The organism is Planktosalinus lacus (assembly GCF_014640155.1).
GTDB classification, from domain to species: Bacteria; Bacteroidota; Bacteroidia; order Flavobacteriales; family Flavobacteriaceae; genus Planktosalinus; species Planktosalinus lacus.
The window spans coordinates 346,029-403,699 of sequence record NZ_BMGK01000001.1; the positions used below are offsets into that span (position 1 = coordinate 346,029).

The 57,671-nt window shown below is 36.0% G+C and carries 49 protein-coding genes and 1 tRNA gene (2 of these 50 cut by a window edge); 22 read left to right on the forward strand and 28 right to left on the reverse strand.

The window, feature by feature from the left end:
* Nucleotides 1-664: the 3' end of a ribonucleoside-diphosphate reductase subunit alpha gene (locus IEV69_RS01620; protein ID WP_188438795.1), read on the forward strand. The gene continues 1,754 nt to the left of window position 1, outside the view; the window shows 664 of its 2,418 coding nt (coding positions 1,755-2,418); its start codon lies beyond the left edge, outside the window; its stop codon occupies nt 662-664.
* 87 nt (nt 665-751) lie between these two features.
* Here IEV69_RS01620 and IEV69_RS01625 read toward each other — a convergent pair whose 3' ends face one another.
* The gene (locus IEV69_RS01625) at nt 752-3,019 is read right to left on the reverse strand and encodes an inorganic phosphate transporter (RefSeq protein WP_188438797.1); all 2,268 of its coding nucleotides are present in this window, start codon (nt 3,017-3,019) and stop codon (nt 752-754) included.
* Between the two features lie 284 nt (nt 3,020-3,303).
* On the opposite strand from IEV69_RS01625, the gene IEV69_RS01630 reads away from it, so the two are divergent.
* A complete protein-coding gene (locus tag IEV69_RS01630) occupies nt 3,304-3,669 on the forward strand; it encodes a toxin-antitoxin system YwqK family antitoxin (RefSeq protein ID WP_188438799.1) in 366 nt (121 codons plus the stop codon).
* Between the two features lie 58 nt (nt 3,670-3,727).
* Here the strand turns inward: IEV69_RS01630 and IEV69_RS01635 are convergent, their stop codons facing one another.
* On the reverse strand, nt 3,728-6,553 hold the full coding sequence (locus IEV69_RS01635; RefSeq protein ID WP_188438801.1) for a TonB-dependent receptor: 2,826 nt from the start codon (nt 6,551-6,553) through the stop codon (nt 3,728-3,730).
* A 118-nt stretch (nt 6,554-6,671) separates the two neighbouring features.
* Nucleotides 6,672-7,910, reverse strand: a complete 1,239-nt coding sequence (locus IEV69_RS01640; RefSeq protein WP_188438803.1) for a beta-helix domain-containing protein — start codon at nt 7,908-7,910, stop codon at nt 6,672-6,674.
* A gap of 206 nt (nt 7,911-8,116) precedes the next feature.
* On the opposite strand from IEV69_RS01640, the gene dgt reads away from it, so the two are divergent.
* Nucleotides 8,117-9,460, forward strand: a complete 1,344-nt coding sequence (gene dgt / locus IEV69_RS01645) for a dGTP triphosphohydrolase (RefSeq protein WP_188439015.1) — start codon at nt 8,117-8,119, stop codon at nt 9,458-9,460.
* A gap of 126 nt (nt 9,461-9,586) precedes the next feature.
* Nucleotides 9,587-12,187, forward strand: a complete 2,601-nt coding sequence (locus tag IEV69_RS01650; protein WP_188438805.1) for a T9SS-dependent M36 family metallopeptidase — start codon at nt 9,587-9,589, stop codon at nt 12,185-12,187.
* Nucleotides 12,188-12,238: 51 nt separating this feature from the next.
* Here the strand turns inward: IEV69_RS01650 and IEV69_RS01655 are convergent, their stop codons facing one another.
* Nucleotides 12,239-14,008 (reverse strand): 1-deoxy-D-xylulose-5-phosphate synthase, encoded by a 1,770-nt coding sequence (locus tag IEV69_RS01655; RefSeq protein WP_188438807.1) that lies wholly within the window; start codon nt 14,006-14,008, stop codon nt 12,239-12,241.
* Nucleotides 14,009-14,085: 77 nt separating this feature from the next.
* Here IEV69_RS01655 and IEV69_RS01660 point away from each other — a divergent pair, with 77 nt between their 5' ends.
* Nucleotides 14,086-14,535 (forward strand): nucleoside deaminase, encoded by a 450-nt coding sequence (locus tag IEV69_RS01660; RefSeq protein ID WP_188438809.1) that lies wholly within the window; start codon nt 14,086-14,088, stop codon nt 14,533-14,535.
* 12 nt (nt 14,536-14,547) lie between these two features.
* Here the strand turns inward: IEV69_RS01660 and IEV69_RS01665 are convergent, their stop codons facing one another.
* The 5 genes from IEV69_RS01665 to IEV69_RS01685 form a co-directional block, all read right to left on the reverse strand.
* Nucleotides 14,548-15,276 carry a sulfotransferase-like domain-containing protein gene (locus IEV69_RS01665; RefSeq protein ID WP_229741258.1) on the reverse strand — a complete coding sequence of 243 codons (729 nt, stop codon included), beginning with the start codon at nt 15,274-15,276 and terminating at the stop codon, nt 14,548-14,550.
* A gap of 3 nt (nt 15,277-15,279) precedes the next feature.
* Complete coding sequence (locus IEV69_RS01670; protein ID WP_188438811.1) at nt 15,280-16,194, reverse strand: aminotransferase class IV; 915 nt, start codon at nt 16,192-16,194, stop codon at nt 15,280-15,282.
* Nucleotide 16,195: 1 nt separating this feature from the next.
* Nucleotides 16,196-17,260, reverse strand: coding sequence for a YncE family protein (locus tag IEV69_RS01675; RefSeq protein ID WP_188438813.1), 1,065 nt, complete (start codon nt 17,258-17,260; stop codon nt 16,196-16,198).
* Between the two features lie 89 nt (nt 17,261-17,349).
* A complete protein-coding gene (gene odhB / locus IEV69_RS01680) occupies nt 17,350-18,639 on the reverse strand; it encodes a 2-oxoglutarate dehydrogenase complex dihydrolipoyllysine-residue succinyltransferase (RefSeq protein ID WP_188438815.1) in 1,290 nt (429 codons plus the stop codon).
* Nucleotides 18,640-18,685: 46 nt separating this feature from the next.
* Nucleotides 18,686-21,454 carry a 2-oxoglutarate dehydrogenase E1 component gene (locus tag IEV69_RS01685; RefSeq protein ID WP_188438817.1) on the reverse strand — a complete coding sequence of 923 codons (2,769 nt, stop codon included), beginning with the start codon at nt 21,452-21,454 and terminating at the stop codon, nt 18,686-18,688.
* A gap of 132 nt (nt 21,455-21,586) precedes the next feature.
* Between IEV69_RS01685 and IEV69_RS01690 the strand changes: the two genes are divergently transcribed.
* Nucleotides 21,587-22,123 (forward strand): hypothetical protein, encoded by a 537-nt coding sequence (locus tag IEV69_RS01690; RefSeq protein ID WP_188438818.1) that lies wholly within the window; start codon nt 21,587-21,589, stop codon nt 22,121-22,123.
* Here IEV69_RS01690 and IEV69_RS01695 read toward each other — a convergent pair.
* A complete protein-coding gene (locus IEV69_RS01695) occupies nt 22,120-23,094 on the reverse strand; it encodes a polyprenyl synthetase family protein (protein ID WP_188438820.1) in 975 nt (324 codons plus the stop codon). The genes IEV69_RS01690 and IEV69_RS01695 overlap by 4 nt on opposite strands.
* A gap of 135 nt (nt 23,095-23,229) precedes the next feature.
* Here IEV69_RS01695 and IEV69_RS01700 point away from each other — a divergent pair, with 135 nt between their 5' ends.
* From IEV69_RS01700 to IEV69_RS01725, 6 genes are all read left to right on the forward strand, one after another.
* Complete coding sequence (locus tag IEV69_RS01700; protein ID WP_188438822.1) at nt 23,230-23,829, forward strand: TetR/AcrR family transcriptional regulator; 600 nt, start codon at nt 23,230-23,232, stop codon at nt 23,827-23,829.
* 2 nt (nt 23,830-23,831) lie between these two features.
* Nucleotides 23,832-25,172 (forward strand): TolC family protein, encoded by a 1,341-nt coding sequence (locus IEV69_RS01705; protein WP_188438824.1) that lies wholly within the window; start codon nt 23,832-23,834, stop codon nt 25,170-25,172.
* A gap of 10 nt (nt 25,173-25,182) precedes the next feature.
* Nucleotides 25,183-26,355: an efflux RND transporter periplasmic adaptor subunit gene (locus tag IEV69_RS01710; protein ID WP_188438826.1), complete on the forward strand. Its 1,173-nt coding sequence runs from the start codon at nt 25,183-25,185 to the stop codon at nt 26,353-26,355.
* 6 nt (nt 26,356-26,361) lie between these two features.
* Nucleotides 26,362-30,030, forward strand: coding sequence for an efflux RND transporter permease subunit (locus IEV69_RS13835; protein ID WP_229741259.1), 3,669 nt, complete (start codon nt 26,362-26,364; stop codon nt 30,028-30,030).
* Nucleotides 30,031-30,104: 74 nt separating this feature from the next.
* Nucleotides 30,105-31,853 (forward strand): aspartate--tRNA ligase, encoded by a 1,749-nt coding sequence (gene aspS, locus IEV69_RS01720; protein ID WP_188438828.1) that lies wholly within the window; start codon nt 30,105-30,107, stop codon nt 31,851-31,853.
* 25 nt (nt 31,854-31,878) lie between these two features.
* Nucleotides 31,879-32,154 (forward strand): hypothetical protein, encoded by a 276-nt coding sequence (locus IEV69_RS01725; protein WP_188438830.1) that lies wholly within the window; start codon nt 31,879-31,881, stop codon nt 32,152-32,154.
* A 4-nt stretch (nt 32,155-32,158) separates the two neighbouring features.
* On the opposite strand, the gene IEV69_RS01730 is transcribed toward IEV69_RS01725, so the two are convergent.
* Nucleotides 32,159-32,470 (reverse strand): HPF/RaiA family ribosome-associated protein, encoded by a 312-nt coding sequence (locus IEV69_RS01730; RefSeq protein WP_188438832.1) that lies wholly within the window; start codon nt 32,468-32,470, stop codon nt 32,159-32,161.
* A 257-nt stretch (nt 32,471-32,727) separates the two neighbouring features.
* Between IEV69_RS01730 and IEV69_RS01735 the strand changes: the two genes are divergently transcribed.
* Nucleotides 32,728-32,925, forward strand: a complete 198-nt coding sequence (locus IEV69_RS01735; protein ID WP_188438834.1) for a cold-shock protein — start codon at nt 32,728-32,730, stop codon at nt 32,923-32,925.
* Nucleotides 32,926-32,976: 51 nt separating this feature from the next.
* Here IEV69_RS01735 and IEV69_RS13935 read toward each other — a convergent pair whose 3' ends face one another.
* From IEV69_RS13935 to IEV69_RS01760, 5 genes are all read right to left on the reverse strand, one after another.
* Nucleotides 32,977-33,486: a CAP domain-containing protein gene (locus tag IEV69_RS13935; RefSeq protein ID WP_262891954.1), complete on the reverse strand. Its 510-nt coding sequence runs from the start codon at nt 33,484-33,486 to the stop codon at nt 32,977-32,979.
* Between the two features lie 1,016 nt (nt 33,487-34,502).
* The gene (locus tag IEV69_RS01745) at nt 34,503-35,228 is read right to left on the reverse strand and encodes a hypothetical protein (protein ID WP_188438838.1); all 726 of its coding nucleotides are present in this window, start codon (nt 35,226-35,228) and stop codon (nt 34,503-34,505) included.
* Nucleotides 35,229-35,393: 165 nt separating this feature from the next.
* The gene (locus tag IEV69_RS01750) at nt 35,394-36,026 is read right to left on the reverse strand and encodes a response regulator (protein WP_188438840.1); all 633 of its coding nucleotides are present in this window, start codon (nt 36,024-36,026) and stop codon (nt 35,394-35,396) included.
* On the reverse strand, nt 36,016-38,037 hold the full coding sequence (locus tag IEV69_RS01755; RefSeq protein WP_188438842.1) for a tetratricopeptide repeat-containing sensor histidine kinase: 2,022 nt from the start codon (nt 38,035-38,037) through the stop codon (nt 36,016-36,018). The genes IEV69_RS01750 and IEV69_RS01755 overlap by 11 nt, the downstream gene beginning before the upstream one ends.
* Nucleotides 38,038-38,085: 48 nt before the next feature.
* Nucleotides 38,086-38,505, reverse strand: coding sequence for a retropepsin-like aspartic protease family protein (locus IEV69_RS01760; protein ID WP_229741260.1), 420 nt, complete (start codon nt 38,503-38,505; stop codon nt 38,086-38,088).
* A 76-nt stretch (nt 38,506-38,581) separates the two neighbouring features.
* Between IEV69_RS01760 and IEV69_RS01765 the strand changes: the two genes are divergently transcribed.
* The 8 genes from IEV69_RS01765 (at nt 38,582) to IEV69_RS01800 (ending at nt 43,826) form a co-directional block, all read left to right on the forward strand.
* A complete protein-coding gene (locus tag IEV69_RS01765; RefSeq protein WP_188438843.1) occupies nt 38,582-39,349 on the forward strand; it encodes a TatD family hydrolase in 768 nt (255 codons plus the stop codon).
* Nucleotides 39,350-39,372: 23 nt separating this feature from the next.
* Entirely contained in the window at nt 39,373-40,401 is a 1,029-nt protein-coding gene (locus IEV69_RS01770; protein WP_188438845.1) for an asparaginase, read from the forward strand.
* Between the two features lie 93 nt (nt 40,402-40,494).
* Nucleotides 40,495-40,582, forward strand: a tRNA-Ser gene (locus tag IEV69_RS01775).
* 82 nt (nt 40,583-40,664) lie between these two features.
* Complete coding sequence (locus tag IEV69_RS01780; protein WP_188438847.1) at nt 40,665-41,465, forward strand: MotA/TolQ/ExbB proton channel family protein; 801 nt, start codon at nt 40,665-40,667, stop codon at nt 41,463-41,465.
* A gap of 26 nt (nt 41,466-41,491) precedes the next feature.
* Nucleotides 41,492-41,905 (forward strand): hypothetical protein, encoded by a 414-nt coding sequence (locus IEV69_RS01785; RefSeq protein ID WP_229741261.1) that lies wholly within the window; start codon nt 41,492-41,494, stop codon nt 41,903-41,905.
* Nucleotides 41,906-41,907: 2 nt separating this feature from the next.
* The gene (locus tag IEV69_RS01790) at nt 41,908-42,519 is read left to right on the forward strand and encodes an ExbD/TolR family protein (RefSeq protein WP_188438849.1); all 612 of its coding nucleotides are present in this window, start codon (nt 41,908-41,910) and stop codon (nt 42,517-42,519) included.
* 17 nt (nt 42,520-42,536) lie between these two features.
* Nucleotides 42,537-43,019, forward strand: a complete 483-nt coding sequence (locus IEV69_RS01795; protein WP_188438851.1) for an ExbD/TolR family protein — start codon at nt 42,537-42,539, stop codon at nt 43,017-43,019.
* Nucleotides 43,020-43,121: 102 nt separating this feature from the next.
* Nucleotides 43,122-43,826 (forward strand): outer membrane beta-barrel protein, encoded by a 705-nt coding sequence (locus tag IEV69_RS01800; RefSeq protein WP_188438853.1) that lies wholly within the window; start codon nt 43,122-43,124, stop codon nt 43,824-43,826.
* 599 nt (nt 43,827-44,425) lie between these two features.
* On the opposite strand, the gene rpoN is transcribed toward IEV69_RS01800, so the two are convergent.
* The 12 genes from rpoN to rplM form a co-directional block, all read right to left on the reverse strand.
* Nucleotides 44,426-45,880 carry an RNA polymerase factor sigma-54 gene (rpoN, locus tag IEV69_RS01810; RefSeq protein ID WP_188438857.1) on the reverse strand — a complete coding sequence of 485 codons (1,455 nt, stop codon included), beginning with the start codon at nt 45,878-45,880 and terminating at the stop codon, nt 44,426-44,428.
* A gap of 66 nt (nt 45,881-45,946) precedes the next feature.
* A complete protein-coding gene (locus tag IEV69_RS01815) occupies nt 45,947-46,288 on the reverse strand; it encodes a hypothetical protein (protein ID WP_229741262.1) in 342 nt (113 codons plus the stop codon).
* 20 nt (nt 46,289-46,308) lie between these two features.
* Nucleotides 46,309-46,620: a hypothetical protein gene (locus IEV69_RS01820; RefSeq protein ID WP_188438862.1), complete on the reverse strand. Its 312-nt coding sequence runs from the start codon at nt 46,618-46,620 to the stop codon at nt 46,309-46,311.
* A 15-nt stretch (nt 46,621-46,635) separates the two neighbouring features.
* Nucleotides 46,636-48,081 (reverse strand): asparagine--tRNA ligase, encoded by a 1,446-nt coding sequence (gene asnS / locus IEV69_RS01825; protein ID WP_188438864.1) that lies wholly within the window; start codon nt 48,079-48,081, stop codon nt 46,636-46,638.
* An 84-nt stretch (nt 48,082-48,165) separates the two neighbouring features.
* Entirely contained in the window at nt 48,166-50,559 is a 2,394-nt protein-coding gene (locus tag IEV69_RS01830) for an efflux RND transporter permease subunit (RefSeq protein WP_188438866.1), read from the reverse strand.
* Nucleotides 50,560-50,656: 97 nt separating this feature from the next.
* Nucleotides 50,657-52,717, reverse strand: coding sequence for a DUF5686 family protein (locus tag IEV69_RS01835; RefSeq protein WP_229741263.1), 2,061 nt, complete (start codon nt 52,715-52,717; stop codon nt 50,657-50,659).
* 168 nt (nt 52,718-52,885) lie between these two features.
* The gene (frr, locus tag IEV69_RS01840; RefSeq protein ID WP_188438869.1) at nt 52,886-53,440 is read right to left on the reverse strand and encodes a ribosome recycling factor; all 555 of its coding nucleotides are present in this window, start codon (nt 53,438-53,440) and stop codon (nt 52,886-52,888) included.
* 41 nt (nt 53,441-53,481) lie between these two features.
* Nucleotides 53,482-54,189: a UMP kinase gene (gene pyrH, locus IEV69_RS01845; protein WP_188438871.1), complete on the reverse strand. Its 708-nt coding sequence runs from the start codon at nt 54,187-54,189 to the stop codon at nt 53,482-53,484.
* A 178-nt stretch (nt 54,190-54,367) separates the two neighbouring features.
* A complete protein-coding gene (tsf, locus tag IEV69_RS01850) occupies nt 54,368-55,189 on the reverse strand; it encodes a translation elongation factor Ts (protein WP_188438873.1) in 822 nt (273 codons plus the stop codon).
* Between the two features lie 108 nt (nt 55,190-55,297).
* Nucleotides 55,298-56,212, reverse strand: a complete 915-nt coding sequence (gene rpsB / locus IEV69_RS01855; protein WP_188438875.1) for a 30S ribosomal protein S2 — start codon at nt 56,210-56,212, stop codon at nt 55,298-55,300.
* Between the two features lie 190 nt (nt 56,213-56,402).
* Entirely contained in the window at nt 56,403-56,789 is a 387-nt protein-coding gene (gene rpsI, locus IEV69_RS01860; protein ID WP_188438877.1) for a 30S ribosomal protein S9, read from the reverse strand.
* On the reverse strand, nt 56,789-57,244 hold the full coding sequence (gene rplM / locus IEV69_RS01865) for a 50S ribosomal protein L13 (RefSeq protein WP_188438879.1): 456 nt from the start codon (nt 57,242-57,244) through the stop codon (nt 56,789-56,791). The genes rpsI and rplM overlap by 1 nt, the downstream gene beginning before the upstream one ends.
* A gap of 330 nt (nt 57,245-57,574) precedes the next feature.
* Here rplM and IEV69_RS01870 point away from each other — a divergent pair, with 330 nt between their 5' ends.
* Nucleotides 57,575-57,671: the 5' portion of a hypothetical protein gene (locus tag IEV69_RS01870; RefSeq protein WP_188438881.1), read on the forward strand. The gene runs 416 nt beyond the window's last position; only the first 97 of its 513 coding nucleotides appear in the window; it begins with the start codon at nt 57,575-57,577; the stop codon falls past the right edge of the window.

A 57,671-nucleotide genomic window follows, 5' to 3' on the forward strand; every position in this document is an offset into this window, starting at 1 on the left:
GCGTAAAGAAGTTAAAAAACACGGTGTGAGAAATTCGCTTTTGGTTGCACCAATGCCCACTGCATCCACTTCACAAATTCTCGGAAACAACGAAGCTTTTGAACCTTACACTTCAAACATTTATACCCGAAGAGTCCTTTCAGGAGAGTTTATTGTTGTAAACAAGCACTTGCTTGAAGACTTGGTTGAACTAGGTCTTTGGAATGAAGATCTGAAGCAGGAAGTGATGCGTGCAAATGGTTCCATTCAACATATAGAAGAAATTCCAGAGGATCTAAAAGAACTTTACAAAACAGTTTGGGAGTTGAGTATGAAAGATATTATAGATATGTCTCGTCACAGAGGGTATTTTATAGATCAATCACAATCCCTTAACCTGTTTATGGAAAATGCCAATATGGCTAAATTGACATCTATGCACTTCTATGCCTGGAAAAGTGGCTTAAAAACAGGGATGTATTATTTGAGAACAAAGTCTGCTGTTGATGCAATTAAGTTTACACTAAATAACGAAAAGAAAGCAGCACCCCAACCAAAAGAAGCAGTTGTGAAAGGTGTAAATGGCGTAAATGAAAAACCAATGAGTCCACAGGAACTCAGAGAGTTGTTAGCTAAATCAAAAACTTCAGATGAAGACGACGACTGCCTGATGTGTGGATCGTAAATTTTAGTTTTGAGTGTTTATAATGAAAAAAGGATGGTGTAAATTTTACACCATCCTTTTTATTTTTTAAGTTGTTAAAGAGCTATTTTACAATAGGTCTTTCTTTTCAAGCTCCACAGCTTTTTTGTATTCAATGTAGTAAAGCTCTAGCATTTCTATGGTAGAGACAATTATGTCTTTTGTTTCCAAAAGGAGGGTAAAATACAATGTCGTGTTTTTGGAGCTTGATTCAGGATCCTTTGTCCTGGAAATTTGCTTTTCAATTTGAGCAGAAACTTTATTTAATAGGTTTTGTTTTTCATTTAATATTTCACCAAGATTCTCCAATGATTTACTATCAAACTCTTTTTTAATTTTATTGAAAAGTTCAAGAAGTTCCTCTTCAATCTGTTTCAGGTCTTTGATTTGATTAAACTTAAGGCCTTTGTGATTGTTTTTCACGTGTTTTAGACTCACCTTGGTAATCAATTCTAAAGACTGAGTAATATCTTGTAAATGGTCTTGTGCTAACAAATAAAACCTACTTGCACCAACATCGTGGCCCTGAAGATTTTTAATATAGAAGAATATATGGTCTTTTAATTCCTCTACTTCTTCATCGAGTTTTGCTGTATATTTTTTAGCGTTCTTCAGCTTCTTAATATTTTGTTTTGCCAGTCCTTCCAATGTGGCTGAGTACACTTTTCCTGACCTTTTAATGATGGTTGATACGTTGCTTGAACTTTCTTCAATAATGCCTTTAATTGAAGTGCTTTCAGCTCTTCTCAATAATTCATCCTCTTTAAATTCAGCAGCAGCTTTTTTACCTTTCAGATAGGTTCTCAGGATAAGGATTAAAGCAAGGGCAAATAAAACAATTAATGAAACTTCACCAACTGTAAAAATTATGAAGGCCAAGGTTGCCGCTGTAAGAAATGCAGCAATGGCAGTCATAAACCATCCACCAATCACGTTTAGTACTCCGGCAACGCGATAAACCGCACTATCACTTCCCCAGGCTCTATCAGCCAATGATGTTCCCATTGCTACCATAAAAGTAACATAGGTTGTTGATAATGGTAATTTTAAAGATGTAGCAAACGAAATTAATAAACTGGCCACCATTAAATTTACAGCAGCCCTGATCATATCAAAAGCAGGAGCGTCTATTTTTTTATCATAGGGGTTTGTTTCAATTTTTTTGAATCTTTTCTCAATAGATTCATTGATTTTTTTCGGAAGAATTTTTGTAATTCCTGCATTTAAAATTATTGAAACCCTTACCAACTGTTGAGATAATAAATTGGCTTGAAAACGTTCTTTTCCTTCATCTTGTCTGGATAAATCGACAGAGGTTTTCAAAACCCGTTGTGCTTTTTCAGAGAACCATAGGGTTAAAACCATTATCAATCCTGATAGTAAAAGCAAATAAATGGGAGTACTCACTTTATTGGCCAGGACAGTCATCTCATATTGATCGGCTGCAATTCCTGAAGCAGTCCAGGCTTCCCAGCCTTGAAAAGCTGCAATGGGAACACCCACAAAGTTCACAAGGTCATTTCCGGCAAAGGCCATGGCTAATGCAAAGGTTCCTAAAACAATAATCAACTTGTAAACGTCTAGCTTTATTAATACATTCAACAAAAAGGAAACTAAAGACCAGATTATAAAATTATAAAGTAAAAACATCCACATATTACTGTCTGCCCATATGGTAAGTTGTTCAGGTAAGATAGTTGTGCCTTTTAAGCCTTTGATAATAATAAAGTAAAAAATTGCAGTGATTCCAACCCCTCCAAAGAGAGCGGGAACAACCTTTGGTTTTTTCTCAAAGTTAAAGCTCACCAGGTATCTGGTGATATACTGAACAACAGCTCCCACAACAAATGCAATTCCCACAGACATGAGAATTCCTACTATGATTTCAAGTGCTTTTGCACTGTTTATATAATTACCCAAGGTAGAAAAACTATCATCTGTGTTGTATATTTTGAGCAGGGAGACGGCAACTGCAGCACCCAGTAAATTAAAGATGATAGAAACAGTAGTGGATGTGGGCATCCCCAGGGAATTGAAAAACCCAAGAAGGAGTATGTCCCCAATCATAACTGCCATACAGATAATCATGATTTCGTTAAAATAAAACTCACTGGGAATAAAAATACCGCTCCGGGCAATTTCCATCATACCACTTGAAGAAACGGCTCCAAAGAAAATCCCTAAACTGGCAACAATCATTATGAGTTTAAAGGAAACTGCCTTTGAGCCAATAGCCGAGTTTAAAAAATTTACTGCGTCATTTGCAACACCAACAACTAAATCTGCAACTGCTAATACCGCCAGGGCAATTAGCATTATTAAGTACATATCGTTCATTTATAATGAGCTAATTTTAGACCACAAAATTCTAATTATTTTTGCTCTCCAATGTTACCAAAATGTTATCTGTTTTGTGGATTTCAATTAAAATTAAAAGGTGTTTTTTGCTATATAGTAAACGAAATTTTGGTTTCCAATGTTAAATTTTCTAATTATCAAACATTGTAAATGACAGATAAACAGTGTGATAAATCTACAATGTTAAGATAATGTTACTAAAACATTTCATAAATGTAAAATAATGCTTATATTTGTTTAGAAATCATTAATTATCTCAAATCATGAAAAATATAATTTTAACCCTTGCGATAGTCCTTTTTAGCACTCAAATTTTTGCTCAAGATACTCCAAATAAAAAGTTGATTAAAAATGGAGATCTTATTGAAGCACAGATATTTCATGATAATGGAATTGTAAGTCAAGAAGGTCAATATACTTTAGACGGAAAATTACAAGGAACCTGGGTAAGTTATGATGTTGAAGGAAATAAAACAGCCGTTGCAAAATACAACAACGGACAAAAAACCGGAACCTGGTATTTTTATGAAGGAGAAACTCTTAGTGAAGTGAAATACAACAACAATAAAATTGCGCAAGTAAAAACCTGGAAAGAAGGGGAAACACAAATTGTAAGTAATTTTGAATAAATTTTTAAAATATTATAAACAAAAAAGGGCTTCAATTTTGAAGCCCTTTTTTGTTAAATTAAAAAGTTAAGCTATAGCCTAACGAAAAAGATGTGCCAGGGGCCCTGTATTGAAAAGGCTTGTCTAAGGCATTAAATGACTCATACAAACTTTCTCTTTTATCATTAAGAATATTGTCAACTTTTAAAGTGATGGATGCATTTTTTTCTTTTCCAATTGTCTTTTCAAAATTAAAATTCAAACTGTTAAAAGGTTGAATAAACACATCAGGGTTTTTTCCAAAACCAACTACATCAAGTGTTTTTCCTTGAACGTTATAAAATATTCCTGTTTCAATTCCTAAATCTTGGTTATTATACAGTAAACTTGTGTTTACTAAGAAGGGAGATTGACCCTGGAGGGCTCTGGTATCATCGATTTTTTCTCCTTCACGGGCAAAGTTCAATCTAGATTCATATTCTTCACCTTCCCCTTTGTTCATTTCAATTTTAGAATCAATTATCGATACGTTTAGGTTGATACTCAAGTTTTTAAGGTTTTCAGCAAGGAAACCAAAATTCTTTCTTGCTTCAAATTCCACTCCAATCACATCTGCTGAAGGAGCATTTCGGGGCGTGAAATTGTTTGGTGCAATGTTTGAAAAAGCAACAATTTCAATCGGGTTTTTAAAGTGTTTGTAAAAACCACTGACGGCAAACATTTGAGCGTTATCACTAAAAGCTTCAAATCTTAAATCAAGGTTGTCTATATATGATGGTTCTAAATCGATGTTTCCTAAGAAGGTAATCCCGGTTAATAAATCTACTATTTGCACCAAAGACTTTTCTTTAAAACTGGGTCTTGCAGTTGTTTTTGAATAAGAGAGTCTAATGTTTGAATTAGGCATCACTTCATAAATCAGGTTTGCTGAAGGAAAAAAGTCAAGCTCATTGAGTAACTCATCATTATCAAATTGAAGGGTTTGCCCGTCTTGTCTTCCTTCACCGGTAAACAAACTTGTAAATTGTTCAGCTCTAACACCAATAATTGTTCTGAATTTTTCACTAAACCTAAATTCATTTGATAAATATACAGCGGCTGTTGATTGAATCGCATCAAATGTGTTGGCAGGTTGAAAATTTCCTCTAATGTAATATCCTGAGTTTGTTTCTACAGTCCAGATGTTATCAGGAGTTAAAATAGCATCAGGATCACCGTTTAAGTCAATGGGGTTTACGCCTCTAAAACCAATGTCATAACTGTTTATGGTATAATCTCTTTGCTTATAACTGTACAAGGCACCAAACTTTAGAGTTGAAGAGTTATTGAATAAAGTATATTTTTTTTGCAAATCTATTTTAGAAACAGCATTAACTTCTTCAAGGTTTCTCCATATCCTGTTTGGAAAACCTGCATCTGCACTAATTGTAAACTCGCCATCTCTTTCAATAAAAGTAGTAAGCCTTACATCTTTGTCTTCACTTTTTGAAAGTGTGGGTGAAATTTTCCAGTCAGTTATAAAAGACCCATCTTCACTGGTGTGCTTTCCGCCAAAAAGTAAATTTGTAACAGACCTTTGAGTGTACTCAAGGTTGTCTTTAACGGTGTTTATATCGTTTGATATTTCAGTGTTTTGATTGAAAAGAGCTGCTCTACTTTCACCGTTTTGCAAATGAAGTAGGTTTAATGTGTATTTTGATTTTGCAGTTTTATATGATAAACCTGTCATAACTGATGCTAAAACATTATTTTGACCCACGTCGCCAAACTGTCTTCTGTCAAATCGAAGTTCATAACTATCCCTTTCTTCCGGTTTTTGATAAACTCCATTTTCAAAACCTTCATAAAAGGTTGTTGCGTTTTTATAATCTATAGAGGCAATAAAACCCAATTTATTTTCTTTGAATTCAAATTGATTTCCATAATTAAAACCAAAACTAAAATCCATCAAGCTACTTTCACGTTGAGCAGCCATAGTAGGTTCAAATAATCGGGTGATCGTTTCCAGATTGCTGTTAGATTCTGCAGGGTTTGGAATATTTGTTTGAGACGAAATGGGTAACTCTCTTGTGCCATCATCAAAACCTAAGAAATCTGTATTTCCTCCTTCTTGTGATAAATAATTGTTGTTAAAATGCATGTCAGGATTGTATCCGGCAGAAAATGAAATACTCATTTGTTTTTTAGACGGGAAATCTTTAGTAACGATGTCAACAACACCTCCTGTAAAATCTGCAGGCAACTCTGCTGAAGCTGATTTGTAAACAATGATATTTTCTAAAATGTTAGTTGGAAAAATATCCATCTGAATCGTATTCTTATCAGGATCCAATCCTGGGATATCCATTCCATTTAAAATCGATTTTGTATAACGATCACCCAGACCTCTTACATATACATACTTCCCTTCCTGAACAGAAACACCAGGCACACTTTTTACTGCCGAAGCGATATTACTCGCGCCACTTCTGCTAATGCTTTGAGAAGAAAGTCCGTCCATTAATGTAGCAGAGTTTTTCTGAAGGTTTAAAACAGATTCTTCTGTATTGCGTCTAACTGTTGTTGAAATCACCACTTCGTCAAGCATACCTGTAGACGCATTCAAGGTGACATCCAGCTCAAACACGTTTCCATTCTGAATGGAAACCTCCTGAATTTCTTTGGTTTCATAACCCACAAAAGAAAAGACAATCGTATAAACGCCTTCTTCAAGGTCTAAGGAATAATCTCCTTCAAAATCTGAAGTAGTTCCGTTTGTAGCTCCTTTCACACTAATAGTTGCAAAAGGAAGGACATCATTGTATTCACCATCAAATACGGTACCCGAAACTTTACCCGATTGTGAGTAAATTAAAAAACAACCAAATACGCTAAATAGAATCGAAAATAAATGTTTATTTGACATAGTTTAATTTTAAACTTATACTATATAAGTTTTTTATTTTATGAATTATTGAAAATCTAAAAAGTCCACCCTCTTTTGAGGGTGGACAATGAATTAATCTTAGCTAATTTTAATAAACTTAATATGCATTATTTTGAGAGGCAAGTGTCCAAGAGAAAACATTTAAGTTTGCTCCAACAGTTGCGTTTGCAGGTGAACTAATAACTGTTACATTATCTGTAAACAAGTTTTCTAAACCTACAGGCGCATCTTCCAATAAATCTACTGCATTTGCAACTCCGGCAGGTAATACTATTTCCCAGTTTGAAAAGTTCAATCTTCCATTTGCATATTCAGTTTGAGAATCCTCACCACTAATTCTGATTGTTGAAGTAGCACTGATGTCATATACCAACACATTGTTTAGGCTTGCCAAAAGTCCGTCTCTAAAATCAGCAGTTCTGCTACTAATTCCTCCACCAATTATTGTAATGTTATTCATTGTAAATGAGTCTTCTGTAGCTGAAGAACCTTCAGGTCCGTCAAGCTCTAATCCACTACCTGATGTTGCACCTTGAATTACCAACCCATTTGAAATGGTTCCTGAGTATGCTTGATCTGCATCAAAACCATCATCACCACAACCCCAAACAAGTAAGTTTGAAGAATTTACTGTTCCACCAAACCACTCAATTCCATCGTCTTGATTTGCTACAACTTCTATGTTGTCAATGATAGTTCCAGATCCAACACCACCAAGAGTTAAACCGTTGATTTCGTTGTCCTGACCAATCGTAATACCACCGTGTCTTATTGATATATATCGTATGATCCCTGAATTGTCATTTGGAGTTGTTCCTCCATATTGACCATAAGGCTCGTTTGCCGGGATACCTTCAATTTGAGCTGTTTCTAAATCTCCACTTACTGAGATTGGAGCTCTACCTAAAACAATTACTCCTCCCCAAAGACCGGCATCCTCAACTGTTAAATTTGAACCAGCAGTTTCTCCCACTTGAATGTCATCTAAAATTGAAGTAAAAATGATTGGCTCACTTGCAGTTCCATCGGCAATGAGTCTTCCTCCTTGGTCAACAATTAAGGCAGAAGCCAAAGTCTCTTGACCTTGCTCACCTTTAACAATTGTACCAGGCTCAATGGTTAAAGTTACACCTTCATCTACCACAACTTTTCCATCAAGAACATAAATATTCTCTGAGGTCCAGGTTTCGTTTTCAGTAAGTATTCCATTTTTTACAATGATATCACCTTGACCACCATCATCGTCATTTGATATTGGTCCATCATCATCTCCGCTGCAACTTGTGCCTAATCCAAGAACTGCAATTGATACTATGGATAAAAAGAATTTTTTCATAATTTTTGTTTTTAATTGAAATTATAGATTGTTTGAATTTTTGATGTCACAAAGAAAGTCCAACATTGTAAAGTTGGTGTTACATGAAAATTAAGTGTTTGTCATTTCAAGGTTATGTTAACGTTAATTGCATTTACTTTTCTTTACATACCGCCTTTTTACTTAAAGTAGTATCTTGCAGAAATAAAATTCACTTTTTTAATATGATGCACTGGGAACAGCTTTTATCACTCAAAAAGATGGGTGATTCCACAAAAAGATTACGAATCGAAGAAGATGAAACCCGCCTTGCTTTTGAGGTAGATTATGATCGCATCATTTTTTCATCTGCCTTTAGGAGTTTACAAGATAAAACACAGGTAATACCGCTCTCAAAAACTGATTTTGTCCACACAAGGCTAACTCACAGTCTGGAGGTTTCAGTTGTGGGCAGATCTCTGGGAAGGCAGGTTGGAAAAGCAATTTTGCGTTTACATCCTCATTTAAAAGACACCTTGGGCTATAGTATCAATGATTTTGGTGCCATAGTTGCCGCAGCATCCTTGGCGCACGATATTGGAAACCCACCTTTTGGACACAGTGGTGAAAAAGCCATTGGCGATTATTTTTTGAACGGTAATGGCAAACGTTTTAAAGAGTTACTTACTGCAAAACAATATCAGGATTTGGTTGATTTTGAAGGAAATGCAAATGGATTTAAAATTTTAACCCAAAGCCGAGAAGGAGTTGAAGGCGGTCTAAGGCTCACTTATGCAACTTTAGGCGCTTTTATGAAATATCCAAAAGAATCCCTTCCCAAGAAACCCTCCTCTGAAATTAGTGATAAAAAATTTGGTGTTTTTCAAAATGACAAAGATTTTTTTAGAGAAGTTGCAGGGGAACTGGGATTACTAAAAAAGGGATTAAAAGAAGACACTCATTTTCAAAGACATCCACTGGCATTTCTTGTAGAGGCAGCAGATGATATTTGTTACACCATCATCGACTTTGAAGACGGTATCAACCTGGGATGGATTGACGAATCTTATGCACTTGAATATCTTACCAAATTAGTAAAAGACACGCTAGACATCAAAAAATATCATCTATTACAAACCACTTCAGACCGCATGAATTACTTACGTTCACTGGCTATTAGTAGATTGATTCAGGAAGCGGTGAATGTGTTTGTTGAAAATGAACAACAACTTTTAAGCGGCACATTTTCAGTTTCTTTGCTTGACAAGAGTACATTCAAAGCACAAATTGATGATATTATAAAATTGAGTATTCAAAAGATCTACAAAAGCCGTGAAGTCATCGATAAAGAGATTGCCGGATATAAAATATTAACCACGTTACTCGATGCCTATTCCAAAGCAATTGAAAACAAGTATCAAGGCAAAGAACTCCATTATGACAATCTTTTATTGGAGGATTTAAAAACCTTAGATTTCAATCAAGAAAAAAGTTTATATACTTATTTAATTGATTGTTGTTCATACATAGCCGGTTTAACTGACGGAAATGCATTATTGACATTTAACAAGCTATCAGGTAAAAACGTTTAAGTAAAAACAAAAAAGTTAAAACAAAAACAAATAGTTGTTAGTTTGAACACTTTCCATTATATTTAGCTTCCAAAAATTTTATATTCAACCAATTAAAAGCTTATATTAATCTTATCTCCTTCTACAATGAAAAAAATTATTTTATGTTTTGCGTTTTTAGGCTTTGGCCTTTTGAATGCACAAGACTTCTCTTCAGTCATTGACTCCTATTTTAATGATAACCGTTCACAATTAGGTTTAAATACGCAAGATGTTGAAGACATTCTCATTTACAATCAGCATTACTCAGAAAGCACAAAAGTAAATCACGTATATGTTGTGCAACGCTTTCAAGGTGTTGAAATATTTAATGCAATTTCAAATTTTGCAATTGATAACAATAACAATGTAAAGTATGTAACCGTGGATTTTTTACAGGGAATCTCTCAAAAAATCAATTCAGTTACTCCTGGCTTAACCCCAGAACAAGCAATTAATCAGGCAACAAGTCAACTTGGTTTAGATACACCATCTGGCCTTGAAATGATTGAACAAGTTGGAACCAATAAATATCTTTTCAACTCAGGAAATATTTCGCAAGAAAACATCAATGTAAAATTGGTTTTTCAGCCTAACAATGACCAAACCAGTTTACGGTTGGCTTGGGATTTGGATATTTTTATTCTTGATGGAAGTCATTGGTATAGCGTTCGAATTGACGCTCAAACCGGTGAGCTTTTAAACACGCACGATTGGGTAGTAAGCTGTAACTTTGGTGAAGTTCACTTTTCTGGTCATACAAAAGAAATCAACACATCAACAAAAAGTGTTTTAGAAATTGATATGACTTCTTTAACCCCCAATGATGGTTCACAATATCGTGTATTTCCAATGCCGTTTGAAAGTCCTAATCATGGCGATGCTCAATTAGTTTCAGAACCTGGTGATCCAATTGCCTCTCCTTTTGGTTGGCACGACACAGACGGTGTTCCGGGAGCAGAGTTTACAACAACACGCGGAAACAACGTAAGAGCTCGTGCTGATATAGCGGGTAACAATACAGGAAACTACACAGAAGGAGGAAATGATTTAGAGTTTGACTTTGAGATTGAATTTAATCAACAACCTATTGGATATGTTGATGCCTCAACAACCAATTTATTTTATTGGAATAACATTATTCACGACGTTTTTTACAGATATGGATTTGATGAAGAAAGTGGAAACTTTCAGGAGACAAATTATACAGGTGAAGGAGTTGGAAATGATGCAGTAAATGCTGATGCTCAGGATGGCTCAGGTTTAAATAATGCAAATTTTGGCACACCTCCTGAAGGAAACAGACCCAGAATGCAAATGTTTCTTTGGAGTGCACAAGGCCCTCCTGGAGAACCATTAACAATAAACAATGGTCCTTTAGCCGGGGACTACACAGGATTAGGAGCTCAATTTGGAGACCCAATCCCAACTGACCCTTTAACTGCTGATTTAGCACTTGTTAAAGATGATAATTCAGGTCCCTCTACAGATATTTATGATGCATGTGACCTCATAACCAATGGAGGTGAATTAGATGGGAAAATTGCAGTAATTAGAAGGGGAGAATGTCAATTTGGATTTAAAGTACTAGCTGCTGAAAATGAAGGGGCTATTGCTGTAATAATGATAAACAATGTGCCAGGAGAGCCCATTGCAATGGGACCCGGAGACGTTGGTGATCAGGTAACTATCCCGTCTTTAATGATAAACCAAACTGATGGAGAAGCCATTATTGACGCATTAATTAATGGTCAAACAATCAATGTAACTCTAGAAGATGCAGGACCTTATATGATAGATGGAACTTTAGACAACGGAATTATAGCACACGAGTATGGCCATGGAATCTCAAACAGACTCACAGGTAGCGCATTCAATTCAAACTGCTTGTCCAATGATGAACAAATGGGAGAAGGCTGGAGTGATTATTTTGGCTTAATACTTACTATGAAAGCAGGAGATACTCCAGATCAACCTAGAGGCATTGGCACTTTTGCCGTTGGACAGCCCACAGATGGAAATGGAATAAGACCTGCTCCTTATAGTACAAGTTTTACAGTTAATTCATATACTTATGGTGCAACAAACAATGCCGGAATATCCCGCCCGCATGGAATCGGGTTTGTATGGGCAACAATGCTTTGGGATTTAACCTGGGCAATGGTAGACGAATATGGTTTTGATCCTGATATTTATGAAGGAACCGGCGGAAATAATATGGCGCTACAACTTGTGGTTGATGGATTAAAATTACAAAATTGCAGTCCTGGTTTTGTAAATGGAAGAGATGCCATTTTACAAGCTGATGAACTCGCAAATGAGGGCGCAAACAAGTGTCTTATTTGGAATGTATTTGCAAATAGAGGCCTTGGTTTAAGTGCCAGTCAAGGAAGTTCAAATAACCGCTTTGATCAAGTAGAAGCTTTTGATGTTCCTGAAGATTGTCTATTAGGAACTCAGGGTCAGTCATTCAATAACTTTATGATTTATCCCAACCCATCACAAGGAGACATCAATATTGTTTCCAGAGAAAATATGGGAGAAAGCACCATTTCAATTTTTGATATAAATGGCAGAAAAGTATTCACCAAGGAAGTAATGATGACCGGAGCTGTAAATATTCAGGCAAAAAGTTTAAATACCGGGGTGTATATTTTACAGATTGAAGGGGAAAATTACACTCACAATGCGAAATTAATTATCAAGTAAATTCTATATTATGAATATAAAAAAAAGACTGCCAGTTTTGGCAGTCTTTTTTTATTGAAGTTTTTTAAGAAGTTGAGATATTTTTATTGGAGAAATACCACATAATTCCTGAAGTTCTTCAACACTTCCGTGTTCCGGAAATTGGTCTTCAATTCCTGCAACGTGAATAGTGTTTTTGTAATCATAATTTGCAGCAAATTCAAGTATGGCACTTCCAAAACCACCAGATTTAACACCATCTTCAATAGTAATAATTGTTTTATGCTTTTTAAAAACAGCATGTAATAATTTTTCGTCTAAAGGTTTGATAAAACCCAGGTCATAAATAGCAACTTCTTGAATTGAGCTTTCTGTCAAAGCTTTTTCAACATTTTTCACGATAGTTCCAATGCTAAGGATAGCAAGATTGTTTCCTTCTTTAATACACTCACCCTTTCCAATTTCTTTTTTTGTAAAAGGCTTTCTCCAATCAATTGTAGAACCCCTGCCCCGAGGATATCTGATAGCGATGGGTAAATTGAGACCTAAAGAAGCTGTGTACATAATATTACGAAGCTCGACTTCATTTCGTGGAGCAAAAACAATTAAATTTGGGATGCATCTTAAATAAGCCAAATCAAAAATACCATGATGAGTAGCACCATCTTCTCCCACAATACCCGAACGATCCAAACAAAAAATCACCGGAAGTTTTTGCAAGCAGACATCATGAATCACCTGATCGTATGCGCGTTGTAAAAAGGTAGAATAAATATTACAAAAAACGAGCATTCCCTGAGTTGCAAGGCCGGCAGCAAATGTAACTGCATGTTGCTCTGCAATTCCAACATCAAAAGCTCTTTGAGGAAACTTGTCCATCATAAGTTTTAAAGAACTTCCGGTAGGCATTGCCGGTGTAATTCCGATGATTTTGGGATTCTTTTCTGCAAGCTCAACGAGTGTAATCCCAAAAACATCTTGAAATTTTGGAGGTTGTAAAACCGAACTTTTAGGTAAGAGTTCGCCCGTGTTACTATCAAATTTTCCGGGGGCGTGATATTTCACCTGATCTTTTTCAGCTTGCCGTAAACCTTTTCCCTTTTTTGTTATTACGTGGAGTAATTTAGGCCCTTGCACTGTTTTCAAACGCTCTAATTCCTGAATCAGAGCAATCAAATTATGACCATCAACAGGACCAGAATAATCAAAATTTAAAGCCTCAAAGATATTGTCTTGATTAGGTGTTTTTTTGACTGAAGCTCTAGTAAGATACTCTTTTAAAGCCCCCACACTTGGGTCGATGCCAATAGCGTTGTCATTGAGAATCACTAATAGGTTTGTATTAGTTACACCTGCGTGGTTGAGCCCTTCAAATGCCATGCCTGAGGCAATAGAGGCATCACCCACAACGGCAATGTGCTGTCTTTTACTGTCACCATTGAGTTGGGCAGCGATAGCCATACCCAGTGCTGCAGAAATAGCTGTCGAACTATGTCCCACACCAAAGGTGTCATAAACACTTTCTGCTATTTTTGGGAAACCAGATATACCGTTTAAGCGACGGTTTGTATGAAAATCATCTTTTCTTCCGGTGAGTATTTTATGGCCGTACGCCTGATGTCCCACATCCCAAACCAAAATATCATCAGGAGTGTTAAATACATAATGTAGTGCAATTGTCAACTCCACGACACCCAGACTGGCGCCCAAGTGACCTTCTTTAGTGGCAACAATATCAATGATAAACTTTCGCAACTCCTTTGCAAGTTGAGGTAATTGCCCGGGAGCCAGTTTGCGAAAATCTTCAGGATATTGAATACTGTCTAATAAAGTTGTTGCCATACTGCAAAAGTAAACAATTGAAATTGTATTTTTGGAGTTATTAGAAGTGAGACTTTAGTCAACAGATTTTACACCAGATGATAGAGCCCTTTGATGATAATTACTTTATGAATCGCGCTTTGAAGGAAGCAGAAAATGCTTTCGCGAAAGGGGAAATCCCAATAGGCGCTGTGATTGTAGTGGAAAATAAAATCATCGCCCGGGCACACAACCTTACCGAAACTTTAAACGATGTTACTGCTCATGCTGAAATGCAAGCCATCACAGCTGCTTCCGATTATCTGGGTGGAAAGTATCTTAAAAAATGCACACTTTATGTCACTGTTGAACCCTGCCAGATGTGTGCGGGGGCACTTTTTTGGAGCCAAATTGACCGCATCGTCTATGGTGCAAGGGATGAACAAAGGGGTTGTATCAATATGGGAACTAAGCTCCATCCCAAAACCAAAATGGAAGGAGGAATCCTGGCCAAAGAAGCTTCTGAACTTTTAAAACGGTTTTTTATTGAGAAGCGAAATTTGAATTGACAATGAGTGCCGTTAAAGAGCAATTTTCACCAATTTTTCATAATATGGCAAACACTCTTCAAGCAATGGCTTCAGTTTTTCAGGAAAAGGAGCTGTTTTGGGTGTGTAAGGATTAAACCCTGTGGATTGGTGAATGTTGGCATACCAGTACTTTGCCCAGCTTCCGTCCTCCGGACGGACACCGGGTTTCCAGTGTAACATCTTTGGCTCAAAAGGAATGCCAATGGCAGCACATATTTTTTTCAATTGCATTTTCGGGTTTAACAAAACCGCTTTTGAGTCGATGACTATGACAGGTACATTTTCTTTTTGCAGTTGCTCCAGCAATCCGACCTGCATTTTATAGCCCACATCTTCCATAGTTGGATTTTCAACCACTTCAGCATAGGAGGGAAGCATTTCCGCAGGGTCGCGTGTCAGGATGATATTGGTCAATTCTTTAAGAAAACCACGGTCCAGACCGGGCAATAAGTGATGGGTCATGTTTTTGAAAAACAACACCGGCTTTTTGTTATGGGTTAGCATCATTTCAACCACTTTTTCACCTTTGGTTTCCATAGTGTTTATGGTTTCTTCGGCTCCGGGATGGTAGTTTTTGGCTCGGCTGTTTTTTAAGTAATAGCCATAAAGCGGCTCGTCAAAAACCTGAGTGTCTTCTCGCTGTCCAAAAGAGTACATCAATGTGGTAGAGATATTTCTGGGACCTGACCAAAGTGAAATACGTTTTGTCGGATTTACCATTTGTTATTGCTGAATTTCTTTTTCTATAAGGTCTTGATACAGTTTGCTTATTCTTTCAGTTAAAACTCCCGGACTTCCCGTGCCTATGGTCTTTCCGTCAATTTTTATAACCGGTGTAAGACCGCCAAAAGAGCCGGTCACAAATGCTTCATCTGCACCATACACATCAAACAGAGAGAAGTTTTTTTGTATGCAGATAATGTTATTGTCTTCACACAATTCTATCACATTTCCACGGGTGATGCCATTCATACAATATTGACCTGTTGAGGTCCAAACTTCGCCGTTTTTCACCATAAAAAAATTGGTGGCATTGCAGGTGGACACAAAGCCATGGATATCTAGCATCAGGGCTTCATCTGCACCGGCTTCCAGGGCTTGCATTAATGCTTGCACTTCGTGTAACTTGCTGTGGCAATTCAGGCGTGGGTCAAGATAATCCGGTGAACCTCTGCGAAAGGTGGATGTAAATAAAGTAATGCCCTTTTGTTTGGTTTCAAGAGAGGCAGTTTTGTGTTCGGCAATAATGACCAGATTGGGGCCTGAAATAGTGAGCCGCGGGTCTTGTGATGGTGTTTTTTTAATACCCCTTGTAAGCATAATCCGCACGTGAATGTGATTTTTCATTTCATTGGCATCCAGTGTGGTTTGAATGTTTTGTAATAACTCCTCCCTGTTAAAGGGAATATTGATCCCTACTACCTTAGCCGATTGCCACAAGCGGTCGAGGTGTTTATCTATAAAAATCATTTTCCCCTGATGTACCCTGAACGCTTCCCAAACACCATCTCCTACCAAATAGCCACTGTCAAAAACAGATATTTTTGCTTGGTCACGAGGGTATAATGTTCCATTGATAAAGATTTGAATGTCTTTGTTGCGTGGGTCCTCGACTGCATTGTGGGTACCGTGGGTCATGTTAATTTCTATTTAAATAGTTAATTCCATCCGGTTGTTTACCTGTGGGAAAGTGGCGGGTAATGGTATAGGTTTCCAAATCAATCTCACTTACCAAATCGGCATTGGTATTGGCCACATAAGCTTTGGTGTTGCTTGGAACTACAATACCTATTGGAATGGAACTGCCTTCAAACTCCCTTGAAAAATAACGGTCGTCATCCACTTCATCGGGTAGTGGAACATCCATTTTTATGGAAGTTAACAATGTTTTATCTTGGGAGTCAAAAATGGAGACATCGCCTGTTCGGGCGTTGCTTACCAGTGCTTTGCTACCATCAGGAGTGAATTTTAAACGAATCGGGAAATTATCACAGGCAATCGTATGCATCAATTCTAGTGTGGAAGTGTTAAAAACTGCCAGGGTGTTGTCTTCTCGATTTGTAACCCATACTTCTTTGCCGTTGGGTGATACAGCTACTCCTTCTGCACCCTTTCCTGAATAAAGCTGCTTGACCACTTCCTCTTTTTCCAAATCAATCACTGTGAGATTTCCTGTGCTGATACTGGGCACAAATGCTTTTTTAAGGTCGGGAGTTACTGCAACCATATGCGAGACGGTTTGCTGGGTGTTGATGGCTTTTTCAATTGTTCCGGTTTCAATATTGACCAAAAGTAAACTGTTGGAGCCTTCGGAGGTAACAAGCATTTTTTGGCTTTCTCCAAAAACCTGAATGCCATGCGGACGTGTATGTTCTCCCAAATCAATTGTTTTTTCAAGTTTAAACCCGGCCAAATCATATACTAAAAGTGTTTTTCCGGGATTTTTGCTGTTGCCGTAATTGGTCACAACGGCCCGTTTCCCATCAGGAGTAATTTCAACTTCGTGAGGTTCCAAGCCGGTTTCAAGTATGTGTAAAGTTTCGGTGGTTTCCACATCGATGATGTGTAAGGTGTTGTCTGTTTTATTGGCAACTAAAATCAAATTGTTTTGGGCTACTTCATCTTTGGAAGTATCTTTTTTTGTTTCGTTTTTACAGCTAGATAAAATCAGGAGTAAGGTAAAAAGTGAAATGATGTTTTTCATTTAGATTAATTTACATAGATAAAAGTAATAAAAAAACCCGAAAAGAGTTGCTTTTCGGGTTTGAGACATTTGGTGTCAATTTAGTTATATTATAGCTCCAAAGCTTTCTTAACATCGTTGTTCATCAATAATTCTTCCGGGCTTTCAAGGGCTTCTTTTACAGCAACCAAAAATCCAACAGATTCTTTTCCGTCAATGATGCGGTGATCATATGACAATGCTACATACATAACAGGGGCAACGATAATTCCGCCGTCTTTCACGATGGCACGATCCACGATGTTGTGCATGCCCAAGATGGCACTTTGCGGTGGGTTGATAATGGGGGTGGAAAGCATTGAGCCAAAAACACCACCATTGGTAATGGTAAAAGTTCCTCCGGTCATTTCGTCTACAGTGATTTCACCTTCTCTGGCTCTAATGGCAAGGCGTTTTACCTCATTTTCAATTCCTCTGAAAGATAAATTTTCAGCATTTCTGATGACAGGCACCATCAATCCTTTGGGTCCTGATACAGCAATACTGATATCTTTATAGTCATATGTGATCTTATAATCACCGTCAATCATGGAATTTACATCAGGATACATGTCCAGTGCTCTTACCACAGCAAGGGTAAAAAAGGACATAAAGCCCAGGCCAACACCATGCTTACTTTTAAAATCTTCTTTGTATTTTTTACGCAACTCAAAAATGGCTGTCATGTCGACTTCGTTAAAAGTGGTTAACATGGCGGTTTCATTTTTTGCGCTCACCAGTCGTTCTGCAACTTTCCTGCGGAGCATGGATAGTTTCTTGCGCTCTTCACCGCGCTTGCCCGGTCCGGGTGTGCCCATTGCAGGTTTTGAAGCTTGTGCCGCGTCATCTTTTGTAATGCGCCCGTCACGGCCCGATCCTTTTACATCTGCAGGTGAAACTCCTTTTTCATCCAGTATTTTTTTAGCTGCAGGAGAAGGCGTACCGCTGGCATAGGTTTTTTTATCATCGGTTTTCTTTTCCGGGCTTGTTTTTTCGTTTGTTTTTGTTTTTTCAGCGCTTTTTTTATCCAGGTCTTTTGAAGCATCGCTTGGGTCTGCAGAACCTTCATCCCCCGGGTTTTCATAAGTATCTATTTCTTTTTTGTCGCTGCCATTTGGTTTTTCAGCTGAGGTGTCAATCAAACAAACTACTTCACCCACCGCCACTGCATCTCCTTCTTCAGCTTTGAGGGTGATAATTCCACTGGCCTCTGCCGGAAGTTCTAGAGTGGCTTTGTCACTGTCAACTTCGGCAATGGCTTGATCTTTTTCAACATAATCGCCATCGGCAACCAACCATTGTGCGATTTCTACTTCGGTGATGGATTCTCCCGGTGAGGGAACTTTCATTTCTAAAACCATAATTATCTTGTTTTTTCCCCTTAACAGGGAAGAGTTGATATTTTATTTAATTGTCTATCGTTATTGATTTGTCAAATACACTGTCAATCACACGCTGGTGACGGCGTTTTGATCTGATGGCACTTCCGGCAGCGGGTGCGCTGTAAAACTTACGGCTGCTTATCCTGAAGTTTTTCATCTCCTCAAAATGCATCAGTAAAAAGCTGTAAGCTCCCATGTTTCTAGGTTCTTCCTGTGCCCACACAAGATCATCTGCATTTTTGTATTTTTTAATAATGTCACGCATTTTATCTGTAGGAAGCGGGAACAACTGTTCTACACGCACCAATGCAACATCATCTCTTTTGTTTTCTTCTTTAACCTCGAGCAGATCATAATAAAATTTACCGGTACAGAATACCAATGATTTTACTTTCTTTACATCTGCTGCAGGGTCATCAATGATTTCCTGAAAGCTTCCGTTTGCCATTTCTTCTTTGGTGGAAACAACTTTTGGATGGCGCAACAAACTCTTTGGAGTAAACACAATCAGTGGTTTTCTGTAATTGATTTTCATCTGCCTTCTTAACAAATGAAACAGGTTTGCAGGTGTGGTTACATCAGCAACAAACATATTGTCACGGGCACATAACTGTAAGTATCTTTCCATGCGCGCCGAACTATGTTCTGCTCCCTGGCCTTCATATCCGTGCGGCAACAACATCACAAGACCGTTTTGTAATTTCCACTTGTCTTCTGCTGCAGAAATATATTGGTCAATCATAATTTGTGCTCCATTACTGAAATCACCGAATTGCGCTTCCCAGATTGCCAATGCATTGGGTGTTGCCATGGAATAACCATAATCAAAGCCTACAACGGCATATTCTGAGAGCAAAGAATTATAAATGTAAAAATCTCCCTGGTCTTGCTGAAGTTGATTGTGAAGTATGATTTCTTCTTCACTTTCTTCAACTTTCAAAACAGCATGCCTATGTGAGAACGTACCGCGTTCTACATCCTGACCGCTTATGCGCACGTCAAATCCTTCTGCCAGTAATGTTCCATATGCCAGAAGTTCACCCATTGCCCAGTCAAGCTTATTATCCTTAAAGTACATTGCTTGGCGGGCTTCAATGAGTCGTTCTATTTTTCGTAAAAACTTTTTGCCTTTCGGAAGCTTTGTGATGACCTTTGCAATTTCTGTAAGCTTATCGATGTCAAAAGTAGTATCTACATCTTTTCTCATCGCTTGTTGATCTGCATACTCAAACCCTTCCCACTCATCCTGCATAAAAGGTGTAACTGTCGTTTTTTCTTGTTTCCGTGAAACTTCCAGCTTTTCTTCCAGCAGGTTTTTGTATTCTTCTTCCAGTTTTACTACATAATTTTTGTCTATTATGCCTTGCTCAATAAGTTTTTCAGCATAAATATCCCTCGGGTTTTGGTGTTTCGCTATAGCTTTGTAGAGATTGGGTTGCGTGAACCTGGGTTCGTCACCTTCATTATGGCCATATTTCCTGTAACCTAATAAGTCAATAAAAACATCACGACCAAAAGCCATTCTGAATTCCAGCGCAAATGTGACGGCGTGAACTACAGCCTCAACATCATCTGCATTTACGTGAAGTACCGGTGAGAGGGTTACTTTAGCCACATCTGTACAATAAGTTGATGAGCGACCGTCAAGATAATTTGTAGTGAAACCCACCTGATTGTTAATAACAATATGAATGGTTCCGCCGGTTTTATAACCGTCTAGCTGGGCCATCTGTACCACTTCATATACAATGCCCTGACCGGCAATGGCTGCATCACCGTGTACTACAATGGGCAAAACTTTTTGAGGGTCGCCTTTAAAATGGCGGTCTTGTTTGGCCCTTGTAATGCCCTGTACCACAGCTCCCACGGTTTCAAGGTGGGAAGGGTTTGGGGCAATGTTGATGTTTATTTCTTTTCCGTTTTCTGTTTTTCTGTTTGAGGTCCAACCCAGGTGATATTTTACGTCTCCGTCAAATATTTCCTGTTCATAGTCTTTACCGTCAAATTCACTGAATATGTCTTGGGCATTTTTACCAAAGATATTGACCAAAGTATTGAGGCGGCCACGATGTGCCATTCCCATTACAAATTGTTCAACACCCATAACGGCTGCTTTTTCAATGATTGTATCAACAGCAGGGATAAAACTTTCTCCACCTTCCAATGAAAACCGTTTTTGACCTACATATTTTGTATGTAAAAAAGATTCAAATGAAACCGCTTCGTTGAGTTTTTTAAGAATGTGTTTTTTTTCGTCTTCACTAAATTTTGGGTGATTGTCGTTAACGTGAAGCCAATTTTGAATCCATTGGATTTCTTCAGGTTTTCTTATGTGTGAATATTCAACGCCTATAGATTGGCAGTAAATATTTGATAAATGATGAATAATTTCACGAAGGCTTGCAGATCCAATGCCAATGAGTTCACCGGCATTAAAAACAGTATCAAGGTCTTTTTCGCTTAAAGCAAAATTTTCCAAATCTAAAGTGGGCGAATATTTTCTGCGTTCCCTAACGGGATTTGTTAATGTAAATAAATGCCCGCGAGATCTATATCCCTCTATGAGCTTAATAACCCTGAATTCTTTTTCAAGGTTTTCAAGTTGGGGTTCACAATAAGCATCAGGGTCTTCTATGGTTATACCATTTGATGAACTGCCGTTTTGCCCAAAGTCAAATCCTTGAAAAAATGCACGCCAACTAGGTTCAATAGCATCTGGATTTTCTAAATATTGGTCGTAGAGATCTGCAAAATGTTGTGAGTGTGCTGCGTTTAAGAAGGAAAATTTATCCATAATCTGGGTACGTACTTAACGTTTTAAGTAAATTGTCACAAAAGTACAATATTTCCAAATGATAGGGAAAAATGTTTTTATATTTATGATTGATTTAATAATAAGTTTAATTAATGAAATTGAGGGTTTGTTATGAAAAAGTGTTTTTTGATTTTGAGTGTTTTGTTGGTAAGTGTTTACAGTTATTCTCAAAAAGATAAATCTTCAGCAACTAAAAATAACAATCAATTTTGGGAAGAGGTAAATTTTGGAGGTGGACTTGGGCTTAATTTTGGAAGTGGTTATTTTATGTTTAGTATTTCACCAAGTGCAATATATAGTTTTAATGAGCAGTTTAGTGCAGGATTGGGACTGAGTTATATGCATTTAAAAGAAAAGCGATTCAATCATTACAATTACAACGCCTATGGAGGAGGTTTGATCTTTTTGTATCACCCCATTCGTGAGATTCAACTTTCAGTAGAGCCTGAAGGCACCTATGTGGTTTATAACTATTTGGCAACTTCAACCGGGAGGGAAACCGACAGATTTTTTCAGGAAGCACTTTTTCTGGGAGCAGGTTTTAGAACAGGAAATATAACTATTGGTGCTCGCTATAATGTACTTTATAATGAAAGTAGAAACGTCTATGGTTCAGCACTTTTGCCATTTGTGAGAGTTTATTTTTAAACGTCTCTCGCAATTAAATTGTTTGCAAATACCGTAAGTTGATCTTTACCATTTTCATTTAATTCCATTTCATTGAGAAGCTGAATGGCTTTTTCAGTGTATTGTTTGATTTGGGTTTTAGTTTTGTCCCTTGCACCTGATTTGATAAAAATTCTTTTTACAGCTTCGATTTTGTCTGTGGGGTTTTTAGGTTCAATGCTGTATAAATGCTCAAGTTCTTTGGAGTCTGCAGGTGTAGATTCATTTTTGGCAATTAAATATAAATAGGTTTTTTTGTTTGAAATAATATCTCCTCCCACTTGTTTTCCAAATGATTTTGGGTCTCCAAAAACATCCAAAAAATCATCCTGAAGTTGAAAAGCCATACCAAGGTTCCTTCCAAATTCATAAATAGCGTTTTGTGATTTTCCTGAAGCATTTGCAACAATAGCGCCCATTTGCATTGCAGCACCCACGAGAACTGCAGTTTTATAATTGATCATGTGCAAATATTCTTCAATGGTAACATTGTTTCTATCCTCAAAATCAATGTCATATTGCTGCCCTTCACATACCTCAATGGCTGTTTTGCTGAAAAGTTTTGCCAGGTTTTGAAACGTTTCAGGTTCATAATTTTCAAACAATTGATAGGCTAATATCAACATTGCATCGCCGGAGAGTATACCTGTGTTGATATCCCATTTTTCATGTACAGTGCTTTTGCCTCTTCTCAAAGGAGCGTTGTCCATAATATCATCGTGAATTAGTGAAAAATTATGAAATAACTCTACAGCCAGGGCTGCATTTAAAGCTTTTACATAAGAAGAATCAAACAGTTCACAGGTCATCAAGGTAAGCGCCGGCCTAAGCCTTTTCCCTCCCAAAGTTAAAATATATGAAATGGGCTCATATAAGTTTTTTGGCTCACCTTTATTAATTGAAGTTAAAAGATGTGTAACAAAATGCTCCCTTAAATCGTCTAACGATAACATATGGTATTTTTTTGCTAAAATACTTTTTTCTCTACAATACATAAATACTTCAGTAGCTTTCTATGTTAATTTTAAGTAAAACTTTAGAAACTTTTATTGTATTTAAAGTTTCCTCTGTATATTTGCTGCCTGATTATGAGAGAAAAAATCTTAGAAATAGCAAGTGAATTATTTTTAAACCTCGGGTTTAAAAGTGTAACGATGGATGATATTGCCAATGAAATGGGCATTTCTAAAAAAACAATTTATCAGCATTTTGAAAACAAGACAAAGCTTGTAGAAGCGACGACAGACTATGTTTTCCATTTTGTTTGTGAAGGAATTGATTGTATTAGAGCAGAAAATAATAATCCCATTGCAGAGCTTTTTCAAATCAATACATTTATTAAGCAAATGCTCAAAAATGAAAAAGCGTCCCCACAACATCAATTGCAAAAATATTATCCCGAGATTTATAAAAAGCTGGATGAGAATAAGTTTTTAAATATACACGAATGTGTTATTTCAAACCTAAGAAAAGGAATAGAAATGGGGCTATACCGAGAAAGCATTAAACCTGAAATCATTGGCAGGTTCTATTTTTTAGGAGCCACCGGAATAAAAAATCAGGACTTATTTCCACTCGATAATTATACACCAAATGAATTAATGGAATTGTTTTTAGAATATCACTTGCGTGGAATTGTAACATCAAAAGGAGAAAAAGAACTAATAAAACACATCAATCAAAACTAATTATGTTTAGATTTTCAATACTATTCCTGCTGTTAGTAAACCTGGGAATGAATGCTCAGCAAGAGCAGGACTATTCGTTTTCACTTGAAGAAGCAATCACTTTTGCTCTCGATAGTAACTATACAGCGATCAATGCTAAAAGAGATGTATTAGCGGCAATCAAGCAAAAGTGGGAAACCACCGCAACCGGTTTGCCTCAAATCAATGCAAACGTAGATTACAGAAACAACTTGAAACAGCCTGTAACACTAATTCCGGCGGAGTTTTCCGGGGGGGAGCCTGGTACTTTCACACCTGTTGTTTTTGGTGTTCCCGAAACAATGTCTGCAACAGCTACTTTAAATCAACTACTCTTTGACGGCTCCTATATTGTGGCTCTTGAGGCATCCAAAACCTTCCTGGAATATTCCAGAAATTTGGAACAAAAAACAACTTCTGTAATTCGTAAAGAAGTCGTCAATGCCTATGGAAATGTATTACTTGCCAGGGAAAACATCAAAATACTTGAAAGTAATAAATCTACACTTGAAAAAAACCTAAGAGAAACGACAGAAATCTTTAAAAATGGTCTCACTGAAGAAGAAGATGTGGAGCAACTACAAATTACACTTTCAACCATTGAAACCCAACTCAAAAATGCAGAGCGAATTTTAGACCTTTCGAGTCAGATGTTAAATATTACTTTAGGAATTGATCTCGAAAACACCATTACACTTACTGATAATTTAGAGTCACTCATCGCTGAAAATATTGATTTGCAACTTTTGACTTCAGAACTTACCCTCGATAAAAATATTGACTACAAAATTGCGAATAACTTTACAGAACAACGCCGTTTAGAATTAAAGTTAGAAAGGTACAAAGCCTTGCCAACACTTAGTGGTTTTGTAAATTACGGAACTCAGGCGAATAGTGATTCATTTACTTTTCTTGATTCAGAACAGCGCTGGTTTCAATCGTCTATAGCAGGAGTAAGTTTGCAAATACCAATTTTTAGTTCTTTAGGTAGAACTGCAAAAACACAACGTGCAAGAATTGCGTTTGACCAAGCTAAAACCGAATTTGAAGAAACGGTTCAAAAAATTAAGCTAGAAGCAAATTCCGCCAAGAATGAATACCGTTTCTCAATTGATAATTATGAAAACTCTAAAAGCAACTTGGACCTAGCAGAACGTATAGAGCGAAAAAATCAAATCAAATTTTTTGAAGGACTCAGCAGTAGCTTTGATTTGAGACAGGCACAGCTTCAACTTTATAATGCTCAACAAGAATATTTACAAGCAATGCTTGATGTGATAAATAAAAAAGCTGAATTAGAACGAATACTCAATACCACCAACTAAATTATTTCAAATGAAAAATATCCTGTATATACTATTTGCAATTTCACTTTTAATTGCTTGTTCAGACAACAAAAGTTCCAGCACTGTTGATAGTGTCATTGATGAAGGAAACCTAACTAAAATGAAAGACAAAAGAACCGAAGTGCTGGCGTCTTATGATAGTATTGGCAAATTACTCTCCCAGCTTGAAATGGCTATTGCTGAAAAAGACACTGCAAAAAACCATCCGTTGGTGAGTGTTTTTAAAATAAAAGATACTGTTTTTGAAAGCTTTATTACCCTTCAGGGAAATGTTGATACCCGTCAAAACATTCTAATCTTTCCAGAATATCAGGGTGTATTAACCACTGTGAATGTAAAGGAGGGACAACAAGTTTCGAAAGGTCAACTGCTTGCTAAAATTGATGATGGCGGGCTCTCCAGTCAGTTGGCACAACTGGAAACACAATATGAGCTGGCAAAAACCACTTATGAAAGACAACAACGTTTGTGGGATCAAAAAATTGGCAGTGAAATCCAATTACTTCAGGCAAAAACCAATATGGAGTCAACACAAAGTTCAGTAAAACAACTGCGTTCTCAATTGGAAAAAACCACAATAAGAGCGCCATTTTCGGGGGTCATAGATGCAATCATAACCGAGCAAGGACAGGTGGTTGGTCCTGGCGGACAGGCATTGATGAGACTTGTTAGCCTCAGTGATATGTATGTGAAAGCATCTGTTCCTGAATCCTATACACAAAGTGTTGCCATAGGAACTCCTGTGAAAGTGAACCTGAATTCCATAGACACAATAGTAAATGGGGAAATTTCAAATGTGGGAAGTTATATCAATCCCACAAACAGAACCTTTCAGGTGGAAGTCAAAATTCCCAATGTTCAAAGAAAAGTAAAGCCTAATATGATGGCAAATCTCCAAATTAATAATTATTCCAAAGAAAATGCAATTGCTATTCCGGCAAATGCCATTCAGGAAAGTGCTACCGGTGAAAAATATGTCTATGTTCTCAATCAAATTGAAGATCAAAATGCAATTGTTATTCGCACCCAAATTGAAACGGGTAGAAAGAATAACGGGTTTATAGAGGTCTTAAGTGGTCTTTCAGATACAGATATTATTGTGAAAGAAGGAGCACTTACGTTAAAAGATGGAATGACTATTACTTTCAACGAGGAAAATTAAGCGACTATGGCAGAGAAAAAAATAAAATATTTTGGCTTATCAAACTGGTCAATTAATAACAAAATGACTGTGTTTGTGTTGATTGCCATTATTACATTTGGCGGTTTGATGTCTTACCTCAACCTTCCCAGAGAATCATTTCCTGAAGTAATTGAAAATAAAGTATATGTAAGCTCATTACTTCCGGGGAATTCAGCTGAAGATGTGGAACGTCGTGTTACCAAGCCTCTGGAAGAAGAAATCAACGATATTTCAGGAGTGGTAAAAGTTACTTCAAATTCATTGCAGGATTACTCAATGATTACTGTTGAATTTGAAGAATCAATTACAATCCAGGATGCCAAAACACTTGTCAAAGATAAAGTCGACGCCGTAAAAGCACTGCAAGATTGGCCCACTCTTGATGGGGGAGTAAAAGTAGAACCCAATGTGTTTGATCTCAATATTTCTGAGATTATGCCCATTGCGCAACTCAACCTCAAAGGCGATTACACGCAAGAGCAACTCAAAAAATTTGCTGAAGATCTGCAAGACCGGCTCGAAGAGTTTACTGAGGTAAAAGAAGCTACACTTTTGGGAGTCCAAGATAAAGAAGTTGAGGTAGCGGTTGACATGTATAAAATGATGGCTGCTGAGGTGAGCTTTAATCAAATTATTGGAGCTATTCAAGATGAAAACACTACAATTTCCGGTGGAAATATCATTGAAAACGGAATGCGGAGAAACATTCGTGTGATTGGTGAAATTGAAAACCCTTCAGAGCTTGAAGGTATTGTTGTAAAAGAAGATGAAGGAGCGGTTTATTTAAGAGACATTGCAACCATTAATTTCAGACCCAAAGATGCCACTACTTTTGCCCGTGAGTATGGCAAGCCGGTGGTTATGTTAAGTATAAAAAAGAAAGGCGGAGAAAATATGATTTCCGCTATGGAAAAAATTAAAGAACACATACCTGAAGCATTGGGAACTTACCTTCCCGATGATTTAGAAATTACCATCACCAGCGACCAGTCTACAAGAACTAAAGATCAAGTAGCAGAGCTTGAAAACAGCATAATATTTGGGGTTATCCTGGTGATAAGCGTTTTAATGTTTTTTCTGGGATTTAGAAATGCCTTGTTTGTAGGGATTGCCATACCACTTTCAATCTTACTCTCATTTTTACTGTTACCCATTGCAGGTGATTTTTCTGGCGTTAATTTAACCTTGAACACCATGGTGCTTTTTGCCACAGTAATGGGACTTGGAATGTTGGTGGATAATGGAATTGTAGTTGTAGAAAATGTCTACAGGTTGATGGATGAAGGAATGCCCAGAATGGAAGCTGCCAAACAAGGAGTGGGAGAAATTGCATGGCCCATTATTGCATCTACAGCTACTACTTTGGCTGCCTTTTTGCCACTTGGATTTTGGCCGGGTATTATGGGAAAATTTATGATATTCTTTCCGATGACACTTTCGGTAGTACTCTTTTCTTCTCTTTTTGTGGCCTTGGTAATCAATGCAATGCTCACCTCAACATTAATGAAAACCCAGGAAGATGTAATGTCAAGAAAAACCATTGTGAAGATTAGTGGAGCTTTGTTTGGTTTTGGACTTTTATTGTTAATTTCAGGATTGCTCGACACCCATATAATTTTTAAGGTTTTAGGGCCTATAATCCTTATTGTTTCATTGATTCAAATTTTTATTGGTTGGAAAAACCGAACCAAAACAGCACTTTTACGCAAAGGCCTGGGAGTGTTTGCAGTAGGTATACTGTTTACAATCTTAGGATATGTAGGTGGCCCCAAAGCGCTGGTAGGTTTTGGAAACCTATTCATTTTTGTTTCTATCTCGTTATGGTTTTTCAAATATATGTTGATCCCTGCATCCAAAAGGTTTCAATTCAAAACACTGCCAAAAATTGAAAAACACTACCAGCAATTTCTTGATTTTGCTTTAAAAGGAAGCAATGCGTATCGGTTCTTTTTTGGCACTGTAGGCCTCTTAGGATTGGCTTTTTTGGTCTTTGGATTGTTTACTCCCCAAGTGTTATTTTTTCCCGAAAATCAACCCAATCAGGCGATAGTCTATATCGAATATCCCGAAGGGACTGCTATTGAAAAAACCAATGAGCTGACCAAAATCGTAGAGCAACAGGTTTTTGATGTGTTGGAAAAATACCAGTATCAGGAGGATGGCGAAACCTATAATTATATGGCTGAGTCCATCATTTCACAGGTGGGTGAAGGTGCCGGAAACCCAATGACCGATGGTGCTTCACAAAATGAAATGCCCCATCGGGGAAAAGTAACTGTACTGTTTAGAGAATATAAATATCGTTTCAATGAAGAGGGTGATAAAGTAAGCAGCTCTGATGTCTTAACTGAAATACGAGAAGCAGTTCAAGGCCATCCCGGAGTGAGTATTATTGCTGAAAAAGATCAGGCAGGTCCTCCTGCCGGTTATGCAATCAATATTGAATTAAAAGGGGAAGATTATTTTGAACTCATTGATGAAGCCAGAAATATTCAGGCCTATATTGACAGCCAGAATATTCCTGGAATTGAAGACCTGAATCTGGATGTAAACCAAAACAAACCAGAAATGGAGGTAGTGGTTGACCGAATGAAAGCCGGTGAGTTGGGTGTTTCAACTGCGCAGGTAGGACAGGCCCTTCGTTCAGCAATTTATGGATTTGATGCCTCTACCTACAAGGAAGGAGATGATGATCACGATATTGTAGTGCGTTTTGACGGAGAGAGCCGCTATGATGAAAATGCCTTGTTCAATCAAAACATTACCTTCAGAGATAACAAAGGGGTTTTAAAACAGATTCCGCTTTCAACCTTAGTGACCACCAAAAATCTGGCGACCTTCAGTTCGATAAAACGTAAAGATTTAAAAAGGGTGATTACCATTTATTCAAACGTGCTGGAAGGCTTTAACCCAACAGAAACTGTTCAAAAAATTGAGACTTCCATGGTAAATTATCCTTTACCGAAGGAAATGACCTATGCATTTACAGGTGAACAAGAAGAAATGGCAAAAAACATGGAGTTTTTGTCAGGTGCTTTGGTGATTGCGTTATTTTTGATTTTATTAATTATCGTTGGGCAGTTCAATTCAATTTCAAAACCCATTATGATTTTTGCAGCCATTGTATTGAGTTTTATTGGTGTGTTGTTTGGGCTTGTAATTTTTCAAATGGACTTTGTTGTATTAATGACCATGATGGGAATCATTTCCCTGGCAGGAATTGTTGTGAACAATGCCATCGTATTGATTGACTATACACAACTTCTAATTGATCGAAAAAAGGATGAGCTCGATATCCCTTATGAACAATTATTAACACGCGAACAATACCGGGAAGTTATCATTGCCGCCGGAACAAACCGTTTGCGTCCGGTTTTGCTAACGGCCATTACCACAATCCTTGGGTTGTTACCCCTGGCAGTTGGATTAAATCTAAATTTCTTCACCCTTTTTACAGAATTTGATCCGCAAATTTATATTGGTGGAGATAATAATATGTTCTGGAAACCTATGTCGTGGACTATTATCTTTGGTTTAACCTTTGCTACTTTCTTAACATTGGTGATTATCCCTACGATGTTCTATTTATTGAATCGGGCAAAAATTAGGTTTGATACTCATAAAAACGAAACAAAAATAAAAACAACTGCTTAATAAAACCTCCCCAAGTTTACTTGGGGATTTTTTTTCTACTAAATTTGCAACCTCATTTCTAAGAATTTAAAACGATGTACAGAACTCATACCTGTGGAGAATTAAGAGCGACTCAAATAAATGAAACCGTAACCCTGTCCGGATGGGTGCAAAAATCCCGTGACAAAGGATTTATGATTTGGGTAGATTTACGTGACCGTTATGGCATTACCCAACTCATCTTTGATGAAGAACGCACACCCGTCGAAATGATGGAAAAAGCTAAAACACTCGGGAGAGAGTTTGTCATTCAGGTTACTGGAAAAGTCATTGAACGCGAGTCAAAAAACACGGCCATTCCCACAGGTGAGATTGAAATACTTGTCGAAAAGCTGGATATTTTAAACCAATCCCTCACACCTCCTTTTACCATTGAAGATAAAACAGATGGCGGTGAAGATTTAAGAATGAAGTATCGCTATTTAGACATACGTCGAAATCAGGTGCGCAACAATTTGATTTTTCGCCATAAGGTAAGTATGGAAGTGAGAAAATACCTTTCAGATCAAGGGTTTGTAGATGTAGAAACTCCTTATTTAATAAAATCAACCCCTGAAGGAGCACGCGATTTTGTGGTGCCATCCCGAATGAATGAAGGACAGTTTTATGCACTGCCACAATCACCACAAACCTTTAAGCAACTTTTGATGGTGGGTGGAATGGACAAGTATTTCCAAATTGTAAAGTGCTTTAGAGATGAAGATTTAAGAGCAGACCGCCAACCGGAATTTACACAGATTGACTGTGAAATGGCTTTTGTAGAACAAGAAGATATTCTCAAAACTTTTGAAGGCCTTACCCGTTATTTGCTGAAAGAAATCAAAGGAGTAGCCATTGAGAAATTCTCCAGAATGACCTATGATGAGGCGATGAAAAGATATGGAAATGACAAACCGGACATTCGGTTTGGAATGGAATTTGGCGAGCTCAATGAGGTTGCTCAACACAAAGACTTTAAAGTGTTTAATGATGCTCAACTGGTTGTGGGTATTGCAGTTCCCGGTGGAGCAAGCTATACCAGAAAAGAAATTGACGCCCTCATTGACTGGGTAAAACGCCCACAAGTGGGTGCACTGGGAATGGTGTATGTAAAATGTAATGAAGATGGAACCTTTAAGTCTTCAGTTGATAAATTTTATTCTGAAGAAGACCTGGCAAAATGGGCTGAGAAAACCGGAGCAAAAGCCGGTGATTTGATTTGTGTGCTCTCAGGTGAAACCACCAAAGTAAGAGCTCAGCTAAGTGCTTTCCGCATGGAAATGGCAACCCGATTAGGTCTCAGGAAATCAAATGAATTTGCACCCCTTTGGGTGGTAGATTTTCCATTACTTGAATGGGATGAAGAAACGCAGCGATTTCACGCCATGCACCACCCGTTTACATCTCCAAAACCCGGACAAATGGAGTTACTCAAAACCAACCCAGGGGCTGTAAAGGCAAATGCGTATGATTTGGTATTGAATGGTAATGAAATAGGTGGTGGTTCCATAAGAATTCACGATCGAGAGGTACAGGAAAAAATGTTTGACTATTTAGGGTTCACTCCGGAAGAAGCAAAAGCTCAATTTGGGTTTTTGATGGAAGCTTTTCAATATGGAGCGCCCCCTCACGGTGGGATTGCTTTTGGTTTGGACCGGCTTGTTGCTATTTTAGGTGGGCAGGAAACTATTAGAGACTTTATAGCATTTCCTAAAAACAATTCAGGGAGAGATATAATGATTGATGCTCCTGCACCAATTGATAAAGCACAACTTGAAGAACTGCATTTAAAAATTAATTTGTAATTTATATGCTAAACCAATTTGTAGTATGAAGGTTCTAATTAAGCTATTTTTCTTGGCAGCTGTTGGTCTTGTCGTTTCAGGTTTTTATTATAAATCTGAAGATTTAGGCCTAGGTGATCTACTCATTGGTCTAGGTGTTGCAGCCGGCTTTTTTGTGGTGATGCCTATGTTCTTATACCATCGATGGAAAGACAGGGATGTCAAAGATTATATGCTCACAAAAGATAGTTTTAAAAAAATGAGAGAGTTTGAAACAAACAAAGAGGCTGCTTCTAAAAATCAAACCTCAAGCGATAGTTAAAAACCTAGCTATTTCTTAATTTCCCTAAAATAGTATCAATCTTACTTTTAATTTTATCAAGACTTCCGGAAATTGATTTTTCAAGTGTGTCTGATTGGTTGGTAACCACGATGGGTTGTCGGTTATTCATTCGAACTTCGAGAAGACATCTTTTGTCGTCTGTGCCGGACTTTTCGCTGTTTTCATCACTCAAGTGAACTTCGATTCTTGTGATGCCATCAAAACGGTTTAGGGATTTTTCAATCATCGAAGAAAAATATTCTTTTTTTCTTTTATCGATTACTATGTTATTGTCTGAATTGATTTGAATTTGCATTGATTCTAGATTTTTTGTTTTCACTAAGTTAAGACTCTACTTTCAGATAAAAAAAGGCTTTGTAAAACATTAAGATTTTATTTTTTAATTTAAAATTGATACTGAAACTATGTTAATTATGAAAGATTTAGAGATAAGAAATTCTTCAACATGAGAAGTGAAAAACAAGAAGATTGAAATATTTTTTGGTTTTTTTTAACATTTCAATCAATATTCTGTTATCTTTACACTATTATTAATTTATTTATTTTATTACAATGGAAGGAACAGTAAAATTTTTTAACGAGTCAAAAGGTTATGGTTTTATAACTAATGACGACACAGGAAAAGACATTTTTGTGCACGCCTCAGGATTAAACGGCGAAGCATTAAACGAAGGTGACAAAGTAGAGTACGTAGAAGAAGAAGGTAGAAAAGGCGTGGTAGCTGCTCAAGTGAGAGTGATTCATGACTAAAGAGATATACGTTATTGATTGCTTAAAACCCACTTTTTGGAGTGGGTTTTTTTATTTTATATAAAGCTGGGTAATGAAGTACTTTCCGTTCTGGTTTTTTAAAATACTTAGACCTGTTTTATGACTGTTTGACTCAATTGCACTTTTATGGGAAGGGCTCTGCAGCCAGGCATTTAAAAGCGTTTCAGGATTTGAATATCCCATTGCTAAATTTTCTCTGAGAGTAGTATAGCCTAAATCTACAAAATAGTGTTGGCGTTCAGAAAAATTGTCATGGTGCAATGAATTTACTTCAATCATGTTTTGGGTGTGAAGATTAGCAACTTCATCTGCTTCTGGAATTCTTTCCAATTGGTTATAATTATTAGAGTTCAAGTAATTATTTAAAATTATCAAAAACTGATTTTCAAACTGATAATCTCGTGTAAATTCAATTTGAGATTGATTTGATGTGATCTGAGTGTTTTCTTTTATTAACTCATCTTTTGAGCATGAGTAAAAACTTAAAGAGATCAATACAAAGAAAATTGACCTTTGGAGTGTGATTTGGGGATAATTCACTTTTTTGTTTTAAAATGGTTATGTAATAAAAACAAATAAGATGAAAAATACCCTACTAAAAAAGTTATTGAAACAGTGCGATAAGGTTAAGAATTATTACTGCCAATGCTATAATAATAATGCTAAGAAGCAAGAATTTGCTCAACTTTGACTTTGATGTGTCTAGGTCGTTCATTGTTATCCTGAATTGAATATTCTTTAATAAAAAAGAACTATTAAATTGAGTAAAATGATTAACAGAGCCGCCACCCTGATGAGAACAGGTAATGAAAATTTCATAAAAGTTAAATTTTAGTTCACTCGTTTTATCGACTAAATATTACTTTTTATGGGGCGTTAAAGAAGTAACAGTTTTATTTTCCTACAAATATAAGTAAGTAGTATTAAAAAATGCTAAGTGTAAGTACGTATTTTTTAAATAGTTATTAACAGTCTAGTATAAGAAAAGTAGGGCAGTTGTAAGCGATACTTTTTGGATTAAGCTAAAGCCAAATTTTTAAAATTTTGTTAATTAACTTTTGTCTTTTTAATTATACTAAATTTAAAAATTTGGCTACTTAACAAATACACACAGACCTTTCGATTAAGCACTTTTTGCCCTATTTTTTTATTCATTATTAGCAAAACTTATTTTCACACAATTTTTTTTCTCTGTGTCAAATAAAAGGTTCCAAATCCAAAAATACCGAAAATTAGATTTAGAATTGATAAGCTCTGTTCGTAGCTTCTAATCCACACTAGATTTATAATTGAAAAAACAACAAAAATCAAGAAGGGAAAAATAAGAAAATCTTTTCGTGATTTAAAACCTCTATCTACTGGATAAAGTAAAATACCTAAAATAGTAAAAATTAAAGTTAAGATATAAAATGAAACATCTTCAAACTCCCAGAATATTAAATAAGAGAAAAAAATAACTAATCCTATTAAAAATGATGCAAATAAAACCTTTTTCATAATCAAAAGAACTAAAGGATGCTGTAATAAAACAGCATCCTTAATTAAACAATTACTTACTATTCACAATCTTCGTTTACTGCGATTGAAACAACTGCACCTTGGATAATAGACCAAAGTGGACCACCAAACAAACCTGTTGCAGCACCTACTGCATCAGCTGCGATTACTCCAGAGCTACAAGATATTTTCATTCCAGAGGAACGATTACTCCATAGTTCATTTGATGCAATTAAAACTTCTCTATAAGTATTTAGCAATTCTGATTCATCACTACTCTGTATACTGTAAGAATCAATTCTTTTTAATTTATTTGAAATTGAATCATCTTCCAATGTTAGGTTTTTAATAAAATTAGAGAATTCAGTAGTTATATTCTTATTAGCAGAAATTTGCAAAAATGCACTATTGATAATTTGTTCTAATCTTTGTTGATTTATTGATGTATCGTTATATGCGGCAGTTAAGAAATTATAATCTTTAGTAATTTCAAATCCTGACATTAAACTTGGATAGTTTTCAGTCATCAAATTAATTACCGACTGCTCAATTTCTTTGACGGTTTTCTTATCGCCATTTCCGTAATTAAGATATAAATTAACTGCTATATTATGATATTCGCCAATCTGTTGAGCATCTAATTCTTTATTAAAGGATTGTTTAACCTCTATATTTGAATTGTCGATTGAAGAAGTTTTAGACAAATCATCTTTACTGCAAGAGGTAAGTGAAGTGAAAAATAAAAATAAAATAAAATTGAAAATTAAAAATTTAAAAGTTTTCATAACAAAAAAATTTAAGTTAATAATTAAAAATAATATTTTATGATAATATAAAATGGCTGGTCAAACCTAATCTAACCTATCTATAATTTTTTCTCTTAATATCAATATAAATACCAAATTAATTATGTGTGTCAAAATGACAGTAACGAGTTTTTTTAATTTTTGCTAACTTATTTGATTTTGGTGTTCTTTTGCCCAAATTAGAAGTGAGTTTGTTTTGGGCTCAATGTTGAGTTTTTGAATGATGTTACTTCTGTGCTTTTCAACAGTTCGAGGTGATACAGAAAGCAGTTCAGCAATTTCTTTTGTGGTTTTATCTTTAGAAATATATTTTAATATTTTCCTTTCTGAAGGAGTAAGGGATTTAATTAAAAGATTTTCAGATGAATCTAAATTGAGCAATTGTTTTATTTTTAAACTAAAATAAGGAACATTATCAAGCACCGATGAAATGCAGTTTTCTATTTCTTCAATTGCAAAATCTTTGAGAAGATAGCCAAAGACATTCAATTCTTTTGCCTCAAAATATAAAGAAGCTTCTTTGTGAAAAGTAATGAGAATGATTTTTGTTCTAGACCTATTATCGTTACATATTTTAGCAACATCAAGACCCGACAAATTGGGCATTTGAATATCTAAAATGGCAATATCGGGGTTTAAACTTTCGATTAAAGCAAGCGCTTGTTTTCCGTCATTGGCACTACCAATGATGTTGTAGTTTTTTTCAAGAAGAAAATCATTTAACCCTTTCAATAAAAGCGGGTGATCATCTGCAGTTATGATTGTTTTATTTTTCATAATAGGGTATGATAAATTCTAACCGGGTTCCTTTGTTTGTTTGTGAGTCAACTTTCATAACTCCGCTTAAAAAGCGTGTGCGTTCTTTGAGTGTTTTCAATCCAAGACTATTAAAATCTTTATATCTTTCTGAAAAATCAAACCCTTTACCGTTATCTGTCAACTTAATTTTGATATTGTTTTTTTCTTTTGTTATATCAAATTGAATTGAAGTCGCTTCAGAGTGTTTAATCACATTGTTAAAACTCTCCTGAACAATTCTAAAAATATTCACTTCCTGCTGAATATTAAATAAACCGTCAATGGAAGCGATTTCAGAAGTAATAAATAGCTCTGTAGATTCATCAATTTGATAGATAATGTTTTGAATTGCTTTAGTAATGCCCATTTCCTGTAATTGAAAGGGATGCAGCGCTCTCGATATTGAACGCACTTCCTCAATGGCATTTTCTACAAGATTTTTAGTAGAATCATCTTTAATTAAAACAACTTTATTTTTTATAAGAAGTAAGCTTTGCCCAACTCCATCGTGCAAATCTTTTGAAACTCTTTTTCTTTCATCCTCTTGAGCAATAAGTAAATCTTGAGTATACTTTTCTTGAAGTTCTTTTTTGTTTTTAAGATCACGTTGATTTTTGTAAAGAAATAATAGGATGAAACCAAGTGTGAGGGTAACACCTCCAAAAAGGTATTGTTTTTTTAAGGCATCATTTTTTTCTTCCAGGATGGCAATATTACTTTTCTTTTCAAAGAGTTCTTTTTCTTTTCGCTCTGTTTCATAAAGGGTTTGATAATATACCAGTGCATTTGTTTTGGTTTGATTGTACAAAGAATCTTTAATGCTTGAAAATAAATTTAAATGCTCAAAAGCATTTTGATAATCCCCCAATTCAAAATAGATTTCAGACAAAGTTTGGTGAGTGTTAATGGTTTCTTCATCTAGACTCATTTCATCAAGTAAATCAATTCGTTTTAGTGCATTGACTTTAGCTTCTTCAAGTAAGCCATTTTGATTTTGATACTCAATGAGCGCCATTAAATAAATAGAATTAGCATAAATATCACTTGAAACTTTGGGAAGGAATTCTTCAGCTCTTTTTAAATAAAAAGATGCATTTTGAAGGTTTTTTGTTATTGAAAAGTGATCTGATAATGAACTGTAAATAGCTGTATAATTAAAGGCAGGCTGATTTGTGGAGTCTGCAAAAGTGAGTGCCTTTTCAAGATACTCTAAACGCATTGGGTAGTTTTTTAATTTTTTATAATCTATGGATTGATTATAATATTGACTTGTCAGGTATTGATGCAGGTTTAATTTCTTCAAATCTTCAATCAATTGCTCCCTTTGAGTGATTGATTTTTCAAGAAAACCATTCTTGCTGTACATGATTATTTCGCCACTGCGAGCATGAAGCATGTATTCATAATCCTTCTCCTTTTCAAAATAATCATAGGCTTTTTTATAATCTTCACTGGCTGCAACAAATTGGCCCAATCCTGAATATGCCTGTCCTCTGAATAAATGGGCGTCTGCTATATAAATCCCATCCTTTTCTTTAAATTTTTCTATTGCTAATGTGTAGTCTTCTATAGCCTTTGTGAGATTAAAATTAAAAAATGCTCCACCTCTTTTTAGATAAACCCCTCCTTTTAAAAAACTATCAGTCAGTTGATCTTCATATTGAATTACACTGTTTAAGATAGTTATTGCCTTTTTGGGATTGTCCTTAATATTGATGAGGGGGTAACTGAGATTCATGGCTTTTTTTGCCATTTCATCATACATATTGTTTTCTTCAGCAAGTTTGAGGTAGTTTTCAGATTGATTTATAAAATCATCAAAATTTTTGACTTCCCAATATTTTGTAAGTAAAGAGTCAATTGAATTGAGTTTTAAAGTGATGTTTTGAGTAGTGTCAATTACAGAGAGATACTCCTCCGACTTGTCTTGTGAAAAAGCAGAAAAAACAAAAAAGAATATTAGAAAGCTGCTAGGTAGGTTTTTTATCACTGGTAGCTTTTTTGTTTTAAAGATACAAAATTCAATATCCTGACAAAGTTAAGTTTTTAAATACAAACAATTTCTGCCATAATCAATTACAGCTCTTGATTTTTTTAAAACATCTGCCCCAATAATTCCATTAACAGCATCTGCATTGGCTGTTTGAAGCGCTTCATTTACATGTTGCAAATCAAAGACCACAAAATCTGCTTTCTTTTGTCTCCAATCGCCAATATCAAGCGTATATCCTTCGGCAATTTGAGTAAACATGTTTGTGGCCCCGGCTCCTGCAGCTTTTACTTCGCTTTCTGCAACATCCAAATTAAAATGGGCGATACTATCACTGCCAATACAACTGTTTGAAGCGCCGGTATCTAAAATAAAATTCCCTTTTACTCCATTTACTTTCGCCTTTAATTCAAAATGGTTTGAATTGATTTTTTTTAAAGAAACCCGCTGAAAGTTCTTAGATTCCATAAATTTTCTTAGACTGCTCACTTCTATAATCTTTTTTCGCAAAGATAACTTAAGAAAATCAATTAGATTTGCATTTATGATTTTAACTGATACCCATACACATCTTTACAGTGATCAATTTATTGAAGACCAACCGCAGATGATGCAAAGAGCATTGGATGCAGGCGTCAAACGTTTTTTTATTCCTGCAATTGATTCAAACTACACACAAGCGATGTATCAGTTGGAAAAAAAGTATCCCCAGGCTGTGTTTTTGATGATGGGGTTGCACCCCACATCGGTCAAAGAGAATTATGAGGAAGAACTCAACTTTGTAGAAAATCAATTTGAAGAACGCGATTTTTATGCTGTGGGCGAAATTGGAATAGACCTGTACTGGGACACTTCAACTTTAGAAATCCAAAAAACAGCTTTTAAAAGGCAAATTCAACTTGCTAAAAAAAAGAAACTACCCATAGTGATTCATTGCAGAGAGGCCTTTGATGAAATATTTGAAGTGCTTGAAAGTGAAAAAGATGAAAGTTTATACGGGATTTTTCATTGTTTTACTGGAACTTATGAGCAAGCCCAAAAAGCGTTGTCATACAATATGAAATTGGGGATTGGAGGTGTGGTGACATTTAAAAACGGAAAAATTGACCAATTTTTAAATCAAATTCCTATCAAAGAAATTGTATTGGAAACCGATGCACCCTATCTGGCTCCGGCACCCTTTCGCGGTAAGCGCAACGAAAGTAGCTACCTTCTGAATGTGGCAGAAAAAGTGGCAACAATTTATGGTATCTCAATTGAAGAAGTAGCCAAAATAACAACCCAAAATTCAAAAGAAATATTTGGAGTTTAACTCCAGAAAAGCACATTTGACTAATGAGAAAAAAACCAAACATACTTCTTATTTATACCGGTGGAACGATTGGAATGATCAAAGATTTTGAATCGGGGGCATTAAAAAACTTTAATTTTGATGAACTTCTGGCACACATTCCCGAATTGAAATTACTTGATTGCAACATTAAAACCCTCAGTTTTGAAAACCCGATTGACAGCTCAAATATGCATCCCAAATATTGGGTACAGTTAGCAAAAATTATTCAGGAAAATTATGAGGCTACAGATGGTTTTGTAGTGTTGCACGGAAGTGATACCATGTCTTATACTGCCTCAGCACTAAGTTTTATGCTGGAAAACCTTTCAAAACCGGTAATCTTTACCGGTTCACAACTACCCATTGGCGATTTTAGAACTGATGCCAAAGAAAACTTAATTACCAGCATTCAAATAGCAAGCTTACTCGAAAAAGAAAAACCTGTAGTCACTGAAGTGGGATTGTATTTTGAATATAAATTATACCGCGCAAACAGAACTACTAAAATCAATGCCGAGCACTTTGAGGCATTTGCTTCTTTAAATTATCCTCCTTTAATTGAAAGTGGGGTGCATCTCTCTGTTAGAGAAGAAAAACTGTTTAGACTTTCCAAAAGAAAAAAGCTGCAAATACATTTTGATCTGGAAACTGATGTGATGCTCATTAAATTGTTTCCGGGTATTTCAGAAACCATCCTTAAAAACATGTTGAGTCAGCCTGTTTTGAAAGGGGTGGTAATAGAGACCTATGGTGCAGGAAATGCAACAGACGAACCATGGTTTTTAGACATTATTGAAGCAACTATTAACAGAGGAATTCCTGTAATTAATGTCACACAATGTTCGGGTGGGAGTGTAGCAATGGGGCAATATGAAACCAGTGTGAAATTGCAAAAATTAGGAGTAATTTCAGGTAAAGACATAACCACAGAAGCTGCAATAACAAAATTAATGTACCTCCTGGGTCAGCAAATTTCCTCTAAAGTCTTCAAAACCATATTTGAAACTTCTTTGAGAGGAGAAATGATGTAAATTTAACCAACTAAAATTTTACTAAGTAAGATTTTTTTTGTTATTTGGCACGCTGTTAAAACGTTCAACCATATCGGTGTTGTTAGAATGAATAGAGAGGTGGCCGAGTGGTCGAAGGCGCACGCCTGGAAAGTGTGTATACGCCAAAAGCGTATCGAGGGTTCGAATCCCTTCCTCTCTGCAAAATATTAAATTGTATTTTAAATAATAATTTTTATATCTTTAAACCCTTAACTAAAAATCAAACTTTTAAGACGATAGCAATGAAAAGATTATTTTCTATTTTAGCAGTTGCAGCATTAGTGCTAACTGTATCAGTTAATGCAAATGCATACAATGAAACTCAGGCTTACCCTGAAGATATTCAAACAATCACAACGACAACCACTGTGGTGTCACTTCAGGATGAAATGCCCGAAGCTGAAGAAAGCTTAGGTTTTCATCAAGAATTAAAAAAGCGTTTTATTGAGGGTGGTCCCGGCTTTATGGGGATTGTATTATTGTGTTTAATTCTTGGTTTGGCCATTGCTATTGAAAGAATTATATACCTAAACCTTTCTACAACAAATACAAAAAAATTAGCTCAGGAGGTTGAAGATGCACTTCAAAGTGGAGGTGTTGAGGCTGCAAAAGAAGTGTGTAGAAATACTAAAGGTCCTGTGGCTTCTATTTACTACCAAGGTCTTGACAGAGCCAATGAAAGCGTCGACGCTGCTGAAAAAGCGGTAGTTGCTTATGGTGGTGTTCAAATGGGGCAATTGGAGAAAAACGTTTCTTGGATTTCATTGTTTATCGCTCTTGCACCAATGCTTGGTTTCATGGGTACTGTAATCGGTATGATTATTGCCTTTGATAAAATTGAAGCAGCCGGAGATATGCAACCATCACTTGTTGCAGGTGGTATTAAAGTAGCACTTTTAACGACCGTATTTGGTCTTATTGTAGCAATTATTCTTCAAATATTTTACAACTATATCATTGCTAAAATTGATAGAATTGTGAACGATATGGAAGATGCTTCTATCACTTTGATTGATATCTTAGTGGCACACAAAAACAAATAAAAATACTAATACCATAATACGATACTATGGCTTTACATAAAATTTTAAGAATTGTGGTTTTGATTTTATCTCTTATTGGGATAGCATTACTTGCTACTATTCTCACAGGAAGTGAAAACTACATTTCACTATATATGAATATCGCTTATGCTGTTTTGGCAATAGCTGTGTTGTTTACTGTGTTGTTTTCATTCACACAATTATTCACACATAAAGATGCATTAAAGAAAACACTGATATCTGTAGTTTTATTTGTTTTGGTTATTGTGATTTCTTACTTCCTTTCTGAAGGGGTTGAAGTAACAAAAGACGGTGTACAAATAGTCTCTGAAAGAGGATCAAAATGGGTAGGAACAGGTTTGAGAACTTTTTACTTCCTGGCAATAATTGCAATAGGATTGATGATTTTCTCAGGTATTCAAAAATTAATTAAAAACTAATTATGGCTAAACGATCAGCACCGGAAGTGAATGCGGGTTCGATGGCAGATATTGCCTTCTTGCTGCTTATCTTCTTCTTGGTTACAACAACCATCGAGACAGATAGTGGTATTAGCCGAAGACTTCCGCCTATAGATGATAATCAGGATATCCCCGATATCAGAAAGAAAAATATCTTTATTGTTCTTGTAAACAAAGATGATCAATTGCTGGTTAATGACGACCCTGCTGAATTGAAAGATTTAAGACAACAAGCAATTGAATTTTTGGATAACGGTGGAGGTGTTGGTGATGAGGCTTGTGACTATTGCCAAGGACCCAAAGATCCATCTTCATCAGACAACCCTGATAAAGCAGTGATTTCATTGCAAAATGACCGTCTTACAAGCTACAAAATGTATATCGCAGTCCAGAATGAATTGGTGGCGGCATACAATGATTTGAGAGATAGAGAAGCGCAGCGTTTGTATGGTCAAACTTACAGGGAAATGGAAAAAAACAAAGCTGACCCCAATTGGAGAGGAGATAAGGAAAAGCTGGACCAACAATTAAGTGTACTTAAAGCAATGTATCCTCAAAAACTTTCTGAGGCAGAACCCAAAAGAAGAGATTAATATATCAAATAAAGACTATGTCTAAGTTTAAGAAAAAAACAGGTGGTGGAACACCGGGAATATCAACAGCATCTTTACCTGATATTGTATTCATGTTATTATTCTTTTTTATGGTGGTAACGGTTTTAAGACAAACCACACCATTGATTGAAAATGTATTGCCAACAGCAGATGAAGTTGAAAAACTGGATAAAAAAGATTTAGTAATGTACATCTATGCCGGGAAACCCTTGCCAAGATATCAAGGACAATATGGTACAGAAGCCAGAATACAATTGAATGACAAATTTGCCAATGTTAATGATGTGCAAGCCTTTATTCAAGCAGAAAGAGAAAGCAAGAGAGAAGAACTGGTTCCCTTTTTAACTACATCACTCAAAGTAGATGGAGAAACCAATATGGGACTTGTTTCTGATATCAAGCAAGAACTGCGTCAAGTAAATGCTCTTAAAATTAATTACACCACAAGAGATGGTGATGCAGCTTCAAACCTTGAATAATAAACTTAAAAGTTTTAACTATTTAAAACGCCTTGATTAAATTAATCAAGGCGTTTTTTCTTAGTAAAAATAGTATCTTAGCGTTGAAATGAACATCTAATAATGAAATTAATTCTGTGCTTTTTTGCGTTTTTTCTGCTGACACCTTTTAATTTGATGGCTCAAAATACAGATGAGCAGAATAAAGCAACAGTGGACTCCCTTTACAGAGAAGATCAGTTTTATGTAGGTATAACTGTAAACTTCCTTAACCAAAGACCAAAAGGTGTTAAAACAGAGAGCTTTGTTGGTAGTATGCATTTTGGTTTTCTAAGAGATATGCCAATAAATGAGAGAAGAAATATTGCTTTAGCCGCTGGTTTAGGGTATGCTTACAATAACTACGGACATAATTTATTTGTTGGAAATAATCAAAACGATGAATCTGTTTTCATAGTGCTCAACGATGATTTTGATTTTGATAAAAACAGATTTGAAACCCACGAGATAGAATTGCCGCTTGAACTTAGATGGCGCACATCTACACCTGAGTCCTATAAGTTTTGGCGGATTTATGGAGGAGTTAAATTGGGATATGTATTTTATTTTAAATCTGTTTTTAAAAATGATAATGAGAAATTAAAATACAGTACGATTGATGAGTTTAACCGTCTTCGATATACTGCCTTCATGAATTTTGGGTTTAACAATATTAACTTTCAAGTGCAATACAACATAAATTCCTTTTTTAACAGCGATGCAACGGTTGAAGGTGTGCCAATTAATATGACGGCAATCAAAATTGGTTTAATGTTCTATATCTTATAACCAATAGTTCAATAAAATAAGTTGTGGTAAAGCACCGATAAAGAATCCAAACAGAAGTTCAATTGGAGAGTGTGAATTTGTATACATCCTTGAACTTGCTACCCAACCATTTGCTAACAGAAGTAAAGATATAATCACCAGCACATTTATTTTGAAATGAATACTCAAAGCAATTAGAAACATTGTAATGCCTGAAATTCCAATCGTATGTAAACTGACTTTAAACTTGAATAATACCAATATAAATGCGGTTATAGTGGAGATGAGTATTGCTACAAAAAAGAAATAAAGTTCAGGGTACTGGGAAGGGCTAAAAACAATTCTTATGATTAAAACAAATAAAAAACACTGGAACATCAGCGGGTATCGGCGTTCTTTCACTTCATTTAAATGAACCGAGTTAATAACACGTGTAGTTTTTAATAAAAAAATTAAAAGGATGGGTATTAAAAAGGTAAGGATAAACACCACAATCAATTTTGAATACACAATTTCAGGAAAGATAAACCTGGGAGTGACATAAAAATATAAGATAACTCCTAAAAGCGGCATCAATAAAGGATGAAAAAACCAGGCTGCTATTTTAAAAAAGAAATTCATTAAAATTCCTTACGCATTCGAGCAACCGGAATATCGAGTTGTTCACGGTACTTGGCTACTGTTCGTCTGGCAATTGGATAGCCTTTTTCTTTCAGAATTTTAGCCAATTTATCATCAGTGAGCGGTTTGCGCTTATCTTCTTCACTGATAGTGATTTCCAATATTTTTTTAATCTCCCTGGTAGACACATCTTCACCCTGATCGTTTTTCATCGATTCAGAGAAAAACTCTTTGATGAGCTTAGTGCCATAGGGAGTGTCAACATATTTGCTGTTTGCTACTCTGGAAACAGTAGAGACATCCATATTGATTTCATCAGCAATATCCTTCAAAATCATGGGGCGTAATTTTCGTTCGTCTCCACTTAAAAAATATTCTTCCTGATAATGCATAATGGCATTCATAGTAACAAACAAGGTTTGCTGACGTTGTTTTATTGCATCAATAAACCATTTTGCTGCATCGAGTTTTTGTTTGATAAACTGAACGGCATCTTTTTGGGATTTTGACTTCTCTGAGGCTTCTTTATAGCCTTTAAGCATATTTGTGTATTCTCTTGATACATGCAATTCCGGTGCATTTCTGCCATTGAGTGTTAATTCGAGATTACCATCAGTTATTCTGATTGCAAAATCAGGAATGATGTGCTCTACAATTTTGTTATTACCGGAATAGGTTCCACCGGGTTTTGGGTTTAAATGTTCAATTTCATTGATGGCAGCTCGCAATTCATCTTCAGAAATCTCAAATTTTTGTAAAAGTTTATTATAATGTTTTTTACTAAAAGCATCAAAAGCCTCCTCTAAAATTCTGTAGGCTAAACTTACGGCTGCTGTGGGTGTTTTTCGGTCGAGCTGTAGCAAAAGGCATTCTTGTAAATTCCTAGCACCTACACCCGCAGGATCGAGTTCCTGCACTATGTGTAAAACTTTTTCAATGGTTTCTTCAGTAGTAAAAACATTTTGGGTGAAAGCAAGATCATCCATGATATCTTGCACTGGGCGTCTTATGTATCCACTTTCATCTATACTTCCCACCAAAAACTTGGCAATTTCTTCTTCTTCTTCCGTAAGGTGAAACGTGTTCAGTTGTGTTTGAAGAAATTCGTTAAAAGAGGTTCCTGAAGCATAAGGAACCTGTTTGTCTTCATCATCTGAGCTGTAATTGTTGGCCTGGTATTTATAATCAGGCACATCATCATCGCTTAAATATTCATCAATATTGATGTCCTCTGTATCAATGTGTTCATGATCATCATCATATTCTTCGTTGCTGAAGTTGTCATCAAAATCTTCTTGCTCCTCTTTTCCACCCTCCAATGCCGGATTGTCTACCATTTCCTGAGCTATCCGCTGCTCAAACTGTTGTGTAGGCAACTGAATAAGCTTCATCAACTGTATTTGTTGAGGTGACAGCTTTTGAGAGAGTTTAAATTGTAAGTGTTGCTTCAGCATTTGTTAACTTCTAGTGCAAACTTAAATTACACATATATTGTATTATTTGCAAGTTTATTCATTAAATTAAGTGGGTTGGGAAATGTATTTATTCTGTAAAAAATAAAAAATCACACCTCCGGCAATATACAAGCTTACGTCAATTATATCGGCTGTGTAACGTGGGTTTACATTTGGTAAATACCATTCAAAATAGAAGATGTAATAGAGCGTAACACTTGTTATCACAAAGATAGGGATTGTTAGGCGATTGTCACTCTTAATATTTTGTAAAACTATTAAGCAAAGTGTCAAAACTAATGGAATACAAAGCAGATTATTGACATAATTATTGATAAAAGTTGGCAAACCAATTCCTAGCACTTGACACGTGTATATAGTCAAAGCAACCAGAAAGGCTGCAATCATAAAGGGTTGTTTTATTAATATCATGCAGCAACAGCGGCAAATAGCCAAGCGATAAAAGCCCCAATGGCCATCACTATAAACCAAATGCCATAAATAAATTGAAAAAACAAACGAATAATGATGTTCTTATGAGCCCTGTTACGTTCAATAAATTGTCCAAATTTACTTTTTGGTGTGGCCTGCTCTTTTGCTTTTTGCTCAGCAACACGTTTTTTATCTTCTAGATCGCGTTTTAATTTGGGATTTATAAGGGTGCCACATTTAACACAGTAATCACTATTGGTATTAAAAAAGCCACAATTTGGGCACTTTATTTTGTTTTGAAAACTCAACCTTTAGGTTTATTTCTAAAACTCTGCATTAAGCGGAGTTCTTGGAAAAGGTATCACATCCCTTATGTTTGTCATTCCAGTAACAAAAAGCACCAGGCGTTCAAAACCTAAACCAAACCCACTGTGAACTGCAGTGCCAAATTTTCTGGTTTCCAGGTACCACCAAAGCTCTTTTTCGTCGATGCCTAATTCATCAATTTTTTGTTTCAATACATCATAACGCTCTTCACGTTGAGATCCTCCAACAATTTCGCCAATTCCGGGAAACAAAATATCCATTGCTCTCACCGTCTTTTTGTCATCGTTCAAGCGCATATAAAAGGCTTTAATTTTTGCAGGGTAGTCAAATAAAATGACCGGACATTTAAAGTGCTTTTCTACAAGAAAGCGTTCATGCTCGCTTTGTAAATCGGCACCCCATTCTTCAATAAGATATTTAAATTTCTTTTTCTTGTTAGGTTTTGAATCTTTTAAAATATCAATGGCTTCAGTATAACTTACGCGCTTAAAATTGTTTTCGAGTATGAATTGAAGCTTTTCCATAAGAGGCATTGGGCTACGTTCAGCTTCTGGTTTTGATTTATCTTCCTGTTGTTGGCGTTGTTCAAGAAAAGCGAGGTCATCTTGACAATTTTCAACAAGGTAGTTGATGACATATTTAATAAAATCTTCAGCAAGATCCATATTGGCTGCCAGATCGTTGAAAGCAACCTCGGGTTCAATCATCCAGAATTCAGCAAGGTGTCTTGAGGTATTTGAGTTTTCTGCCCTGAATGTAGGTCCAAAAGTGTATACTTGCCCAAGTCCCATCGCATAGGTTTCAGCTTCAAGCTGTCCACTCACAGTAAGGTTGGTTTCTTTTCCAAAAAAGTCTTCTTTGAAGTTGATACTTCCGTCATCGTTTTTTGGTACATTTTTTAAATCCATTGTGGTAACCCTGAACATTTCTCCTGCGCCTTCGGCATCACTCCCTGTAATGATGGGAGTATGTACATTATAAAAACCGTTTTTATGAAAATATTCATGAACGGCAAACGAAAGTTTGGAACGCACCCTCATAATGGCTCCAAACGTATTGGTTCTAACTCTTAGATGAGCTTGTTCTCTTAATTTTTCAAGACTGTGTCTTTTAGGTGAAAGTATGGTGAGTTTAACCTCTTCAGTGTCTGCATCACCCAATATCTCAAGTTTACTAACCTGAATTTCTACATTTTGACCTTGTCCCTGACTCTCAACCAAATGGCCCGTAACAGCAATGGCCGCACCCACAGTGACGCGTTTTAACAAAGCTTCGTCAAAATTTTCAAAATCAACTACACATTGTAAATTGTGAATTGTTGAACCATCATTCAGGGCGATAAAGCGGTTACTTCTAAAACTTCTTACCCATCCTTTTACAGTTAGTTCAATCAATGAAGGATCACTTTGTATAACCTCCAGTACTTTCTTATGTTGCTGCATAGTGTGTTGATTTTTATTAAGCAAAGATAATTTTTAGTTAATAAGCTTACAAGTATATATACCTGAAAGTATCAGTAATGTAACTTATTTTTCTTCTTCAGAAATTATATCCATAGGTGGTTTTCGCAATGTTTTTTTGTTGGCAATACTCTTTTCGAGCGAAAGCAGCAATGAAGGTAATAACAAGAGGTTTGAAAGCATAGCAAAGAGTAAGGTTGCCGATACCAAACCACCCAATGCTACGGTACCTCCAAAACTGGAAATCATAAAGACAGAGAATCCAAAAAATAAGACAATGGAAGAATAAAACATACTCACACCGGTTTCCTTCAATGCACCATACACTGATCGTTTTATTTTCCAGTTATTGGCAATGAGTTCCTGACGGTATTTGGCCAGAAAGTGAATGGTGTCATCTACTGAAATTCCGAATGCAATACTGAAAACCAATATGGTGGAGGGTTTGATGGGTACCCCCAGGAACCCCATGACTCCGGCGGTAATAATTAAAGGTAATAAGTTGGGAATTAATGAAATCAAAATCATCCTGAAACTTCTAAACATCCAAGCCATAAAAAGCGCAATCAATAAAATAGCTAATGAAAGTGAAATGAGCAGATTTTTAATTAAATAGCTTGTTCCTTTTTGATATAAAACCGCCTTTCCGGTTACAGTAACTGTATAGCGTTCTTCAGGAAATATTTTTGCAATTTCTTCGTGTAATTCTTCTTCAATGCGCTGCATACGATCCATTTCAGTGTCTTTCATAAACGTGGTGATACGCGCATATTGACCGGTAGAGTCTATGTAGCTTTCCAGTAAATTATTTTCTTGAATGCTGTTTTTAGCATAAGGCAATATAAAATTGCGTTCTTGTGATGTTGGTAATTGGTAGTATTCTGGATTTCCATTATAAAAAGCTTGTTTGGCATATTTTACGGTTTCTGCAATTGAAACTGGTTTTGAATATTCAGGAATTTCCTTGATAAAATCCTGTAATTGATCAATTCTGCGCAACGTGGCAGCAGCCATTGCTCCTTCTTTTCGTTTGGTGTCTATTAGTATTTCCAACGGCATAATACCATCATATTCAGACTCAAAAAAGCGGATATCATCAAAGAAAGCAGCTTTTTTAGGCATATCTTCAACAATACTTCCTGAAACTTTCATTTGATAAATACCAATGATGCTTACACAAAGTAATATTACTGTAGAGGTGTAAATGGCAAAGCGATGATGACGCACCATAACTACAAGCCATTTCACTAATTTGCCAATCCAGTTTTTATTTAAATGTTTTAAATGTTTGTATTTGGGGATGGCCATATAGCTATAAACAATGGGAATAATCAATAGCGAAAGCACAAAAACAGCAATGATACTTAAGGAGGCAACTGTTCCAAACTCTACAAGCAATGTGCTTTGAGTAAGCGCAAACGTCGCAAACCCTGATGCAGTTGTCATATTGGTTAGTAAAGTAGCATTTCCAACTTTTGAAATAACACGCTGTAAAGATTTAGCTTGATTGCCATGAGTTTTGATTTCCTTTTGATATTTGTTTATAAAAAAAATGCAATTGGCGACGCCAATTACGATAATCAAAGGAGGAATAAGAGCTGTTAAAATTGTAATTTCATAACCCAATAGACCAAGGATACCAAAACACCACATCACACCAATCATCACAGTAAGCATAGTAATTAAAGTGGCTCTGAATGACCTGAAAAAGAAAAAGAAAATCAGTGAAGTTACCAACAACGCTGCTCCAATAAATAGACTGATTTCGTCAATGATGTTTTTGGAATTCAGCGTGCGAATGTAGGGCATTCCGGAGGTGTACACCTCGATTTGATGAGTGCTTTCAAACGATTCAATCAAGGGGATTAAATGGTTTAAAATAAAGTCTTTTCTGGCGCTTGTGTTTACAATGTCTTTATCAAGAGCAATGATTGTTCTGAAACCTTTTTTATTGGGGCTGTAAATTAAACCTTCATAAAAAGGAAGTTTGTTGTAAAGTTGGTATTCTAGATCATGAAAATCAACCGCATCAGAGGTATTTTTTGAAATAAATGGCTTTAAGTCAAAACGTTGTTCTTCTGCGTTTTTTTCTAATATCTGTAAGTTGTCAAGTCCAATTGTAAATGCTACTTCGCTAAAAGTTCCAAGAGTGTCCTGAAGTGCATTCCAGGCTGCTATTTTTTCTGAAGAAAACACAGTGGAGTCTTTTACTCCCATAACAATAAGGTTGCCTTCTTCACCAAATATTTTCAGAAATTCGTTGTATTCTACATTAATGGGGTGATCATCCGGAAGTAAATTGGCTTCAGTATTTGAAAAGCGCATGTGTTTCCATTGGCTGGCAAAAAAAACAGTTGACAATACAATGAGAATCAAAAAAAGTGTGCGATTTCTGAGAATCAAACGAGCAGTAGTACTCCAGAACACACTTGGATTTTTGAGGTTAACAGGCTTTTTCATTGTGCTGATTAAAAAGATTGCAAAGGTAGAAATCTTTTAGAAGAAGACATCTAAATTACAGGCATTTTGAGCGTTAAGAATTTGTGAATAAATACAGTTACAGCTTTAGGTTGAATGTGAATTTAAAAGAAATATTATCCTGTGTTTGTGGTAAGTGATAGGCCCCATAACGATAAGCGAAGCTGGCGCCAAAACCAAAAAGCAATTTATTTAATTCAATTCCAGATTCTGAATATCCCTTTTCAAGGGTGTTAAAACCAATGCTTTCATGGTTTTCTTCATTTGAAAAAGTTCCAATCGCATGGCGGCTAATTAAAACAATTTCAGGTTGAAACCGGGAAGATAATTGAATAGGTTTTAACTGATGCTTAATTTGAAAAGTGGCTAATTTGTCTGAAAAAAACTCCCCAAAATACATGGTTTCAAAACTGCGGATTCCGGCAACAGAAAACCGTTTCATAACTGTCTCTTTATTTGGACTGTTTGGGTAGGCGTGATAGCTATGTGTTAAAGGAAGATCACCAAAAGCCATATTGCCTTCCAGAATTATTTCTGTAAAAGACTGATTGATGTGTTCCAGCAAATAGTCTGTTCTAAAATCAATTTTTGTATAATTAAAATCACCGTTAAGAAACCCTTTTACACTTTGAGTAAATTGCGTGGAAAACCTCGGGTATCCTGTCTTGTATTCTGTAACACCCAATGGTGTTTCCATAAAATTACCAAAAGGAGACCAATATATGGAAGTTTTGATTTCACTTAAAGTGTAGTTTGAAAATGCTTTACCATCATTTAAAAATTGATAATTTACGGTTTGGGCAATATCACTTTTAGAAAATTGTAGCTCTGTATCAATTTCGGGTATTATTTGATGTCTTAAATTTGCTTTCCAGGTCTGATACTGATAAAACTCTGAAATATTGACCAATCTGGGCTCAAAAAGTGAAAATGTTCTACGATCTGTTAAATACAGATGGCTTCCAATTTCAGCGATGTCATCTGTAAATGTAAATCCTAATATTGTGTTTGTTCTCCGGGAAAGTTCAAAATCAGTAGACACCTGATATTTGAAAGCTTCATCTTTAAAACCTCTTACTAAATAGCCGCCTACACTAAAAAAGGATGATAGTTTTTCATTTGTTACTCCACCCAAACCAGACCGAAAACCTTCGTAGTTATTATATTTAATTAAAAATTTTAGATCCAAATCAAAAAAACCCAACTCTAAAAAACCCAACCCAAAATCTTCAATGCGTTGAATTCTGCGTTCAATACCTTTGTCGATGACAACCGTTTCAGACTCTTTGTAGATTTGGTGCTCCTCGTCAGTGAGTGGGTGCAATCTATATTCATTCCAGAACGTATTGTCTTTGGTGTTTTGAGTTTCACGGGCATTTACCTGAACTCTTTTTTTTATCCAGTCTTCGGTTGTATTGAAGCCGGTTTCTGTGATGTAGGAGTTGATTTCAAAATAGGAGACTTGGTTTTCATTATTATTTGCCGGCAATTTTCCTGAAGGAATTCTTTTTCCAAATAAATAAAAGGGTTCCAGTGAGTTTAAAAGGCTAACAGACATCGATGTTTTTTGAGGAAACCAAATACCCTCTTTCTCTTTAAACTCAAATTGGTGAATTATGGTAGCTTCTATATTTTTTTTGTGATGAACAATTGCTTTTTGAACAGCAAAAGTAGCCACATCTATAAAAAGTTGTCCTTCCAAAAGTGTTTCAGAATCATCATTCAAGGGTGAAAATTGAATAATATAATAAGGGTGATTGCTTTGAGTGTCTGTTTGAATTAATTCATATTTATAGTTTTTAAATGCATTTTTTGCAAGAGGACCGTGAAAGCGTTTATCAAAAATTGTATATTCTTTTTCATAGATAGATGCGGCATAAAATGGTCTTACAAATAATGGGTAATAAGGTTGTTCAAAACCCGGAATGTTTGAGCTTAAAACTGTTTGTGTGTGTTTGTTTTTTTGATCAAAGTGATGAAGTGAGACTTCCTCAAATAAAAAGTTTGAGTCGTCACTCAATAGTTCTTGAGTTAATACTTCTTGTGTTTTAAAAATAGCTTTGGTGTATCTTTTATAACTAAAAGATTGTAGTGAGTGCTCAGAATTATTTATAGAAACCTGGCTGATTGCCTGTTCCATAATTCTGTTTGACTGTTTGTAAAAGACAGTGTCATTTTGGCCAAAAGCCAAAACAGTAAAAAGTAAATATAGAATGCTGGCTCTTAGAGACATTAGGATAGGTGTCCAAAATTGAAAACAAATGTATAAAAAAAGCGACCTTTAAGTCGCTTTTTGTTTTAAGTTTAACTAGACCGTCATTATTTCCTTTTCTTTAACTGCAAGAATATCATCAACACGCTGTATGTATTTGTCTGTGAGTTTTTGAATGTCTGTTTCTACAATTTTTAACAAGTCTTCAGAAATGTCCAATTCTTTTGCTTCACTGTTTGCTATTTTTCTGTCGTTTCTGATACTGATTTTAGCGTCTTCAGCTTCAGATTTTGCTACTTTAACAAGTTCGCGTCTGCGTTCTTCAGTCAATGGCGGAATACTGATAATGATGTTGTCACCATTGTTCATTGGGTTAAAACCTAAATTGGCTTTTAAAATTCCTTTTTCAATTTCGGGTATTAAACTTTTTTCCCAGGGTTGAACAGAGAGTGTTCTACCATCGGGGGTGTTGATGTTTGCTACTTGAGAAAGTGGAGTAGGAGTTCCATAGTAATCAACCGTGACACCACCCAACATTCCCGGACTTGCCTTTCCTGCTCGGATATTCAATAGTTGTTTTTCCAAAAACTTCAAGGCTTTGAGCATTGACTCATCAGTAGAATCCATTAAGAACTTTATTTCTTCGGTCATTTTTTTATCTCTTTAAATACGGTTTTAAAAATACTAATTTTTTACAAATTTACTTTTGTGCCTATATTTTCACCATCTACTATCTTCAAAAGGTTGCCTTTGGTGTTCATATCAAAAACTATGATTGGGAGTTCGTTTTCCTGGCTTAGGGTGAATGCAGTGGTATCCATTACTTTAAGTCCCTTACGCAAAACGTCTTCGAAGGTGATAAAGTCAAACTTGGTTGCATCTGCATTTTTTTCAGGATCTGATGTATAAATGCCATCCACACGTGTACCTTTTAAAATCACGTCGGCATGAATTTCGATGGCTCGTAATACCGCTGCAGAATCGGTAGTGAAATAAGGGTTTCCGGTTCCACCTCCAAAAATAACTACGCGTCCTTTTTCCAAATGGCGTATCGCACGACGCCTGATAAAAGGCTCTGCAACTTCATTAATTTGTATTGCAGATTGCAGCCGGGTTTGTAGTCCAGCATCTTCACAGGCACTTTGCAATGCCAAACCGTTAATTACTGTGGCAAGCATTCCCATATGGTCACCTTGCACACGGTCCATCCCTTTACTGGCTCCTGCCACACCTCTAAAAATATTGCCTCCACCAATTACAATGGCCACTTGAACACCTTTGTCTACAACACTTTTAATTTCTTGTGCATACTCGGCAAGACGGTCTGGGTCAATGCCATATTGACGATTGCCCATAAGTGCCTCTCCTGAAAGTTTTAGTAATATTCGTTTGTATTGCATAGTCTAAAAAATGTTCTGTGGGGTTGTTATTTTAATTGGTGCAAAAGTACATAAAATATTTTTTGAACTTAATTTTAATATCTAATATTCAAAAGAAGAGATTCACTCTAATGTTAAAACAAAAAAATCCGTTTCAATAAATGAAACGGATTTTTATTTTATCTAGTGTAAAGGAGGTTTACCCCAAAGCAACTCTTTCGAAAGCAACAACTTCAGCACCTGATTCAGCCTTTACATAAGCTGCAACACTTTGTTTGTTGTCCTTAATAAAATCTTGGTTAACCAAAGTGTTGTCTTTAAAGAAACGGTTAAGTTTTCCTTTAGCTATGTTGTCTAACATTGCTTCGGGTTTTCCTTCTTGACGTAATTGATCTTTTGCAATTTCAATTTCCTTATCGATAGTTTCCTGATCAACACCTTCTTCATTTAAAGCTACAGGGTTCATTGCAGCTGCTTGCATTGAAACATTTTTAGCAACTTCTTCAGCCTTGTCACCACCTTGTGAAAGTCCGGTTAAAACAGCAATTTTGTTTCCTGCATGGATGTAAAAACCAACAAATGGAGCTTCAAGGGTTCTGTAATCTCCAATTTCGATTTTCTCACCAATCACACCAGTTTGCTCAATTAATTTTTCAGCAACGGTGATTCCCTTGTAGTCTTTGGCCAATAATTCTTCTTTTGTAGAAGTGGTTAAAGCCAATTCAGCAAGTTCTGTAGCAAAGTTTACAAATGAATCGTTTTTTGCAACAAAGTCAGTTTCACAGTTAAGGGAAACAATAACACCTTTTGAGTTGTTGCTGTTTACTTTTGCGATTACAGCACCTTCGCTAGACTCACGGTCTGCTCTGTTTGCTGCTACTTTTTGACCTTTTTTGCGAAGTAGTTCGATTGCTTTATCATAATCCCCATCAGCTTCAACCAATGCTTTTTTACAATCCATCATACCGGCTCCGGTAGCTTTTCTTAGTTTATTTACTTCTGCGGCTGTGATATTTGCCATAGTTTTGTGTTTTTGCATTCCCGTGAAAACGGGAATCTCGTTAATCAATATAATTTTTTATGTAATGAATTTTAAAGAATTGAGACTCCCGTTTTCACGGGAATTTTTCTATTCCTCTTCACCAGAATCAGTTGCTTTTTCAAGAGTTTCCTTTTTAGACTCAAGCTTGACCTCTTTTTTGGCTTCTTTCATTGCTTTTTTGTCTTCAGGATCAGTTGAAGGCACTTCTACCTCTTTACTTTCCTTTTTTGCTTTAGGCTCTTTTTTAGCTTTTTTTGCCGGTTTTGCATCGCTTTGATCATCTTCTGCAGCATCTTTCTCAGCTTTTTCAGCTTTTCTTTCAGAAAGGGCTTCGGTAATAGAGGCGCTTACATACCCTAAAATCTTTTCAATAGATTTTGAAGCATCATCATTGGAAGGAATTGGGAAGTCGATATCTCTGGGGTCAGAGTTGGTATCGACCATCGCAAAAATTGGAATGTTTAACTTTTGTGCTTCCTTCACAGCGATGTGTTCGCGTAGTGTATCAACAATGAAAAGTGCAGCCGGCAAACGGCTCATATCAGAAATTGAACCTAAGTTTTTCTCAAGTTTTTCACGTTGACGTGAAACTTGTAGGCGCTCTTTTTTAGATAAGGTTTCAAAGGTACCATCTTGCTTCATTCTGTCAATAGAAGCCATTTTTTTAACGGCTTTTCTGATAGTAACAAAGTTGGTAAGCATACCCCCGGGCCATCTTTCAGTGATGTAAGGTTGGTTTGCATTTTTTGCATTTTCAGCAACGATGTCTTTTGCTTGCTTTTTTGTAGCTACGAAAAGTATTTTACGACCACTGGCAGCTATTTTTTTCATAGCCTCTGCAGCTTCATCAAGTTTTGCAGCAGTTTTGTAAAGGTTGATGATGTGAATCCCGTTGCGCTCCATGTAGATATATGGGGCCATATTGGGGTTCCATTTTCTGGTGAGGTGACCAAAATGTACACCTGCATCAAGTAATTCTTTTACTTCGATTTTTTTTGCCATTTTTTAATAGTTTACGTTCTGTAATTTAGCAATGCGCAAGTAGCTTATTTTAAGGTCTTGAGCATTTAGATGCTAAACTAATTTTTTCTCCGCTTTGGCGGAAAAAGAACAGCGTTATAAATAATTTTAGAACTTTTTCAACAAGACTGTAAATGTCTTGATGAGATTCCGCAACAAGTGCGGAATGTGATTAACGTTTAGAGAACTGGAATTTCTTACGCGCTTTTTTCTGACCGAATTTCTTGCGTTCTACCATTCTTGGATCTCTTGTTAACAAACCTTCCGGTTTTAGAGTTGTACGGTTTTCAGCATCTACTTCACACATTGCTCTTGAAAGTGCAAGACGAATTGCCTCTGCCTGACCTGTAATACCACCTCCGCTCACATTAATATTAATATCAAAGTTGTCCTCATTATTGGTCAATGCCAATGGTTGCTTTACTTTGTACTTTAATGTGTCTGTGGAGAAGTAATTGTCAAATGTTCTTTTGTTCACGGTGATGTTTCCTTTTCCGGGAGACAAATACACACGTGCCACTGCAGTTTTTCTTCTGCCGATTTTGTGAATAACTTCCATTACTTAATTTCGTTTAAGTTAATAGTTCTTGGTTTTTGAGCTTCGTGATCGTGAGATGCACCGGCATAAACCTTTAAATTTCTAAAAAGCTCTGCACCTAATTTGTTTTTAGGCAACATTCCCTTTACCGATTTCTCGATCAATCGCTCCGGATTTTTAGCGAAAAGTTCTTTAGCAGTCAAGCTTCTTTGACCTCCCGGGTAACCTGTGTGACGGATGTATTCTTTCGCGTCCCATTTTTTACCTGTTAAGTTGATTTTTTCTGCGTTGGTAACAACAACGTTATCACCACAATCAACGTGAGGAGTAAAGTTTGGCTTGTGTTTTCCTCTCAAAAGTTTTGCAACTTCTGAAGAAAGACGTCCTAAAGTTTGCCCTTCAGCATCTATATGCAACCACTCTTTTGTAACGGTCGCTTTGTTTGCAGATACTGTTTTGTAACTTAATGTGTCCACACTAATTCATTTTAAAACCCGTCTCTCGACAGGCACGTTAAACATTCCTAATTAATTCTACTAACGAGAATTGGGGTGCAAATGTACAACTATATATTTGATTTACAAACGGTGTATTTTGAATTTTTTTGTCGCTAAGCAGGAACTTTAATTTGCTTTAAATGAATTTGTTTTGGATTCTTAATAAATAATTATAATATTTTACTGAAACAAGGCGTTTATTAAAATTAGAGTCTGTAATTAACATAAGGAAGTTACAGATAAAGTTAAATGATGTTGGTAATTCAAATAAAAATGTTTGTTTTGCAAAAATTTAAAATTAATACAATTATGAAAAAAGTATTTAGTTTGGTTCTTTTGGCAGTACTATTTGCCAGCTGCTCATCAGATGATGATAATGGAGTAGCGGTTGAGGGAACTTGGAAAA

Excerpts from the sequence above, each read along its gene's own strand:
- IEV69_RS01625 (WP_188438797.1), bottom strand. The coding sequence starts at position 3,019 with ATGAACGATATGTACTTAATAATGCTAATTGCCCTGGCGGTATTAGCA.
- IEV69_RS01630 (WP_188438799.1), top strand. The coding sequence starts at position 3,304 with ATGAAAAATATAATTTTAACCCTTGCGATAGTCCTTTTTAGCACTCAA.
- IEV69_RS01635 (WP_188438801.1), bottom strand. The coding sequence starts at position 6,553 with ATGTCAAATAAACATTTATTTTCGATTCTATTTAGCGTATTTGGTTGT.
- IEV69_RS01640 (WP_188438803.1), bottom strand. The coding sequence starts at position 7,910 with ATGAAAAAATTCTTTTTATCCATAGTATCAATTGCAGTTCTTGGATTA.
- dgt (WP_188439015.1), top strand. The coding sequence starts at position 8,117 with ATGCACTGGGAACAGCTTTTATCACTCAAAAAGATGGGTGATTCCACA.
- IEV69_RS01650 (WP_188438805.1), top strand. The coding sequence starts at position 9,587 with ATGAAAAAAATTATTTTATGTTTTGCGTTTTTAGGCTTTGGCCTTTTG.
- IEV69_RS01655 (WP_188438807.1), bottom strand. The coding sequence starts at position 14,008 with ATGGCAACAACTTTATTAGACAGTATTCAATATCCTGAAGATTTTCGC.
- IEV69_RS01660 (WP_188438809.1), top strand. The coding sequence starts at position 14,086 with ATGATAGAGCCCTTTGATGATAATTACTTTATGAATCGCGCTTTGAAG.
- IEV69_RS01665 (WP_229741258.1), bottom strand. The coding sequence starts at position 15,276 with ATGGTAAATCCGACAAAACGTATTTCACTTTGGTCAGGTCCCAGAAAT.
- IEV69_RS01670 (WP_188438811.1), bottom strand. The coding sequence starts at position 16,194 with ATGACCCACGGTACCCACAATGCAGTCGAGGACCCACGCAACAAAGAC.
- IEV69_RS01675 (WP_188438813.1), bottom strand. The coding sequence starts at position 17,260 with ATGAAAAACATCATTTCACTTTTTACCTTACTCCTGATTTTATCTAGC.
- odhB (WP_188438815.1), bottom strand. The coding sequence starts at position 18,639 with ATGGTTTTAGAAATGAAAGTTCCCTCACCGGGAGAATCCATCACCGAA.
- IEV69_RS01685 (WP_188438817.1), bottom strand. The coding sequence starts at position 21,454 with ATGGATAAATTTTCCTTCTTAAACGCAGCACACTCACAACATTTTGCA.
- IEV69_RS01690 (WP_188438818.1), top strand. The coding sequence starts at position 21,587 with ATGAAAAAGTGTTTTTTGATTTTGAGTGTTTTGTTGGTAAGTGTTTAC.
- IEV69_RS01695 (WP_188438820.1), bottom strand. The coding sequence starts at position 23,094 with ATGTTATCGTTAGACGATTTAAGGGAGCATTTTGTTACACATCTTTTA.
- IEV69_RS01700 (WP_188438822.1), top strand. The coding sequence starts at position 23,230 with ATGAGAGAAAAAATCTTAGAAATAGCAAGTGAATTATTTTTAAACCTC.
- IEV69_RS01705 (WP_188438824.1), top strand. The coding sequence starts at position 23,832 with ATGTTTAGATTTTCAATACTATTCCTGCTGTTAGTAAACCTGGGAATG.
- IEV69_RS01710 (WP_188438826.1), top strand. The coding sequence starts at position 25,183 with ATGAAAAATATCCTGTATATACTATTTGCAATTTCACTTTTAATTGCT.
- IEV69_RS13835 (WP_229741259.1), top strand. The coding sequence starts at position 26,362 with ATGGCAGAGAAAAAAATAAAATATTTTGGCTTATCAAACTGGTCAATT.
- aspS (WP_188438828.1), top strand. The coding sequence starts at position 30,105 with ATGTACAGAACTCATACCTGTGGAGAATTAAGAGCGACTCAAATAAAT.
- IEV69_RS01725 (WP_188438830.1), top strand. The coding sequence starts at position 31,879 with ATGAAGGTTCTAATTAAGCTATTTTTCTTGGCAGCTGTTGGTCTTGTC.
- IEV69_RS01730 (WP_188438832.1), bottom strand. The coding sequence starts at position 32,470 with ATGCAAATTCAAATCAATTCAGACAATAACATAGTAATCGATAAAAGA.
- IEV69_RS01735 (WP_188438834.1), top strand. The coding sequence starts at position 32,728 with ATGGAAGGAACAGTAAAATTTTTTAACGAGTCAAAAGGTTATGGTTTT.
- IEV69_RS01745 (WP_188438838.1), bottom strand. The coding sequence starts at position 35,228 with ATGAAAACTTTTAAATTTTTAATTTTCAATTTTATTTTATTTTTATTT.
- IEV69_RS01750 (WP_188438840.1), bottom strand. The coding sequence starts at position 36,026 with ATGAAAAATAAAACAATCATAACTGCAGATGATCACCCGCTTTTATTG.
- IEV69_RS01760 (WP_229741260.1), bottom strand. The coding sequence starts at position 38,505 with ATGGAATCTAAGAACTTTCAGCGGGTTTCTTTAAAAAAAATCAATTCA.
- IEV69_RS01765 (WP_188438843.1), top strand. The coding sequence starts at position 38,582 with ATGATTTTAACTGATACCCATACACATCTTTACAGTGATCAATTTATT.
- IEV69_RS01770 (WP_188438845.1), top strand. The coding sequence starts at position 39,373 with ATGAGAAAAAAACCAAACATACTTCTTATTTATACCGGTGGAACGATT.
- IEV69_RS01780 (WP_188438847.1), top strand. The coding sequence starts at position 40,665 with ATGAAAAGATTATTTTCTATTTTAGCAGTTGCAGCATTAGTGCTAACT.
- IEV69_RS01785 (WP_229741261.1), top strand. The coding sequence starts at position 41,492 with ATGGCTTTACATAAAATTTTAAGAATTGTGGTTTTGATTTTATCTCTT.
- IEV69_RS01790 (WP_188438849.1), top strand. The coding sequence starts at position 41,908 with ATGGCTAAACGATCAGCACCGGAAGTGAATGCGGGTTCGATGGCAGAT.
- IEV69_RS01795 (WP_188438851.1), top strand. The coding sequence starts at position 42,537 with ATGTCTAAGTTTAAGAAAAAAACAGGTGGTGGAACACCGGGAATATCA.
- IEV69_RS01800 (WP_188438853.1), top strand. The coding sequence starts at position 43,122 with ATGAAATTAATTCTGTGCTTTTTTGCGTTTTTTCTGCTGACACCTTTT.
- rpoN (WP_188438857.1), bottom strand. The coding sequence starts at position 45,880 with ATGCTGAAGCAACACTTACAATTTAAACTCTCTCAAAAGCTGTCACCT.
- IEV69_RS01815 (WP_229741262.1), bottom strand. The coding sequence starts at position 46,288 with ATGATTGCAGCCTTTCTGGTTGCTTTGACTATATACACGTGTCAAGTG.
- asnS (WP_188438864.1), bottom strand. The coding sequence starts at position 48,081 with ATGCAGCAACATAAGAAAGTACTGGAGGTTATACAAAGTGATCCTTCA.
- IEV69_RS01830 (WP_188438866.1), bottom strand. The coding sequence starts at position 50,559 with ATGAAAAAGCCTGTTAACCTCAAAAATCCAAGTGTGTTCTGGAGTACT.
- IEV69_RS01835 (WP_229741263.1), bottom strand. The coding sequence starts at position 52,717 with ATGGAACAGGCAATCAGCCAGGTTTCTATAAATAATTCTGAGCACTCA.
- frr (WP_188438869.1), bottom strand. The coding sequence starts at position 53,440 with ATGACCGAAGAAATAAAGTTCTTAATGGATTCTACTGATGAGTCAATG.
- pyrH (WP_188438871.1), bottom strand. The coding sequence starts at position 54,189 with ATGCAATACAAACGAATATTACTAAAACTTTCAGGAGAGGCACTTATG.
- tsf (WP_188438873.1), bottom strand. The coding sequence starts at position 55,189 with ATGGCAAATATCACAGCCGCAGAAGTAAATAAACTAAGAAAAGCTACC.
- rpsB (WP_188438875.1), bottom strand. The coding sequence starts at position 56,212 with ATGGCAAAAAAAATCGAAGTAAAAGAATTACTTGATGCAGGTGTACAT.
- rpsI (WP_188438877.1), bottom strand. The coding sequence starts at position 56,789 with ATGGAAGTTATTCACAAAATCGGCAGAAGAAAAACTGCAGTGGCACGT.